This window comes from Micromonospora sp. BL1, assembly GCF_003667485.1.
GTDB lineage: Bacteria > Actinomycetota > Actinomycetes > Mycobacteriales > Micromonosporaceae > Micromonospora > Micromonospora tulbaghiae.
On sequence record NZ_RCVK01000130.1, the window covers coordinates 1 to 43,515 of the forward strand.

The window sequence follows — 43,515 nt, forward strand, 5'->3', positions numbered from 1 at the left end:
GGGTCAGCCTGCGGGGCGGGGCGCAGCAGGCGGCGCATCCGCAGCAGCAGACCGGCGCCCAGGAACAGCAGCAACCCGCCGAGCAGGAACGCGGCCTGCACCAGGCCGAAGCCGCCGCTGTCCGCCACCGGCCGCCCGGCCACGCCACCGGGCGCGGGAGGCTCCACCACCGCGGCGTCGGTCGGCTCGTCGGTGGGCTCCTCGTCGGGCGCCTCGGAAGACGGCTCGTCGCTCGGTGTGGGCTCCGCGCTGCTCGGCGAGGGAGTCGGCGAAGCCACCTCCTCCCCCACCACCTCACGGGAGGCGGTCCGCCGGGCCAGCAGCCGCAACTGCGGGTCGTACGCCTCGGCGGCGAAGCTCACCCGCCCGCGCCCGACGTCCTCGGCGAACGCGACCCGGTAGCGGGCGGTCACGGTACGGCCGGGACACAGCACACCCGGGTCGAGCTGCCGGTCGGTGAGCCGGGCGGTATCTCCCTCGGTGCGGATCTCCAACGGGAACGAGCCGCTGTCCTCCACCCGGTCCACCTTGAGCTGGTCCAGCCGCAGGCCCTGCACCCGCACCAGCATCGACCAGCGCACCTTGACACAGCCGCCCCCGTCGGAGCGGGACACCACGGCGGACAGCGTCTCCACCCGGTCCCCGGCGGTGAACTCGTCCGGCAGGCCACTCAACTCGGTGGAGAAGGCCGCCGCCGCCCGCGCCGGCACGGCTCCGCCGTATCCGGTCCCGGCCACGAAGGTCAGCACCAGTCCGATCCGCAGCGCGTGCCGCCAGCCGCTCACCACGCCTCCTCACCCTCGGTCGTGTCCACAGGCAACGCTAGGAGCGCGCCGGGCACGCCGGTAGACGGGCGTGTTCGCATCCAACGCCACAACACGGGGCCTGTTTCACCGAGCGTGGTGAACCGGTCACGACGGCACCGCGACACGCCCGGGATGCGGGTGGGGAACCGGGGTGGGCCACAATTCTCCGGTGTCCGAGCTGTCCGCCGCGTTCGTCCGGCTGCACGCCCGTCTCGCCCCGGTGGCGTTCGTCCCCGAGGTGCTGCTGCACCAGGCCGACGAGCCGATCGGCCTGTGGGAGCTGACCGAGGGCGAGTTCCGCAGCGCCCAGCCGCCGCCGTTCTGGGCGTTCGCCTGGGCCGGCGGGCAGGGCCTGGCCCGCTACGTCACCGACCACCCCGAGGTGGTCGCCGGCCGCCGCGTGCTCGACCTGGCCTCCGGCTCCGGCCTGGTCGCCGTCGCCGCCGCCCGCGCCGGGGCCGCCGCCGTCCGGGCGGTCGAGGTGGACGAGCGCGCCGTGGCCGCCGTCGCGCTCAACGCCGAGGCCAACGGGGTACGCGTCGACGCCGAACTCGGCGACATCCTCGACTCCGACGCCGGCGACGCCGAGGTGGTGCTGGCCGGGGACGTCTTCTACAGCGAGGCGATGGCCCGCCGGATGCTGCGGTTCCTGCTCCGGGCCGCCCGCGCGGGCGCCCGGGTGCTGGTGGGCGACCCGGGCCGGGCGTTCCTGCCCCGCGAGCGCTTCCACGAACTGGCCGCGTACGACGTGCCGGTGTCCGAGGCGCTGGAGAGCGTACGGGTGAAGCACACCACCGTCTGGGAGCTGGACCCGAACCCGCCCGGCGCCCGCCGCTAGCGTTACCGCGTGCTGTTCCGGGGCTGGGGGGAGTCCGTCGACGGACAGTGGCCCGACGCGGCCACGGTGGTCGACCACGTCGGCGTGCCGCACCTGGTGGTGACCCGGCACGCGCTCGTCCGCAGGGTGCTCACCGATCCGGTGACGTTCCGGCCGGACAACGCGCTCGACGCGGTCACCCCGATCCCGGTGGCCGCGCTGCGGGTGCTCGCCGGGCACCGGTTCCGGCTGCCGCCGACACTGGCGAACAACGGCGGCGCCGACCACCCGGAGATCCGGGGCATCGTCGCCGCCGCGCTGCACCCGCACCGCGTGGACGCCCAGCGCCGGTGGCTGACCGGGCTGGTCCGGGAGCGGGTGGCCGGGCTGGCGGCGGAGCTGGACGCGGGCCGCCCGGTCGACCTGTACGCCGGGCTCGCCGCCGACCTGCCGCTGTTGGTGCTGGCCCGGCTGGTCGAGCTGCCGGACGCCCCGGTCGGCGCGGTGAAGGACTTCGCCCGCGCCGCGCTGGAGCTGTTCTGGGCGCCGCTGGACGCCGACCGGCAGCTCGCGCTGGCCGCCGAGGTGGGCCGGTTCCACACCGTGCTGCGGGAGTTCGCCGCCACCGGGGGCGGGCTCGCCGCGCGGCTGCGCGAGGCCGGGCACTCCCCCGACGTGGTGGTCGGGGCGCTGTTCTTCCTGCTGGTCGCCGGCCAGGAGACCACCTCGCAGTTCCTCACCCTGCTGCTGCACCGGCTGTCCGGCGAACCGGCGGTACGGGCCGGGCTGCGCGCCGGGGAGATCGACGTGGACGACGTGGTCGAGGAGGGGCTGCGGCTGGAGCCGCCGATCGTCACCTGGCGGCGGGTGGCAGCCGTCGACACCACGCTCGGCGAGGTCCCCGTACCGGCGGGCACCAGCGTGGTGGCGTGGCTGGCCCGCGCCGGGCGCGACCCGGCAGTGGTCGGCGCGCCGGGCGAGTTCCGCCCCGGCCAGCCCGGTTCGCGGCGGCACCTGGCGTTCGGCGCCGGGCCGCACCGCTGCGTCGGCGCGCAGCTGGCCCGGATGGAGGCCGCCGTGGTGGTCGCCGAGGCCACCGCGCTGCTCGACGGCGTGACTGTGGTGCGTCCACCGTGGTGCCCGGACAACCTCACCTTCCGGATGCCGGACGCGTTCGTGGTCCGTCGCACCTGACGAAAGTCAGTGCGGGCCGCTGCCGTTCGACGGCGGTGCCGCACCCCCGCCGGCCCATAGCGTCGCCGCATGATCACACTTCGTGCGTTGACGAAACGGTTCGGCGACGTGACAGCCGTCGACGACCTGACCGTCGAGATCCGCCCCGGGCAGGTCACCGGGTTCCTCGGCCCGAACGGCGCGGGCAAGTCCACCACCATGCGGATGGTGCTCGGCCTGGACCGGCCCACCGCCGGGCAGGCACTGGTCGACGGCCGGGACTACCGCACGCTGCGGCACCCGCTGCACGAGGTCGGCGCGCTCCTCGACGCCACCGGCGTGCACCCGGCCCGCTCCGGCGTGGCGCACCTGCGGGCGATGGCGCGCAGCAACGGCGTACCGGCCCGGCGGGTGACCGAGGTGCTCGACCTGGTCGGCCTGGACGCCCGCGCGGCCGGCAAGCCGGGCCGGGCGCTGTCGCTGGGCATGGGCCAGCGGCTCGGCATCGCCGGCGCGCTGCTCGGCGACCCGCCGGTGCTGCTGCTCGACGAGCCGGTCAACGGACTCGACCCGGACGGCGTGCGGTGGATCCGGGGCTTCACCCGCCGCCTCGCCGACGAGGGACGCACCGTCCTCGTCTCCAGCCACCTGATGAGCGAGATGCAGCAGACCGCCGACCGGGTGGTGGTGCTGGGGCGCGGCCGGCTGGTGGCCGACGCGCCGCTGGCCGAGCTGATCGCCGCCCGGCCCACCGCGTCGGTCCGGGTACGCGGCCCCGAGCCGGCCGCGCTCGCCGCGCTCGGCGACCGGCTCGCCGCCGAGGGCGCGACTGTCACCACCGACGAGGGTGGGATGTCCGTCGCCGGCAGCACCGCCGGCCGCGTCGGCGACCTGGCGCACGAGATGGGGGTACGCCTGCACGAGCTGACCCCCGTCGCCCCCTCCCTGGAGGAGGCGTTCCTGGAGCTGACCGCCGACAGCGTGGAGTACGCCGCCGGCCCGACCCGAGGTGGCACCCGATGACCACGCTGGACACGCTCGACCCGGCCCGGCGGACCGCCCGGCCCGCCCCCGCCGGACGTCCGCTCGCCGGGGCGGTGGCCGCCGAGTGGACGAAACTCTGGTCGGTCCGCTCCACCTGGTGGACGCTGCTCGCGGCGGTGCTGACCATGGCGGCCACCAGCGCCCAGCTCGCCATCTACGCGCAGAACGCCAACACCGACGACGACCCGGCCAACAACCCGGGCGTGGTGGACGTCGGCGAGATCGTGGCCGGGTCGCTGGAGCTGACCCAGTACGTGGTGCTGGCGCTCGGCCTGTTCGCGATCACCAGCGAGTTCACCACCGGCACGATCCGCACCACGCTGCGGTGCACCCCGTCACGGGGGCGGGTGCTGGCGGCCAAGGCGATCGTGGTGGGCGCGGTGACGTTCGGCCTCGGGCTGCTGCTCGGCACTGTCGGCGCGGTGACGGCGCGGCCGGTGCTGGGCGAGTGGGGCCACGCCCCGCTGGGCGGGACGGTGGCCGACGTGGTGGCCGCCGCGGCGTACCTGGCGCTCGTCGGTGTGCTGGCGCTCGGCCTGGCGGCGGCGCTGCGCGGCGCGGTACTGACGCTGACCGTGCTGTTCGCGCTGCTGATGATCGTGCCGCTGTCGTTGCAGGAGCCGGACATCACGGTGCTGACCCTGATCGCCGACGCGTTCCCCGGCGTGGCCGGCAACCACTTCCTGGCCGGGGACACCGAGCCGTACCCGGCGGCGGCGGGGCTGCTGGTGCTCGCCGCCTGGACCGCCGTCGCGCTGGCGCTGGGCCGGTGGGCGCTGGCACGACGCGACGCCTGAGCGGGGCGGGGCTGGTCAGCCGGCGGGCGGAACCAGCCCCGCCTCGTACGCGAGGATCGCCGCCTGCACCCGGTTGCGCACGTCCAGCCGGGTGAAGATGCTGGTCAGATAGCTCTTCACGGTGCCCTCGACCAGGTGCAGCCGACGGGCGATCTCGGCGTTCGACAGTCCCGCCCCGACCAGCGCCAGCACGTCGCGTTCCCGGTCGGTCAGCCCGGCCAGCCGGTCCCGCGCGTACGGGCCGCGGGCCATCCGGCCGCCGCTCAGCTCGATCACCCGGCGGGCCACCCGCGGCGACAGGTACGCCCCGCCGTCGGCCACCGCCCGCACCCCGGCCAGCAGTTCGCGCGGGTCACCGGACTTGAGCAGGAACCCGGCGGCGCCGTGACCGAGCGCGCGGGCGATCAGGTCGTCGTCGCCGAACGTGGTGAGCATGACCGCCGCCGTCTCCGGCACCAGCCGGCGGATCTGCGCGGCGGCGCTGAGCCCGTCGCAGCGGGGCATCCGGATGTCCAGCAGCGCCACCCGGGGCCGGTACGCGCGGACCAGTTCCACCGCCGCGAGGCCGTCGCCCGCCTCACCGACCACCTCGATGCCGGGGTCGGCCGCCAGGATCGCCCGGACCCCGGCCCGGACCAGCGCCTCGTCGTCGGCGAGCACCACCCGCAGCGGGCGGTCGAGGTCGTCGCTCATGGTGCGATCTGCTCCTTGCTGACCAGCCGGCCGTCGGCGAAGCAGAGCCGCCAGGTCGCCTGGGCGAACGGGAAGTTGCCGTCGGTGTAGAACTCGCAGCCCGGCACCGCGCCGGTCGCGGGCGGGTCGGCCTGCCGCCGGGGCAGCCCGAGCGCGTCACGCGGCTCACCCAGCCGCAGCCGTTCGTAGCCGGCCCGGTCGAGCACCGCGCCGGCCGTGGCGAGCGGGTAGTAGACGAGCGCCAGCACCAGTGCGAGCCCGGCGGGCGCGCCGATCGCGACGAGCAGGCTGCGCCGCACCCGCCGCCGGGCCTCCCGCAGCCGCCGGGCCGCGTCCCCGGGCTCACCCCGCCGGGGTACGCCGGCAGCCACGCTTCCGGACACGCCGGGCGGATCCGCGTCCGCGCGGCCGTCGCCGAGACCACCGGATCGCGGGATGGTCGTCCCGGAATCGCCGGCCGGACCGGTGTCGACACCGGCGCGTCCGGAGACACCGAGCGCGTCCGTGAGGCCGCCGGTGACCGGCGAGGCAGCCTCGGCGTCGGCCGGGCCGGTCAGCGGGACGCGGGCGGTGACCGCCCAGCCGCCGTCGCGGGGACCGGCGTCCAGGGTGCCGCCGGCGAGGCGTACCCGCTCGCGCAGCGCCAGCAACCCGGAGCCGTGCGACGGCGGCCCGGGCAGCGGACCGGCCGGCGGCGGCGCGTTCACCACCGCGACAGTCACCGCGCCGGCATCGCGTCCCACAGCGACTGTGACGGGGGCGCCGGGGGCGTAGCGGGCGGCGTTGGTGAGCGCCTCCCGGACCACCCGGTGCACCGCGTGCGCGGGCAGCGGCGGCAGGTCCGCCCCGTCGGCGCGCAGGTCGACCGTCATCCCGGCGTCGCGGGCGCCGTCGACCACGTCGGCGACCGTCTCCCCCGGCGGCCGCAACGTGCGTTCCTCGCGCAGCACGCCGATCACGTCGTGCAGCCGTTCGGTGGCGGCGGCGACGCTGGCCCGCAGCTCACCGGCCGCCGCCCGGTGCGCCGGGGACAGGTCCGGTGCCAGTTCCAGCGCGCCCGCCCGCAGCGCGATGAGGCTCAGGTCGTGGCCGAGCGAGTCGTGCATGTCCTGGGCGATGCGGGCCCGCTCGCGCAGGCGTACCCGCTCGACCTCGGCCCGGCGCTCGGCCTGCGCGTGCCGCAGCCCGGCGTCGGCGAGCGCGCGGTGCTGCCGCCGCAGCCGGCCCAGCAGCCAGGGGAACACCCCGGCGAACAGCAGCACCGAGGCGAGCAGGAACCAGGTGGACGGCTCGGTGCCGAGCAGCCCGAGGTTGAGCACCGAGCCGGTGACCGCGATGGCGGCGAAGACGGCGGCGGCCGGTGCGGCCCGGTCGCTGCGCCGCCCGGCCAGGTAGCCGAAGACCGGGATGGCGAACACCACGTTGCCGTCGACGAGCGAGCCGGCCACCACCGCGAGCACCGCGACCAGCGGCCACCGGCGGCCGATCCACACCGCCGTGCCGAGCAGCGCCAGCGCGGCGGCCAGCGGCGGCAGCTCGCCGATCTGCGGCGGGGTGAGCCGGCCGTACGCGACAGGCGCCGCCAGCACGGCCCAGAGCAGCAGGTCACCGGCCCGGCGCTGTCGTTCGCGGGGTTCCACGGCGGTCACGCTACCCACGCCCGGCCGGGCCGGGCACCGACGAAAGTCAGGTCTCCTCGGCCCAGGCCCGCCAGTCGTCCAGCACGCCGTACAGGGCGGGGGTGAGCCAGCCGGACGCGGACCGGCGGAACACGCCCGGGTCCATCCCGCCCGCGCCGGCCGGCACCGCGCCGAGCAGGTTCGGCACCAGCTCGGACAGGTTGAGCCAGTGCACCAGCTCCGGTTCGGCCGGCCAGGCGCCGATCACCACTCCGGCCGGGACGGCCCGCCGCTCCAGCGCCTCCAGCGTCAGCGCGGTGTGGTTGAGCGTGCCGAGCCCGGCCCGCGCCACCACCACCGCGGGTGCGCCGAGCGACACCGCCAGGTCGGCCACCGTCCACGGCTCGCCGGACGGGCGCAACCCCATCGGTACGAGCAGCCCGCCCGCGCCCTCGACGAGCACCAGGTCGTGCTTGTCCGCCTCCTCGCGGACGGCGTCGACCGCGTTGTACAGCTCCAGCGGCGGCAGCTCCGCCACCCGGGCCGCGGCCAGCGGGGCCAGCGGATCGGGGTAGCTCGCCAGCGTCCGGCCGGTCAGCGGGGCGGCCAGCCGGGTCACCGAGTCGACGTCGCCGGGCTCGCCTGTCGCCGTACCCGTCTGGCCGGGCTTGACCACGGCGACCCGCAGGCCGGCCGCCTGCGCGGCGGCGGCGACGGCGGCGGTCACCACCGTCTTGCCGACCTCGGTGTCCGTGCCGGTCACCAGCACCGGCCCGGTCCAGGCGTCGCCGAAGCTCATGGCGCACACTCCACGATGACGTCCAGGGCCCGGTCGAAGTCGGCCCGGTCCACCCCGGCGCTGACGGTGAGCCGCAGCCGGGAGCGGCTGTCCGGCGTGGACGGGGGACGGAAGCAGCCGACCGCCACGCCCCGGTCACGGCAGGCGGCGGCCCAGGCGGTCGCCTCCTGCGGGCCGGGCGCGGTCACCGAGATCACGGCGCCGTCCGGGGCGGACACGGACAGCCCGGCCCCGCCGAGCCGGCGCACCGCCGTGGCGACCCGGTCGGCCAGCTCGGCGCGCAGCGCGTCACCGGTGCGGGCCAGGCGCACCGCGGCGCTGACCCCGGCCACCACGGCGGGCGGCGGCGCGGTGTCGAAGATGAACGTGCGGCCGGTCTCCACCAGGTGCCGGACGAACTCGGCTGGCCCGGCGACCACGCCGCCGGCCCCGCCGAGCGCCTTGGACAGCGTCGCGGTGACCACCACGTCGGGCGCGCCGGCCAGCCCGGCGGCGGCCACCCCGCCGGCGCCGGCCGGGCCGGTGACGCCGAGCGCGTGCGCGTCGTCGACGAGCAGCAGCGCGCCGTGCCGGCGGGCCACCGCGTGCAGCTCCGCGAGCGGGGCCAGGTCGCCGTCGACGGAGAAGACCGACTCGGTCACCACCACCGCCGGGCGGCCCGGCGCGGCGGCGAGCGCCGCGGCCACCGCTGCCACGTCGGCGTGCGGCGTCACGAGCGTCTCGGCGCCGGAGATGCGGCAGCCGTCGATCAGCGAGGCGTGGTTGTGGGCGTCGGAGACGAGCAGCGTACGCGGCTGCGTCAGCCCTCGGACGGCGGCGAGGTTGGCCAGGTAGCCGGAGGAGAAGACGAGCGCACGGTCGACGCCGAGCCAGCCGGCCAGGTCGTCCTCCAGCGCGTGGTGGGCGTCGGTGGACCCGCGCACCAGACGCGACCCGGTGGCGCCCAGCCCGTACTCGGACAGGGCCGTCGCGGCGGCGGCCGTGACCTCCGGGTGGGTGGCCAGGCCGAGGTAGTCGTTGCCGGCCAGGTCGACCACGGCGTCGTCGGCGGCCCGGGGGCGCAGCGTGCGGGTCAGCCCCGCCCGGGCCCGCAGCTCGGCGCGGCGGTCCAGGGCCGCCAGCCAGTCCGCCACCGTGCCGTCCCCTCCCGCCGACTCCCCGCCCCGCCGGGCGCTTCCGCGGGGCGAAGTTACCACCCGCGCGGAGGGCCCCGGCGTGGCGCGGTCCCGGCTCGCCGGAGGGCCGGCGGCGGCGGTTTCCCGGGCTCACGGTGGCCTGTTAGGTTACGAGCCATGCCAGAGATCCTCGACCAGGCCCGGGAGCGGGTGCTGGGCAACGGCGTCGGCCTCGACGAGGCCGGCGTCCTCGCGGTGCTGAACCTTCCCGACGAGCACCTGCCCGCCGCGCTCCAGCTCGCCCACGAGGTCCGGATGCGCTGGTGCGGCCCGGAGGTCGAGGTCGAGGGCATCATCTCGCTGAAGACCGGCGGCTGCCCGGAGGACTGCCACTTCTGCTCGCAGTCCGGCCTGTTCACCTCCCCGGTCCGTTCGGTCTGGCTGGACATCCCGGCGCTGGTCGAGGCCGCGAAGCAGACCGCCGCGACCGGGGCGACCGAGTTCTGCATCGTGGCCGCCGTGCGCGGCCCGGACGCCCGGCTGATGAAGCAGATGCGCGAGGGCGTCGCCGCCATCCGCGCCGAGGTCGACATCCAGGTCGCGGCCTCGCTCGGCATGCTCACCCAGGAGCAGGTCGACGAGCTGGTCGAGATGGGCGTGCACCGCTACAACCACAACCTGGAGACCTGCCGCTCCTACTTCCCGAACGTGGTCACCACGCACTCGTGGGAGGAGCGCTGGGAGACGCTGCGGATGGTCCGCGAGTCCGGCATGGAGGTCTGCTGCGGCGGCATCCTCGGGCTCGGCGAGACGGTCGAGCAGCGCGCCGAGTTCGCCGCCCAGCTCGCCGAGCTGGACCCGCACGAGGTGCCGCTGAACTTCCTCAACCCGCGCCCCGGCACGCCGCTCGGCGACCGCCCGGTGGTGGAGGGCAAGGACGCGCTGCGCGCCATCGCCGCGTTCCGGCTGGCCATGCCGCGCACCATCCTGCGGTACGCGGGCGGCCGCGAACTCACCCTCGGTGACCTGGGCACCCGCGACGGTCTGCTCGGCGGCATCAACGCGGTGATCGTCGGCAACTACCTGACCACGCTGGGCCGGCCGGCGACGGCCGATCTGAAGCTGCTGGAAGACCTGAAGATGCCGGTGAAGGCGCTCTCGGCGACCCTGTGAGGCAGCGGTGACCGAATCCTCCCCCGCCACCACGGCCCCCGCCGTGCTCTGGTGCGACAGGTGCGGCGAGTCGGTGGCGGCCGGGCCGCACCCGGCGTGTGAGGCGGCCCGGGCGTGGGAGCCGCCGCGCTGGTGCGCGTCCTGTCGGCGGCGGATGAAGGTGCAGGTCGTACCGACGGGCTGGTCGGCGATCTGCGTCGAGCACGGCGAGCGGCGGGGCTGAGGCGTGCTGCGGGGGCGGGCGGTGACGCTGCGGCCGGTGACCGACGCCGACGTGCCCGCCCTGGCCGCGATCCGGGCCACCCCCGAGGTGCGCCGCTGGTGGCGCGGCGGCGACGACCTGGCCGCGTCGGTGCGGGCCGACCTCGCCGACGACGCGGTGACGACCTACGCGGTCGAGCACGACGGCCGGCTGGTCGGCGCGATCCAGTGGTACGCCGAGACCGACCCGGACTACCGCCACGCCAGCCTGGACGTGTTCCTCGACCCGGCGGTACGCGGCTCGGGGCTGGGCGGCGACGCGATCCGCACGCTGGTCCGGCACCTGATCGACGAGTACGGCCACCACCGGTTCACCATCGACCCGGCGGCGGCGAACACGGCGGCGATCCGGGCGTACGCGAAGGTGGGGTTCCGCCCGGTGGGCATCATGCGCCGCTACGAGCGCGGCGCGGACGGACGCTGGCACGACGCGCTGCTGATGGATCTGCTCGCCGAGGACCTGGCCGGCTGAGTCAGCCTTCCCAGAGCAGGTGCCCGTCGGGCAGGCGGCGGGCGCCCTCGGCGGGCCGGTGCGGGCTGAGCCGCCCGTCCGGCATGAGGTGCGACACCGGCACGCCGCGGCCGAGCACGGCGACGTCGGCGATCAGCCGCCGGTGGCAGCGCCACCAGACGCTCTCGCTGCACATCACCGCCGTGGTCCGCCGCGCGGCGTCGGCCAGCACCTCGTCCAGTGCGGCGTCGAAGTCGGGCGTGCGGGTGTACGCGGCGTACGCCCGGAAGGCCGCGACCGTCCACCAGGTGTCCGGTTCCGGCTCGCCGGCGCGGACGTGCCGGCGGCCGCCGAGGCGCGGCTCCCAGCGGTAGTCGATGCCCCGTTCGGGCAGCCAGCGTTCGAGGGCCTCGCGGCGGACGTCGGGGTTGGTCCGGCTGGCCGGGTAGCGGCGCACGTCCACGACCAGGGCGACCTCCGCGCCGGCCAGCAGGTCCCCGAGCTGGTCGCGGTGGGCGGCCCCGTGGCCGACGGTCAGCAGCATGCGCTCCACCGATCCAGCTTGCCCCGGGTCACCGCCGTCCGCCCGCCGGCCGGTCCGGCCCACCGGAACGGGCGTGCCCGGCACCGCGCGGGTGCCGGGCACGCTCTCCTCGAACGGTGTGACGGTCAGCGCTGGAGGGTCAGCACACCCGGCCGCCACGGCAGCAGGTTGTAGTCGCCTCCCGCACTGGGGTTCTTGCCCTGGTACAGGAACTGCAGGTTGCAGGCGTCGACGGTCTTGGTCTGGTCGGGGTTGGTGCGGACCAGGTCACCGTGGCTGATGTCGTTGGTCCACGTCGCGCCGCTGTTGGCCTTGCCGGCGAACGGGTTGCTCTCGGTGGCGGCCTGCGGGGTCCACGAGCCGTTCAGGCTGCTGGACGTGAACGACCGGAAGTAGCGTCCCTGGCTCCCGATCGCCTCGACGATCATGAGGTACTGGTTCTGACCCGCCACCTTGTAGACCTCGACGCCCTCGAACAGGTTGTTCGTCGAGTCGGTCATGATCGTCGTGTAGCTCGAACCGAAGCTGCCCGGGAAGTTCCCGAGCGGCATGCTCGACCGGTAGATCTTGCCGTTGTCCCCGGCGAAGAACAGGTACATGTTCTGGTCGTCGCCGATGAGCGTCTGGTCGATCACGCCGTACGGCGCGTCGGGCAGGGTGGCGGTGGACAGCGTCTGCGCCGAGGACCAGCCGTTGGCGTTCGTCGGGTCGCTCGACGTCTTGTAGCTGAACGAGGTCGGTCCCCACTGGTACGCCAGCACCCAGATGTTCTTCGGCGCGAAGTACAGCAGGGTGGGCGCCACGGTGCCCTGGCTCATTCCGTTCTGGCCGGCCGAGGCCATGTCGGACCAGTTCGTGAACGTGCTGAAGTTCATCGAGCTGTACTGGCCGCTGCTGTTGACGTACGACCCGTAGACCAGGTGCTTGCCGTTGTAGACCACGTTGGTGAAGTCCTTGAGCGAGACCCAGCCGTTCTGCGGGTTGGCCAGCGCGCCGGTCGACGACCACCGGTAGGTCGACGGGAGCGAGCAGCCGCCCGGCGGGGGCGTCGTGGTCGGCGGCGGCGTGGTCGGGGGCGTGGTGCCACCGAAGTCGGTCCGCCATTGCTGGTTGGTCTGTCCGTGGCAGTCGTACAACTGGACCTGCTGGCCGTTGCCGGTGCCCCAGACGTCCAGGCAGCGGCCGGACTGCACGCCGCTGATGGTGCCGTTGGAGTTGATGTTCCACTGCTGGTTCGACTGGCCGTTGCAGTCCCAGATGATGATTCCGGTGCCGTTGGCGGTGGCCGCGCCGTTCGCGTCGAGGCACTTGCTGCCGTAGACCATCAGCTGCTTGTTCGAGGTGTACGTCCACTGCTGGTTGGACTGGCCGTTGCAGTCGTAGAGCTGGACGCGGGTGCCGTTGGTCTGGGTGGCGTTCGGCACGTCGATGCACCGGCCCGACTGCACGCCGACGATCCGGCCGGCGCCGCCGCTCGGCGGCGGTCCCGTGGTCGGGGTCGTGGTCGGCCCCGAGGTCGGGGCGGCGGCGTTGAGCGCGTTGAGGACCGAGTTGTACGCGGCCTTCTTGTTGCCGCCGCCGTCGAAGAGCAGCGGGTTCTCGCCTGAGCGCCACGAGTCGCTGTCGCGGACGCCCCAGACGGTGATGCCGATGCAGCGCGGGACGTTCAGGCACGCCTGGGTCAGCCCGGCGTACTGGCTGGTCGAGGCGTTGGTGACGTCCGCCTCGGTCAGCGCCACGTCGACGCCGAGGGCGGCGAAGTTCTGCAGCGTGGTCTGGAAGTTGCCGGGCAGCGAGCTGCCGCCGGTGAAGTGGGTCTGCAGGCCCACGCAGTCGATCGGGACGCCGCGGGACTTGAAGTCCCGGATCATGTTGTAGACGCCCTGCGTCTTGCCGTACGACCAGTTCTCGATGTTGTAGTCGTTGTAGCAGAGCTTGGTCGACGGATCGGCGGCCCGCGCGGTGCGGAACGCGACCTCGATCCAGTCGTTGCCGGTGCCCTGGAGGTTGGAGCTACGGCGGCTGCCGTCCTCGTTGAACGCCTCGTTGACCACGTCCCACGCGGCGAGCTTGCCCCGGTAGTGGGCCATCACGCCGTTGATGTGGTCGATCATGGCCTGACGAAGGTTGCTGCCGTTCAGGCTCTGCATCCAGCCCGGCTGCTGCGCGTGCCACGCCAGGGTGTGCCCGCGGACCTTCAAGCCGCGCTGGGTCGCCCAGTTGTAGATCTGGTCACCGGAGTTGAAGTTGAACTGGCCCCGCTGGGGCTGCGTCGCGTCCGGCTTCATCTCGTTCTCGGCGGTGATCATGTTGAACTCGCGCCCGGCGATGGTGCTGTACGTCGAGTCGCCGAGCCGGCCCGCCGCGATCGCCGTGCCGAAGTACCGGCCCGACTGCGCGGCGGCCGCGCCCAGCGTGCTCGCGGCGGCGTTTGCCGACGGCATCATCACCGCGACGGCGGCCACCGTCACGGCGCTGACCGCGCCGGCGAGCAGCGCTCGGACGGCGGGTGATCGCCGTCGCCGGCTCCCGCCACGATGAACGGATGGGCTCATGGCCATCTTGGCCTCCTCACTGGCCAACACCCAGGCCGCCGGGGCGAAGACGACTGGACGTCTCGGTTGGTTATCTAGCTCCGTCGATGCTTCCATCGCGCATCGACGGGGACAATGGTGTTTCGGAAACGTTTCGGAAAGGTTCTGGCCGCGAGGCGTGGCGTGGCCGGTCGCCCGGTGCGGCACCGGCCACGCCACGCCGCCTCGACGGTCAGGAGACGGTGCAGGCGGAGCCGTTCAGGGTGAAGGCGGCGGGCCTCGGGTTGGCGCCGGTGTGGGTGCCGTTGAAGCCGAAGCTCGTCGACGCCCCCGGCGCCAGCGTGCCGTTGTAGGACAGGTTCGACGCGGTCACCGCGGTGCCGGTCTGGGTCACGTTCGCCGACCAGGCCTGCCCGACCTTCTGCCCGCTGTTGCCGAACGTGAACGCGAGCGTCCAGCCGTTGATCGCCGTGGTGCCGGTGTTGGCGACAGTGACGTTCGCGGTGAACCCGGTGTCCCAGGTGTTCGCCGTCCACGTCACCGCGCAGGCGCCGCCCGTGGGCGGGGCCGCGGTGGTCACTGTGACGCCGGGCGAGGCCGGCGAGACGTTGCCGGCCGCGTCCACCGCCACCACAGTGAAGGTGTACGTGGTGGAGGCGGTCAGCCCGGTCACCGCCAGCGTGGTGCCGGTGGCGGTGCCGACCAGGACGTTCCCGCCCCGGTAGACGCGGTACCCGGTGACCCCGACGGCGTCGGTGGACGGGCCCCAGGTCAACGTCAGGCCGGTCGGGCCGACCGCCGAGGCGGTGGGCGTACCGGGTGCGGTCGGCGGGGTGGTGTCCGGCGCCGGGCCGGCCGGCGTGGTGACGCTGACGGCAGCCGACGACGCCGAGCGGTTGCCGGCGCCGTCGAGCGCCCGCACGGTGAACTGGTACGTCCGCTCCGGCAGCAGCCCGGTCACCGCGAGCGTGTTGGTGGTGGCGGTCCGCAGCACCAGCGCGTCGCTGCCGGTCTGCGACTGGGTGATCTCGTACCCGGCCAGGCCGCTGCCGCCGGTGTCGGTGGACGCGGCCCAGGTCAGCGTGAGCCCGCTCGACGTGACGGCGGACGCGACGGGCGTGCCGGGCACCGAGGGCGCCGTCGTGTCCGGCGTGGCCGGTCCGGGCTCCTCGCCCCAGACGCGTACGCCGGCGGAGTAGAGCGGCACCTTACGGTTCGGCCCGGCCGTGGCCTGGTACGACGGGTCGTTCGTCGGATCCCAGGTGCCGCCCTCCGGCACCCCGATCTTGAACTGGACCTCCATCCGGTGCTGCGACTGGCCGGCGGGCGCGATGGTGTGGCCGGTGCAGTCGACCTCGACGTACCAGATGTCGCCGGAGAACTGCTTCGCCGCCGACGGGGACGGGCAGCCCTGGGTGTAGCCGGGCGTGACTGTCACCGGGCCGGCGCCGTCGGGCCGGAAGAAGTACCGGAACTTACCGGTGGTCAGCGCCCGGGCCGGGAACGCCGACTTGTTGTAGACGATCGCCTTGAGCCCGGTGGCGCGCGGCTCGGCCTGCATCACTGTGGTCTCCACAGTCAGCTCGTCCAGGTCGGGCGTCTCGGCGACCGGGAAGCCGGCGAGCGGGCTGCCGCCGTACTCGTTCGTCAGCCGGGCCAGCGCCGAGGTGAAGCCGGCGTTGTAGTCGGTGGCCACCTCGTTCATCACGTAGTCCGACCGGCTGTCGGTGTACGCGTCGTTGGCCGAGGACGGGCCGCCGACCAGCGCGCCGTAGAGCACGTGCCGGGTCTCGGTGGGCACGGTCTGGCTGTCCCACCAGGAGCCGTGCGCGGTGCGGTGGTGCGGGTTGCGCGGCGAGTTGGCGCCGAAGCCGATCTGGTAGCTGGCGTTGCGCGGGTTGTCGCCCAGCGCGTAGTTGATCTGCCGGACGGCGAAGTCGTGGTAGCGCGCCTTGCGCGTGGTGTCGGTGGTCCTGTCGCTGTAGACCAGCGCGGCGAACGCGGTGTTGGAGGCGTACCGCAGCGCGCCCCAGGAGTCGAGCACGGCCATCCCGCCGGGCGAGTACGGCACCCGCTGCCCGTTGACGCCCACCGTCCAGTAGTCCAGCCACCGGTTGGCGTCGTCGACGTACTTCTGCTTGCCGGTCAGGTTCGCCAGCAGCACGTACGCGCCGAACTGCTTGTTGTCCCAGGCGATGGTCCACTTGTAGGAGCGGGTGGTGGACTGCGGCTCGGTGCCGAGCTTGTCGTACTCGCTCTCCGCCTTGGCCAGGTAGGTGGCGTCGCCGGTGGCCCGGTACAGCCAGATCGCGCCCCACACCAGCTCGTCCTGGTAGCCGCTCCACGACTTGTAGAAGCTCGTCGCGTCGGTGATGCACTCGTGGTAGTTCTTCCGCACCGTGTCGGCGAACGTGTAGAGCTGCTTGGCGTGGCCGAGCAGCTTGTCCGCGTAGGCCGCGTCGGTGGACCGGAACACCATGGACGAGGCGGCCATCGCGGCCGCCGTCTCCCCCGCCAGGTCCGCGCCGCCGCAGCTCGCGTCGATCCGGTACGCGGGCCGCGCCATCGGCATCACCTCGGCCGGGCCCCACCACTTGTGGTCGTCGTCGCCCTTGCCGACCTGTCCGTAGAGGACGTTCGGGGCGGGGTGCGCCTTGACGAAGTAGTCGTTGACGAAACGCAGGTTGTTGAGCAGGTGGGTGAGCTGGCCGGAGGCGGCGTACCCGTCGCGGTACTCGACCGCGCCCCAGGCCAGCATGGTGGCGCTGAACGCCATCGGGAAGCCGAACTTCACGTGGTCGCCGGCGTCGTACCAGCCGCCGGTGAGGTCGACGCCGACGTCGGCGCCGTCGGTGAGCGCGGAGTCGCCGCGCCAGGACACCCGGTTCCAGGAGGGCTTGCGGCCCGACTGCTGCGCCTCGTAGAAGAACAGCGACTTCTGCAACGCCTCGGCGTAGTTGAACGCGGGCGCGGCCTGCGCGGCGGAGGCGGACGCGGGTGGCGGGGCGGCTACGGCCGTGGCCAGGCCGACGGCCAGCGCGGCGCCGGCGGCGAACAGCCGGCGGAGCCGGGACCGGCCTCCCGGCGGCGGAATCGGACGGGGCATGGCGAGCTCCTGTGGCTGGCGCCGGGCGGCAGCCGGAGCGGGGACGGGTTCGCAGGGCTCCGGCTGCCGCGTGGGCGGTGGTGGTGGGTGTCCGCGGGAGGTTCGGGAGCGCTCCCATGGACAACCGACAATGTAATGCGCCGTTCATCACAGGGGAAGACCACGCTGATCCGCAGCACCCGGGCGTACTCACGGGTAACCATCGGGAGCTGGATCACATAATCGATGCTTCTCAATATTGAGAGCGTTAAGTCCCAGCTCAGCGACATCGGCTCGGTGGCGGACACGCCCGCGAGAGCGCCGCCGGCGGCCCGGCCGTCCTGGCATACGAACGTACGGTTGCCCGGCCGCTCGGCCCCGCGGGACAGTACGCCTCACCTGCGGTGCCATCGACGCCGCCGCTCCCCGGACGACACTGAGGAGATCGCGATGGCTCTACGACTCGCCGAGGGCACCTCCTGGTCCGACACGCTCGCCCGGGCGGTGACCGCCATGCCCGAGGCGTTCGGCACCGGCCCCGACGGCACCACCACCCTGCACAACCTCGTCCAGGGCGGCTGGCGCGCGCTCGGCACGCCCACCGCCGTGCGCACCCCGGTGGACAACACCGTGCTCGTACACCTGGCCCGGCTCGACGCCGACACGGCCCGCGCCGCCGTCGCCCACGCCGCCACGGCGCACCGGGAGTGGGCGCAGACCCCGCTGGCCGAGCGCGTCGCCCGGGTCACCGACGCGCTGGACGCGCTCACCGCGCACCGCGACCTGCTCGCCCTGCTGCTGGTCTGGGAGATCGGCAAGCCGTGGCGACTGGCCTGCGCCGACGTGGACCGCGCGCTGGACGGCGTGCGCTGGTACGTGCAGGAGATCGAGCGGATGCTCGCCGACGGCCGGGAGCCGCTGCCCGGCCCGGTCAGCAACATCGCCTCCTGGAACTACCCGATGAGCGTGCTGGTGCACGCCGAGCTGGTGCAGTTGCTGGCCGGCAACGCGGTCATCGCCAAGACGCCGTCGCAGGGCGGGGCGGTCTGCCTCACCGTCGCGCACGCGCTGATGCGCCGCGCCGGACTGCCCGCCACGCTGCTGTCCGGCAGTGGCGAGGAACTGTCCGAGGTGCTCGTCCGCGCGCCGGAGATCGGCGCGGTGGCGTTCGTCGGCGGGCGCTCCAACGGCGGCAAGGTCGCCGCCGCGCTGCTCGACTGCGACAAGCGGCACTTCATCGAGCAGGAGGGCCTGAACGCCTGGGGCATCTGGAACTTCTCCCAGTGGGACTCGCTCGCCGCGCACCTGCGCAAGGGCTTCGAGTACGGCAAGCAGCGCTGCACCGCGTACCCCCGGTTCGTGGTCCAGCGCGACCTGGTCGACGAGTTCCTCGACATGTACCTGCCGGTCGTCCGCTCGATCCGGTTCGGCCACCCGCTCGCCGTCGGTGCCGACTGGTCGGCCGGCGACCCGCTGCCCGAGCTGGACTTCGGGCCGCTGATCAGCGCCGCCAAGGCCGACGAGCTGCGACGCAAGGTCGACGAGGCGGTACGCGGCGGCGCCGTGCCGCTGCACCGCGGCAAGCTGGACGGCGCGCCGTTCCTGGACGGGCAGGACACCTCCGCGTACGTCGCCCCGGCCGTGCTGCTGGCCCCGCCCGGCCGGTCCCGCCTCATGCACGCCGAGCCGTTCGGCCCGGTGGACACCATCGTCGTGGTGGACACCACCGACGAGCTGCTGGCCCAGATGAACGCCTCCAACGGCGCGCTCGTCGCGTCGCTCGCCTGCGACGACGAGGAGCTGGCCGGCAAGCTGGCGGTGGACCTCCAGGCGTTCAAGGTGGGCATCAACAAGCCGCGCTCCCGGGGCGACCGGGACGAGCCGTTCGGCGGCCGGGGCGCGTCCTGGAAGGGCGCGTTCGTCGGCGGCGACCTGCTCGTGCAGGCGGTCACGGTGGGCGGTGACGGCCGGCTCTACGGCAACTTCCCCGACTACAGCAGCTACCCGGCCACCTGATCCGCACAGACGGGCGGGGCCCCCGCATCGGGAGCCCCGCCGTGTCACCGTCCTCCGTATCGGAGGTCGGCCCCTGTGGCGCGTGACCGCGCCGGTTCCGGCCGCCGGGCCGTACCCCCTCGGGTGTGCCGCGCCGTTGCGGCGCACCTCCGGGGTCCGGCCGGTCGGCCGTCAGCTCAACTCGACCGCTGCGCGGGCACCGTCACCTCGGCCCGCGCGGCCGGCTCGACCACCGGCCGTGGAGCCAGCGGCAGCGTCGCGGTCAGCACGCCGCCGTCGCGTTCCATCGCCACCGGCCGGTCCAGCCGGCGCAGCGTACGCAGCATCGGCGTGTTCTCGGACTGCACGTGCAGCAGCACGGCGGCGTACCCGGCCCGGTCGGCGTGCCCGACCAGGCGGCGCAGCAGCGCCGAACCGAGGCCCCGCCGCTGCCAGTCGTCGCGGACCAGCAGCGCCGCCTCGGCCTCGTCGCCCTCACCGAGCAGGTTCGCCATCGCCACGACCGGCTCCGCCGCCCCGCCGGAGCCCGCCGTGGCGAGCAGGGTCACGCCCCGGGCCGGCTCCAGCAGCCGGCGCAGCCGGGCCGGCGACGGGTCCGCCGCCCCGCTCAGGTAGCGCCGCTGCCGGCTGCGCGCCGAGCAGGCGGCGTGCAGATCGCGTACGCCGGGGACGTCCTCGGCGGTCGCGGCCCGCACCGACACCTCGCCGCCGTCCGGCAGCACCAGCGTGATCCGGTCGGCGTCCCGCCGGGCCAGCGTCGCGGCCAGCTCGACCAGGGCCTGCGCGCGGGCGTACTCGGCCGGGGTGAAACTCGGCTCCCGGCGGTGCAGTTCGTGCGCGCCGCCGGCCGGGTCGGCGAGCACCATCGTGGTGCCGCCCACCCCGCCCGGCGCGGTGGCGGACGCGGGACGCCAGGTCACCGTGTCGGCGCCGAGCAGCGTACGCAGCACCTCGCCGGTCGCCTCCGGGTCGCGGACCAGCCGCCCGGCGAGCCCGAGCAGCCGGGTCGGCTCGTCGGCCAGCCCACGAGCCCCGCTGCGCGCGACCCAGCAGTCCCGGCCCCGGCCCCGCTCCACGGCGGCCCGCAGCTCCGCCTCGGTCACCTGCTCGGGCGCGTCGACCAGGAAGTCGTCGACCGCGCCGGCCTCGGTGGTGTGCACCTGCACGCTGAGGATGTTGACCCCGCGCAACGCGAGGCTCGCCGTGAGCACCGACAGGTAGCCCGGCCGGTCGTCCACGGTGGCTCGGATCCGCCACAGCGCCATGGTTGTCTCCCTTCCTCGGCACCGACCATGCCGCCCGCCTGTTGCGGGCCCGTTGCCCCGGGGTGACGCGGGCCGTCCGGTCAGGTGACGGTGGTCACTGACGGCGCGCCGACCAGGTCCAGCCGGTCGCCGAGGATCACCGCGCTGGCGCGGACGAGCTGGGCGAGCCGATCGACCTCGGTGGAGTGGAACCCGGCGGCGGCGAGCGGCTCGCTGTGGTCGCGGGCGACCACGAGCACCAGCCCGGCCCGGCCGAACGGCGCCACCGCGTAGTGGTGCCCGTCCGGGCTGGTCATCGAGCGTGCCCGCAGCGGGGTCACCTCCGGCAGACGCGGCGGCGACGGCGCCCGCCAGCTCGCGTGCCCGATCGCGGCGACACCCGCCTCGCCGCTGCGCGAGGCCCAGTCCAGCGGTACGACGGCGGCCACCGCCCAGTCCGCGGCGAGCAGCCCGGGCACCGCGTCGACGAGCGTGGCCACCCCGTCGACCGGGTTCGCCGCCACCTGGGCGAGCAGTTCGGCGTCCTGGCCGGTGGTGGTGGGCGCGCCGATCGCCCGCCACACGCCGTCCACCCGGACGCCGGGGATCGCGGCCAGCCCGGCGAGCATCCGCTCCACCCGCGCCGCACCCGGCCAGACCACAGTGAAGTCGTCCACCGCCCGGCCGCCGAGCCGTTCCAGCACCACCACCTGCACGATGTCCGCGCCGGAGACGCCGAGTGTCCGGGCCACCTGGCCGAGCGTGCCCGGACGGTCCGGCAGGGTCACCCGAACTCTCAGCAGCATGTCTGATCCCCTCCGCTCGGCGGGCCGGCCGAGCGGCCGGCAGGCTGGGGCCCAGCCTGCCGGTTGACCATTTCGCCCCTGTTGCAAGGGCATGTCCCGCCGGGAAAACCCGACCTTGACAACAAAGCTGAGCTGCCATCAACTAATCGGATGACCGATCCGGCCGCCGATGTCGCCGCGCCCTCGACCGGTCCGGCCCCGCGCGGGCTCGACCTCGACCGGCTCGCCACCCACCTGGCCGTCCACCGGCCGGACCTGAGCGGGCCGCTGTCGGCGCGGCTGATCGCCGGCGGCAAGTCCAACCTCACCTACCTGCTGCGCGCCGGTGACCGCGAGGTGGTGCTGCGCCGGCCACCGCTCGGGCACGTGCTGGCCACCGCGCACGACATGGCCCGCGAGCACCGGGTGATCTCGGCGCTCGCCCCGACCGGCGTACCGGTGCCGGAGGCGCTGCTGCTCTGCGCCGACGAGAGCGTGATCGGCGCGCCGTTCTACCTGATGGCGAAGGTCGACGGCGAGGTCTACCGGCGGCGGGAGCAGACCGACGCGCTCACCGCCGCGCAGCGGCGCGACCTCGCCATGGCGATGATGGACACGCTCGCCACGCTGCACCGGGTCGAGCCGGCCGAGGTGGGGCTGGCCGACTTCGGCCGCCCGGAGGGCTACCTGGCCCGGCAGGTGCGCCGCTGGGGCGGCCAGCTCGACCGGTCCCGCAGCCGGCCGCTGCCCGGCATCGACGAGCTGCGCGACGCGCTGGCCGCCAGCGTGCCCGAGGGCGCGAACGCGGGCCGCATCGTGCACGGCGACTACCGGCTCGACAACCTGCTCGCCACCGTCGACCCGGTGGCGGTACGAGCGGTGCTCGACTGGGAGATGGCCACGCTCGGCGACCCGCTGGCCGACCTCGGGCTGCTGCTGACGTACTGGGACGTGCTCGGCGACAGCGACCACGGCGAGGGCAACCCGGTGGCCGACGGCATCGGCCCGCGCGCCGGCTTCCCCACCGGCGCCGAGCTGATCGAGCGGTACGCCGGGCGCAGCGACGTCGACGTCGGCCCGCTGCACTGGCACGTGGCGCTCGGCTGTTTCAAGCTCGCGGTGATCTGCGAGGGCATCCACTACCGGCACACGCTCGGGCAGACGCTGGGCGAGGGTTTCGACCGGATCGGCGACATGGTGGCGCCGCTCGTGGCACACGGGCTGCGCGCGGTGAGGGAGAGCTAGATGGAGTTCGCGTACGACGACCGGACGGTCGAGCTGCGGCAGCGGCTGGAGGCGTTCCTCACCGAGTGCGTGTACCCGGCCGAGCCGGTGCACCACGAGCAGGTGCTCGCCGCCGGTGACCCGTGGGCCCGCCCGCCGGTGATGGAGGAGCTGAAGGCGCAGGCGCGGGAGCGCGGCCTGTGGAACCTGTTCCTGCCCGACGCCCGCTACGGCGCCGGCCTGACGAACCTCCAGTACGCGCCGCTGGCCGAGCTGACCGGCCGCAGCCCGCACCTGGCGCCGGAGGCGCTCAACTGCGCCGCGCCGGACACCGGCAACATGGAGTTGCTGGCCGAGTTCGGCTCCGAGGCGCAGCGCAAGCAGTGGCTCATGCCGCTGCTCGCCGGTGAGATCCGGTCGGCGTTCTGCATGACCGAGCCGGAGGTGGCGTCCTCGGACGCGACGAACATCGCCACCCGGATCGTCCGCGACGGCGACCGCTACGTGATCAACGGCCGTAAGTGGTGGTCGTCCGGGGCGATGGACCCGCGCTGCGAGATCTTCATCGTGATGGGCAAGACCGACCCGGACGCCGACCGGCACCGCCAGCAGAGCATGATCCTGGTCCCCCGGGACACCCCCGGCGTGACGGTACGCCGCGGGATGCGGGTCTTCGGCTACAGCGACGCCCCGCACGGCGGGCACGCCGAGATCGACTTTTCAGACGTACGGGTGCCGGTGGACAACCTCGTCGGCGAGGAGGGCAGCGGGTTCGCCATCGCCCAGGCCCGGCTCGGCCCCGGCCGGATCCACCACTGCATGCGCCTGGTCGGCATGGCCGAGCGGGCCTTGGAGCTGCTCTGCCGGCGCGTGCTCGACCGGGTCGCGTTCGGCCGCCCGCTCGCCGAGCAGGGCGTGGTACGCGAGTGGATCGCCGAGTCGCGGGTCCGGATCGAGCAGGCCCGCCTGCTGGTGCTCAAGACCGCGTGGCTGATGGACACCGTCGGCAACAAGGGCGCGCACACCGAGATCCAGGCCATCAAGATCGCTACCCCGCTGATGGCCGAATGGGTGATCGACAAGGCCATCCAGGCGTACGGCGGGGCCGGGGTCAGCCAGGACACCCCGCTGGCCGAGCTGTGGGCGCAGGCCCGCACGCTGCGCCTGGCCGACGGCCCGGACGAGGTCCACCGCGCCTCGCTGGCCCGCCGGGAGCTGCGCCGCCACTCCTGACCGGCGCCCCGCCCGGGGTGGGTCAGGCGGAGGCCCGGTGGACGAGTTCGGTGTCCAGCAGCACGTGCGGCGAGGGGACCTCCTCGCCGCGGATGCGGGAGACCAGCAGCCGGGCCATCTGCCGGCCCATCTCCTCCACCGGCTGGAACACCGTGGTCAGCGGCGGCTCGGCCTGACGCGCGATCGGCGCGTCGTCGAAGCCGATCACCGCCACGTCCTCGGGCACCCGGCGGCCGGCCTCGCGCAACGCGCGCAGCGCGCCGAACGCCATCAGGTCGGAGGCGACGAACACCGCGTCCAGCTCCGGGCAGACGTCGAGCAGCCGGCGCATGGCGGCGGTGCCGCTGCCCTCGCTGAAGTCCCCGTACGCGATCAGGCCCGGGTCGACGCGGACGCCGGACGCGCGCACGGCCTCCTGGTAGCCGGAGAGCCGGGCCAGGCCGGCGCCCATGTCCTGCGGGCCGGCGATGGTCGCCACCCGCCGGCGGCCCTGGCGGAACAGGTGCTCCACCGCCTGGCGCGCGCCGCCCACGTTGTCCATGTCGACGAACCAGGCCGGCTGCGCGTTCGGGTGCAGCATCCGGGCCGGCCGGCCGCCGAGCACAGTCGGCAGCCCGCGCTCCTCCAGCAGCGTGGGCAGCGGGTCGGCGTCGTGCAGCGAGAGCAGGAGTACGCCGTCCACGTGCTGGTTGGTCAGGTGGTGCTCGACCCGTTCCCGCTCGATCGGCGACTGCACCATGGCCAGCCAGAGCTGCATGGGCGTCTCCACCAGCCCGGAGCTGACACCCCGGACGATGGCCGCGAAGAACGGCTCGGTGAAGACCCGCTCCCCCGACTCGGAGACGACCAGGGCCACCGAGTCGGTCCGCTGGGTGACCAGCGCACGGGCGGCGCGGTTCGGCACGTACCCCAGCTCGGCGATGGCCTGCTGGACGGCGGCCCGGGCCTCCGGGCTGACCTGCGGCGAGCCGTTGACCACGCGGGAGACCGTGCCGCGCCCGACGCCGGCGCGGGCCGCGACCGCGTCGAGGGTCGGACGCCCGAGCGAGCGGGTGCGCTGCGTTGTCATCGTCTGTTGCTCCTCCGACGGTCGGGCGGACCCGGCACCGATTGAGGCGTCGGCGCCGGGCCGCCCGTTACTGGCTGGCCCAGCTTATTGTGCGGGCAGTCCGTTGCGTCGGATCACGTCGGCGTACCACCTGGCGCTGGACTTCGCGATCCGGGCCTGGCTGTCGTAGTCGACATAGACCATGCCGAACCGCTTCGTGTAGCCCCAGGCCCACTCGAAGTTGTCCATCAGCGACCAGGCGAAGTAGCCCTTGAGCGGCACGCCGGCCTCGATCGCGGCGTGCGCCGCGCGCAGGTGCGCGGCGAAGTAGGCCAGCCGGTCAGGGTCGTCCACCCGGCCGTCGACGAGTTCGTCGACGAACGCCGAGCCGTTCTCGGTGACGTAGAGCGGCAGGTCGGTGTACTCCCGGTGGACCCGCTCCAGCGTCTCCACCAGGCCCGGGGCGTCGATCTCCCAGTTCATGTCAGTCACCGGGACACCCCGGGTGACGAACCGGACGTCCTCGCTGCCCGGCCAGCAGGACTGCGCCCGCCAGTAGGGCTCCGGCTCCGCGCCCTCGACCGGCGCGGCGACCACGTGCCGGCTGTAGTAGTTGACCCCGACCATGTCCAGCGGCGTGGAGATGGTCGCCAGGTCACCGTCGCGCACGTGCCCCATGTCGGTGACCTGACGCAGGTCCGCGACGAGATCCGCCGGGTACGCGCCGCGCAGCACCGGGTCGAGGAAGAACCGGTTCGCCAGCGCGTCGATCCGGCGGGCCGCGTCGGCGTCCGCCGCCGATCCGCTCGCCGGGGTCACCGGGTACAGGTTGACGGTGATGCCGAGCTGCGCCTCTGGGCGGACCGCGCGGACCGCCTGCACGGCCAGGCCGTGCCCGAGCATCAGGTGGTGCCCGGCCCGGACCGCGTCCGCGCCGTCGGAGCGGCCCGGCGCGTGCACGCCGGAGCCGTAGCCGAGGAACGCCGAGCACCACGGCTCGTTCAGCGTGGTGAAGTACTTCACCCGGTCACCGAGCGCCTCCGCGACCAGGTGGGCGTACTCGGCGAAGCGGCCGGCGGTGTCGCGCGCCGGCCAGCCGCCCGCGTCCTCCAGCGGCTGCGGCAGGTCCCAGTGGTAGAGCGTCAGCCAGGGCTCGATGCCGTGGCCGAGCAGCTCGTCGATCAACCGGCGGTAGAAGTCCATGCCCTCCTGGTTGATCCCGCCGCTACCGCCCGGCTGCACCCGCGGCCAGCTCACCGAGAAGCGGTACGACCGCAGGCCCAGGTCGGCCATCAGCCGCACGTCGTCCGGCATCCGGTGGTAGTGGTCGCACGCCACGTCGCCGGTGTGCCCGGCCACCGTCCGGCCCTCGGTGTGGCTGAAGGTGTCCCAGATCGACGGGGCACGGCCGCCCTCCGTCGCCGCGCCCTCGATCTGGTACGCGGCGGTGGCCGCGCCCCAGAGGAAGTCGGGCGGGAAGGTGAGGGCCGGACCGGCGTCGAGGACGCCGACGGCGGGCGGGCTTGCTGGGTTGCTCACGACTTGACGGCGCCTTCCATGATGCCGCCGATGATCTGGCGGCCGAACAGAACGAACACGATGAACAGGGGCAGGGTCGCGATCAACGTACCGGCGAAGATCTGCGAGTTGTCGGCGAAGTAGGCGGTGTTGAGGCTGCGCAGCGAGATCTGGACGGTCGGGTTGGACGGGTCCGCCAGCACCACGAACGGCCAGAAGAACTGGTTCCACTGCTCCATGAAGGTCAGCAGGCCCAGCACCGCGGCGGCCGGACGCAGCGCGGGTGCCACCACGTGCCAGTACACCCGCCAGGTGGAGCAGCCGTCCACCCGGGCGGCCTCGATCAACTCGTTCGGTACCGCCTGCTCGGCGTACTGGCGCATCATGAAGATGCCGAAGCCGCCGATCAGGAACGGAACGGTCACCGACGGCATGGTGTTCAGCCAGTCGAGCTTGGCCATCAGGATGTACAGCGGCAGCACGCCCAGCTGGATCGGCACCATCATCGAGGTGAGGATGATCAGCAGCAGCGCGTTCTTGCCCCGGAAGCGGAGCTTGGCGAACGCGAAGCCGGCCAGCGAGCCGAAGAACACCGTCGCGACGGTGATCGTCCCGGAGACCAGGAACGAGTTCATCAGGCCCTTGACGATGTTGGCGTCGCTGTTGGCGAGCACCCGCTCGATGTTCTCGCCGAGCTTGCCGCCGGGCAGGAACGGCGGCGGCCACGAGTTGGCCGCGTCGTTCGTCCGGCTGGCGATCACGATCATCCAGTAGAACGGGAAAAGGGACAGCAGCACGCCGAAGATCAGACCGATCATGGTGAGCGGACTGGCCTTCCAGAGCCGCTCGGCCTGGTGGGTGGTCTTCACCGGCGGGCTCTGCCGGGTGGGCGGGCGGACGGCGGTGGTCGTCATCTCGTCACCTCACTTGTCGGAGCTGATGCGGCGGGCGAGCAGGTAGTTGATCGCCGACATCAACGCGATGAGCACGAAGAGCACGAGCGCGACCGCTCCGGCGTAGCCCCACCGGAAGCGCTGGTTCATCACGTCGAGCAGGTACATCGTGATGGTCTGGAACTGACCCTCCGAACCACCGGAGAGGCCGCCCGAGCCGCTGGTGAACAGCAAGGGCTCGGTGAACAGCTGGAGGCCGCCGATGGTGGAGATGATCAGCGTGAAGATGATCGTGGGGCGCAGCTGCGGGACCGTGATGGACCAGAACTGGCGCCGCCGGGAGGCGCCGTCCAGCGCCGCGGCCTCGTACATGTCCTTGCTGATCGACTGCATGGCGGCCAGGTAGATCAGCGCGTTGTAGCCGACCCAGCGCCAGTCGACCATGGTCGAGATGGCGAACCAGGACGCGAAGCGGTTCGCCCGCCAGTCGATCGGGTCCAGGCCGACGCTGTCGAGCAGCCAGTTGACCAGGCCGAAGTCCTTGGCGTAGATCATCGAGAAGATCAGCGCGACCACGGCGGTCGAGGTGATGATCGGCATCGCGATGGCCATCCGGAAGAACGTCTGCGCGCGCAGCTTCCGGTTCAGCGCGTTGGCGAGCATCAGCGCCAGCAGCAGCTGGGGCACTGTGGAGAGCAGGAACATGCCGAACGTGTTGACCACCGCGTTCCAGAACTGCGGGTCCTGGGTGATCAGCTCGACGAAGTTGTCCATCCCGACGAAGGAGATCGTCGAGTTCAGCGGCGACCGGTCGGTCAGCGCGATCCAGACCGTGTACGCGATCGGGTACACGCCGAACACGGCGAAGATCACGAAGAACGGCAGGACGTACAGGTACGGCGAGTACTTCAGGTCCAGGCGCGTCAGCGAGGCGGCACGGCGGCGCGAGTGACGGGCGGCGCGCGGCGGGCCGGGATCGGGCGGCGCCGCGGCGTGCAGGTCGAGGCTCATGGGGAGTCCTTCTCCTCAGCCGGCGTCACCCGCCACACGGGCGACGCCGGACTCTGCGGGCACCGCGGGTGGCGCCGGCAGCCGGGCTGCCGACGCCACCCGCGGGCGGCTCAACCGGTCACTTACCGGCGGCCGCACCGTTCTTGAGGGCCGTCTGCCACTGCTCGCCGGCCGACTTGCCCTGCTCCACGGCGCGCAGGCTGTTCTCCACCGCGGTGCGGACCGCGTTGTTCTTCGGGCCGAGGTAGACCGGCTTCAGCTCGGTGGCGCCGGCGGCGAAGATCTTGCCGACCGGGGCCTTGCTGAAGTAGTCGTTGGTCGAGTCGGCCACGGCCGGGTCGGTGAGCGCCTGCGGGTTCGAGGGCAGGTTGCCGACCGCCTTGTACGCGCCGATCTGGCCCTTGGCGCTGGTCAGGAACTTGGCCAGCTCCGCGGCCTCCTTCTGGTGCTTGCTCGACTTCGGCACGCCGAGGAAGGAGCCGCCCCAGTTGCCACCGGCGCCCGGCGCCTTGGCGATGTCCCACTTGCCGGCCGCCGCGTCACCGGCCTGGCCCTTGATGACACCGGTCATCCAGGCGGGGCAGGCGATGGTGGCGAAGGTGCCGTTCTTGAAGCCGGCGTTCCACTCGTTGGAGAACGACTGGAGGTTGTTGGACAGCCCGGCGGCGATCATCTTGGTGGTGAGGTCGTACGCCGTCTTCACGTCCGGGTTCTGGTCGATGACCATCTTGTTGCTCTTGTCGTAGTACGTGTAGCCGGTGCCCTGGCCCGCGACCTGCATCAGCACCACGTTGTAGAAGTTGGTCGCCGAGTCGACGAACTTGTGCTTCTTGTCGGCGGCGGCGAACTTCTGGCCGGTGGCGATGAACTCGTCCCAGGTCGGCCAGAGCGCGCCGACCTGCTCGCGGTCGGTGGGCAGCCCGGCGGCCTTGAACAGGTCGCTGCGGTAGCACAGCGCCATCGAGCCGACGTCGGTGCCGAGGCCCAGCACCTTGCCGTCGGGGGTGGTGCCCTGCTCCCACTTCCACGGCAGGAAGTTGCCCTTGAGGTCGTTCGCGCCGTGGTCGGCGAGGTTCACGAACTTGTCGGCCTGCGCGTAGAACTGGACGATCGTGCCCTCTTCCAGGGCCACCACGTCGCCGGCGCCCGAGCCGGCGGTGATCTGCTGGGTGAGGCGGGTGTTGTAGTCACCGAGGCCGAGGCCCTTGCCCCGCTCCTGGATCTTGACGTTCGTGTGCTCCGCCTCGTACTGCTTGTACAGCTCTTCGTAGCCGAAGCCCTGGTCGCCGAAGACGTCGACGACCAGGGTGATCGGGCCGCCGCCGCTGCCGCTGTCGCCGCTGTCCGAGTCGTCGCCGCAGGCGGCGGTGGTGCCGAGCACGACGACGGACGCGAGCGCGATGGCCGCGAAGCGCCGACGACGGATTGGGACGCTCATCCGAGACCCCTCTTTCGGTGGTGAGGCGATATCTGCTGTGTGGTGGGGGGTGCGTTTCGCGCGGGCCGGAGCGGGCAGGAGGGAGATCCGCACCACTCTCGGGAGCGCTCCCATGAGGTTGCCGGGAGGTGACAGGGGTGTCAATAGACCATTGGGAGCGTTCCCATTTCGTTACCGCGTCGGCGCGCGGCCCCGGTCCGAGGGCCGCCGGCTCAGCGGTGCGGGCCTCGCTCGGTCAGCGGCGCGGTGGTTGCTTTCGGCGCTGCGGTGGCCGGTTGCTCAGCAGCAGCGGCGCAGTAGGACGGTGGCGCGGTCCGGGTCGAACACGGCCGGATCGAACGCCGGGCCGGCCCACTCCCGCATGGCCGGGTGCTCCGGATGCCCGGGGTCGGCGAGCGCGGCCAGCAGGACCGCGTACCCGGCCGGACCGCCCACGTCCTCCGGCGGGCAGGCCCGCTCCCCGTCCAGGCACAGCGGGTAGCGCTCGTCCGGGTCGGCGGCGCAGCAGTCCTCCACCACCAGGTCGTGCTCCCACCAGTCGCCGAAGTCGTAGGTGTAGCGGAACCGGTCGCCCTTGCCCACGAGCGCGTCCAGCCGGACGTCCAGCTCGTCGCGCAACGACAGCTCACCGTCCGGGTCGGGCTCGCCGTACTGCCGGCCGTCGACGTCGAACGAGTGCAGGTGGCAGTCGCGCCAGCCCATCGCGTGCTGGATCACCCGGTGCAGCCGGTCCAGCGTGTAGCCGCCGGGCACCAGCACCCGCCGCCACACCGGTGGCCGGACGCCGGCCAGCGACACCATGAGCTGGAAGATCTGACGCGACACGACGTCCCATCCTTCCTGGGCATAGGCTGCCTGCATGATCTGCCGAGCCTGCCGGGAACGGCGGCACGACGACTGTCCTGGCCGGAAGTGGTGCGACTGCCAGCACCGTACCCCCGAACCCACCCCTCCGGTCACCGGTCCGGCCGGCGAATGACCGTCGGAACCCCGATCGAACGGATCTGGCCCGCACCCGTCACCGGTGCGCTGACCGATCCGCAGCTCACCGCGCTCTACGCCCGGGCAGACCGCCCGCACCTGCGGGTCAACTTCGTCGCCAGCGCCGACGGCGCGGTCACTCTGGACGGCTACTCCGCAGGGCTCTCCGGCGAGCCGGACAAGCGGGTCTTCGGGCTGCTGCGGATGCTCTGCGACGGTCTCGTGGTGGCCGCCGGCACGCTGCGGCACGAGGGTTACCGGGCGGTGCGGCTGAGCCCGGAACGCCGGGCCTGGCGTCGCGAGCAGGGGCTGGCCGAGTACCCGACGCTGGTGGTCGTCTCCAGTTCACTCGACCTCGACCCGGCGCAGGCCGCGTTCGCCGACGCCCCGGTCCGGCCGGTCGTGCTCACCCACGCCGACGCCGTACCGCCGCCCGGGCTGACCGACGTCGCCGACGTGGTCCGCTGCGGCACCGACCGGGTCGACCTCGCCGCGGGCCTGGCCGAGCTGCGCCGGCGCGGACTCGACCAGTTGCTCTGCGAGGGCGGCCCGCACCTGTTCGGCGCGCTCACCGCCGCCGACCTGGTCGACGAGCTGTGCCTGACCGTGGCGCCGCTGCTCGCCGGCGCCGGCCCGGGCCGGATCACCGCCGGGGACGCCGGCGTCCCGCGTCACCTGCCGCTGCGCCACGTGCTGGTCGCCGCCGACGGGGTGCTGATGCTGCGCTACGCCCGCGACGCCGCCGAGACACCGCCCGCCGGCGCCGCCCCCGCCGCCTGACCCGCCCACGGCCCGCGGCACCAGAGATGGCGAACGTGGAGGAAACGCACGCATCGTGATCGGGCGGATCCGGGTGGCTACCGTTCGGCGCACGGGCGACGTGGCGTCCGCCGCGTCGCGTGGCAACCTGTCGCATCCCTCGGGCAGGATGCACGACGTGCACCGCCAACGGTACGACCAGCCGACCGGAGACCGCCGATGACCGACGACCAGCTCGACGGGCCCGGCGAGGGTGTCGGCCGGGTGCTCGGCACCGCCGACGCCACCCCGCTCACCTTCTGGACCGCGGTCGCGCCGGGCAGCTACCTGCAACTCGACGACGTGGTGGTGACCCGCCGCGACCTGCCCGACCGCGAGCCGGTGACGATCGCCGGGGTGGTGACCCAGGTGCGCGCCCGGCACGAGGGGGCGCAGTTCGACTCCGACGTCTTCGCCATCGCCGACGGCACGCTGCCGGCGCAGGTGCAGGAGGCGGCCGAGGTGACCACCACGCGGGTCGACCCGGAGTTCTACGTGCCGCCCACGCCGGGTGCCGTGGTGCACCGGGCCGAGGGTGACGCGCGGGCGCGGGCGCTGCACTTCGACCGGATGGAGCGGCGGATCCCGATGGGGATGGGCCGTGACGGCGTGCCGGTCTACCTCAACGCCGACTTCCTCGACGGCACCCGGGGCGCGCACGTGTCGATCTCCGGCATCTCCGGTGTCGCCACGAAGACGAGCTTCGCCACGTTCCTGCTCTACTCGGTGTTCCGCTCCGGGGTGCTGGGCGGCGACGCGGTGAACGCCAAGGCGCTGATCTTCAACGTCAAGGGTGAGGACCTGCTCTTCCTCGACCACCCGAACAGCCGGCTCGACGATCCGACCCGGGCGGCGTACGCGAAGCTGGGCCTGGACGCGGGCGCGTTCCCGGACGTGCGGGTGTACGCCCCGCCGCGGGTCGGCGACTCCTCCGGCACGCCCGATGTGAGCAGCCGGCTCACCGGCGTGGACAGCTTCTACTGGACGTTGTCCGAGTTCTGCGCCGACCGGCTCCTGCCGTACGTGTTCGCCGACGCCGACGACGAGCGCCAGCAGTACACGATGGTGGTCCACTCGGTCGCCGCCCACCTGGCCCGCTACGCGCAGCCCGCCGACGGCGGTGTCAGCATCGACGGGGTGCGGCTCGGTTCGTACGCCGATCTGGTCGACCACGTGGTCGAGCAGTTGAACGACGACGAGACGCGCAGCGAGTGGGCCGGCAGCGCGGTCGGGCTGGGCACCGTGAACGCGTTCGCCCGACGGCTGATCGGCAGCAAGAAGGACCTGGGCCGGCTGATCCGGGGCGACCTGGCGACCCGCCGCCCGCACTCGATCAACACGGCGGAGAGCGCCCAGGTGACTGTGGTCGACCTGCACAACCTGCCGGACCGCGCGCAGCGGTTCGTGGTCGGCGTGACGCTCAAGAGCGAGTTCGAGCGCAAGGAGAAGGCCGGCACGGCCAAGCCGCTGCTGTTCGTCGTGCTCGACGAGCTGAACAAGTACGCGCCGCGGGAGGGCTCGTCGCCGATCAAGGAGGTGCTGCTCGACATCGCCGAGCGGGGCCGCTCGCTGGGCGTGATCCTGGTCGGCGCGCAGCAGACCGCCAGCGAGGTGGAGCGGCGGATCGTCACCAACTCGGCGATCCGGGTGGTGGGCCGGCTCGACCCGGCCGAGGCGTCCCGCCCGGAGTACGGCTTCCTGCCGCCCGCCCAGCGGCAGCGGGCGCTGCTGGCCAAGCCGGGCACGATGTTCGTCAACCAGCCGGACATCCCGGTGCCGCTCTGCCTGGAGTTCCCGTTCCCGGCGTGGGCCACCCGGGTCTCGGAGGCGGGCCGCGCGCCCTCGGAGACGCTACGGTCGATCACCCAGGCCGCCGATCCGTTCGCGGTGGTCGGCTCCGGCTCCTCCGACGACGACATCCCGTTCTAGGCGGCACCCAGATGAAGATCCTGCACACCTCCGACTGGCACGTCGGCAAGGTCCTCAAGGGGCAGTCCCGGGCCGAGGAGCACAAGCAGGTCCTCGCCCAGGTCATCGACATCGCCCAGCGCGAGCGGCCGGACCTGGTCATCGTGGCCGGTGACCTGTACGACACCGCGGCGCCCACGCCGGAGGCGACCCGGCTGGTCACCCGGGCGCTCACCGCGTTGCGGCGGACCGGGGCCGACGTGGTGGCGATCGGCGGCAACCACGACAACGGCGCGGCGCTGGACGCGCTGCGCCCGTGGGCCGAGGCGGCCGGGATCACGCTGCGCGGCAGCGTCCGGGAGAGCCCGGACGAGCACGTCGTCGACGGGGTGACCGCCGCCGGGGAGCGCTGGCGCATCGCCGCGCTGCCGTTCCTGTCCCAGCGGTACGCGGTGCGCGCGGTGGAGATGTACACGCTCACCCCGGCCGAGGCCAACCAGACGTACGCCGACCACCTGGGCCGGGTGCTGGAGCGGCTCGCCGAGGGGTTCACCGAGCCGGACCGGGTGCACCTGGTGACCGCGCACCTCACTGTGGTCGGGGCGAGCACCGGCGGCGGCGAGCGGGACGCGCACACGGTGCTCGGATACGCCGTACCGGCCACTGTCTTCCCGGGCAACGCGCACTACGTGGCGCTGGGTCACCTGCACCGCTCGCAGCGGGTCATCGGCCCGTGCCCGATCCGCTACAGCGGCAGCCCGCTGGCGGTCGACTTCGGCGAGCAGGAGAACGTCTGCTCCGTGACGATCGTGGAGGTGACCGCCACCACGGCCGCCCGCGTCCGCGAGGTGCCGGTGCCGGGCGCGGTGCCGCTGCGCACGGTACGCGGCACGCTCGCGCAGCTCGCCGAGATCGAGCCGCCGGAGGGCTGGCTGCGCGTCTACGTCCGGGAGCAGCCCCGGGCCGGGCTGCGCGAGGAGGTGCAGGAGCTGCTGCCCCGGGCGCTGGAGATCCGGATCGACCCGGAGCTGGTGCCCGCGCCGGGCAGCGGGACCCGGACGGCCCAGCGGGCCGGCCGGTCGCCGGGTGAGTTGTTCGGCGACTACCTGGACAGCCGTGGGCACGCCGACGAGGGTGTCCGGGAACTCTTCGACGAGCTGCTCGAGGAGGTGGAGCACTGATGCGGCCGATGCGGCTGGACATGGCCGGGTTCACGGTGTTCCGCGACGAGACCACAGTCGACTTCACCGACGCCGACTTCTTCGCGCTGGTCGGGCCGACCGGTTCGGGCAAGTCGACGGTGCTCGACGCGATCTGCTTCGCCCTCTACGGCACGGTGCCGCGCTGGGGCGGCACCCGGGGGCTGGCGAACGCGCTGGCGCCGTCGGCGACCGAGGCGCGGGTCCGGCTGGTCTTCGAGTCCGCCGGGGACCGCTACGTGGCGACCCGGGTGGTGCGCCGCGACGGCCGGGGCACCGTGAAGACGGCGAACGCCGGTCTCCAGCTCATGCCGCCGGGGTTCGACGTCACCAAGCTCGACACCGGGCTCAGCCCGGAGGATCTGGGCGAGGTGGTGGCGGGCACCCCGGCCGAGATGGAACAGGCGGTGCTGGACGCGGTGGGGCTGCCGTACGAGCAGTTCACCTCCTGCGTGGTGCTGCCGCAGGGGCAGTTCGCCGACTTCCTGCACGCCAAGCCGGCCACCCGCCAGCAGATCCTGGTGAACCTGCTCGGGCTGGGCGTCTACGAGGAGGTGCAGAAGAAGGCGGTCGAGCGGGCCGGGCAGGCCGAGGCGAAGCTGGAGACGGTCGACAAGATGCTCGGCGGGCTCGCCGACGTCGATGACGACAGCCTGACCGCCGCCCGGGAGCGGGTGGACGCGATGCGGGAACTGGCCGCAGCGGTCGCTGCCGCCGTACCCGAATGGGAGCGGGCCCGGGCGACGGCCGGTGAGCGGGCGGCGGCGCTGGCCGCCCTCGACGCCGAGCTGGGTGTGCTGGCCGGGGTGCGGCCGCCGGACGGCACCGCCGAGCTGGCGCGGGCGGTGGCGCAGGCCCGGGTCGCCGCCGACGAGGCGGCGGGCGCGGTCGGGCTGGCCGAGGAGCGCGAGGAGAAGCTGCGCGGGGAGCTGGCCGCCGCCGGTGACGAGAGCGCGTCGCGGCTGCACCTGAAGGCGTACGCGGACCGGGACCGCCTGACCGCGGAGGCGGCGACGGTCCGCGCGGCGATGGACGCGGCGCGGACCGAGTACGACGCGGCGGCGGAGGCGCTGGCGGCGGCGCGCGCGGACGCGCAGCGGGCCGAGGTGGAGCTGGAGTCGGCGTTCCGCGCGCACGAGGAGGCGAAGGCCGCCGACCAGGCGGTGGCGCTGCGGGCGCACCTGGTCGACGGCGCGCCGTGCCCGGTGTGCGAGCAGACTGTCACCTCCGTGCCGGCGGTGCCGAAGGGCTCGGCGGTGAGCCGGGCGATCGAGGCGGGCAAGGCGGCGCGGGCGGCGAGCGAGGCGGCCAAGCGGGTGGTGCAGGAACGCGACACCGCGGCGCGCGACCTGGACCGGGTGCTGCTGCGCGCCCGGACCCAGCACGACCAGCTCGGCGCGCGCCTGGCCGAGCTGGACGAGCAGCTCGCGGGCGCGCCCGCGCCGGAGCGGCTGCGGGAGTCGCTGGCCGAGCACGCCCGGCTGCGGACCGCGCTGGAGGAGGCGGCCGGCGCGGTGCGGGCCGGGCGGGAGGCGGCCCGGCGGGCGCGGGGCGCACTCGACGCCGCGCAGGAGCGGCTGCGCCGGGCCTGGCGTGACTTCGACGCGGTACGCGACGGGCTGGCCCGGTTCGGCCCGCCGGCCGCCGACCGGGACGACGTGGCGGCGGCGTGGGCGGCGCTGGCCGGCTGGGCCGGTGAGCAGGCGCAGGCGCGGCGCGCGGAGCGGGACGGCCTGGCCGCGTCGGTGGAGGCGGCGCAGCGGGCCGCGGCCGAGGTCGCCGACGGGATCGCGGCGTTGTTCACCGCCGCCGGGCTGGACGCGCCGCAGGACGCGCCGCGCGACGTGGCGGTGGCGGTGGAGCGGGCCGAGGCGGAGTTGCGCCGCCTCGACGAGCGCCGGGAGCAGGCGGCCGGGCTGCGGGAGCAGCGGGCCGGGCACGAGCACGAGGCGCGGGTGGCGCGGGCGCTCGCCTCGCACCTGCGGGCCAACAACTTCGAACGCTGGCTGCTCACCGAGGCGCTGGACCTGCTCGTCGACGGCGCGTCGCGGATCCTGCGGGAGCTGTCCGGCGGGCAGTACGACCTGATGCACGACAAGGGTGAGTTCTTCGTGGTCGACCACCACGACGCCGGGCTGCGGCGCGGGGTGCGGACGCTGTCCGGCGGGGAGACGTTCCAGGCGTCGCTGGCGCTCGCGCTGGCGCTGTCCGAGCAGCTCGCCGGCATGTCCACCACCGCCGCGAGCCTGGAGTCGATCGTGCTGGACGAGGGCTTCGGCACGCTCGACGCGGCGACGCTGGACACGGTCGCGGCGACGCTGGAGAACCTGGCCGCCCGGGGCGACCGGATGGTCGGCGTGGTCACCCACGTGCCGGCGCTGGCCGAGCGCATCCCGGTCCGGTTCGAGGTCCGCAAGGACGCGCGGACGGCCCGCGTGGAACGGACCGGCCTGTGACGTCACAGTCGCCGGCGTTCTTCGTCGACGCCTGGGATCCGGCGTACGGCGCGTCGTTCGAGGCGGCGGGCGGGTCCGGGCCGGCCGCGCCGAGCAGCGCCCAGGTCGACGCCGACGTCGAGCTGCCGGCCACCGACTGGCGGGCCATCGGCCCTCGCGCGGGCGTGCGGACGCCGGACGTGGTGCTGCTCGTCGACGGGGTACGCCGGATCGACGCCAGCGTCTGGACGGCCGAGGAGGACGGCGGCTCGTTCCCCGGCATCGCCGCCTCGTACGCGGCCGGTGTGGTGCGCTGCGACCTGGACCGGGGCGCCGCCGAGATGGCCGGTGCCCGGGTGGGCCGGGGGCTGTTCACGGCGAGCCCGTCGGCGCAGGACGTGGTCGCCGGCTCGGTCCGTTACCCGGTGCACCGGGTGAGCGGCACCGGTGAGCTGAGCAAGCTGCCGGCGGCGGTGCAGGCGCCGCTGACCGCGCTGGAGGTGGCCGTCTCCGACGCGGTACGCACCGACGGTGACCTGCTGGTGGTGGACGGCCCGCTGCGCAGCCGGCGCAACCTGCCGCGCACGCTCGGGTACATCAAGACGCAGCACAGCCAGTACCTGGACGCCCGGCTGACCGCTGTGGTGACCGGGCTGGCGCCGGGTGAGCGGTGCCCGGTGTTCCGGCTGGGCACGGCGTGGGGCGGCTGGTCGTGGTATCTGCGGCTGCCGGTGCGCGCCGGCGCGCCCTGGGCGGGCATCGTACGGGTGGAGTGCTCGGCCGACCTGACCGTGCCGGAGGCGGTCGCGCTGGCCGACCTGTCGCTGGTGACGCTGCCCCGGTTCGCCTCCACCCCGTACAAGGATCCGCGCGCCCCGCAGAACCTGGTGCCGATCGCCGGGCTGGAACGCCGGCTGCGCGGGATGCTCGGCGACGCGCGGCTGCTGCACCGGGTGCTCACCGCCGCGGCGCGCGGGATGCGGCGCTGATGGGCCGCCGACGCGACTCCGACCGGGTGGCGGCCGACGTCGACACCGGCCGGGCCGAGCTGGTGCCGGACGCCGACCGCCCGGGCTCGTGGACGCTGCTGCTGGACGGCGCGCCGCAGTCGCACGTGGACCTGACCGACCCGACGCACCTGGAGTTCGAGTACGTCCGGCGGCTGGCCGCCGCGCTGGACCTGGTGGCGCCGGCCGGGACGCCGCTGCGGGTGCTGCACCTGGGCGGCGGCGCGCTGACCCTGCCCCGCTACGTGCAGGCCACCCGGCCCGGTTCGACCCAGCGGGTGTCCGAGGTGGACGGCGCGCTCGTCGAGCTGGTCCGCCGGGAGCTGCCCTGGCCGTCCGATCCGCGGCTGAGGGTACGGGTGGCCGACGCGCGGGCGACGCTGACGTCGAGCCGGGACGGCGCGTACGACGTGATCGTGGCCGACGTGTTCGCCGGCGCCCGTACCCCCGCGCATCTGACCTCGGTGGAGTACGCCGCCGAGGTGGCCCGCGTGCTCGCGCCCGGCGGCAGCTACCTGGCGAACGTGGCCGACGGCCCGCCGCTGCGGCACGCGCGGGCGCAGGTCGCGACCGTGCGTACCGTGCTGCCCCGGGCCTGCCTGGTCGGCGACGCGGCGGTGCTGCGCGGCCGGCGCTATGGCAACCTGGTGCTGGTGGCGTCCCGGGTGGAGCCGCCGGTGCCGGAGCTGACCCGGCGGGCGGCGGGCGACTGGTTCCCCGGCCGGGTGCTGGCCGGCGCCGAGCTGGACCGGTTCACCGGCGGCGCGGCGGTGGTCCACGACGCGGACGCCGTCGACTCCACTCCCCCACCGCCGGGAATTTTTTCCGTCAAACGTTGATCCGATCCGCTGATCGCTGCGTATCACCGGGCGGCCATGCCCGTGGGGGGCCGGCTGATGTCATTGGACAGCGGAGGTCTGCATGCATGCGGTGGCGGCCGGCTGGCACGGCGAGGTGGCGCGGCCCGAGTGGATGTTCGCCCGGGCACAACCACACTCGCGCGCCTCGCGTTCGGGCCGGGGGGTCGACGCCCGGTCCACGGATCGCCAGAATGACCCGGTGCCGCCGCGACCCGCTCCCGGACGCCACCAGGCGACCTCCGCCGAGGCCAGCCACTCCGACCAGCTGATCCGCCTGCTGTACGCCGAGCACGCCGGCCCGCTGCTGATGTTCGTGATGCGGTTGACCGGCGGGGACCGGCAGCGCGCCGAGGACATCGTGCAGGAGACGCTGCTGCGGGCCTGGCGCAACGCGCACCGGCTCGGCGTGCAGGGCCAGGGCTCGCTGCGCCCCTGGCTGGTCACCGTGGCCCGGCGGATCGCCATCGACGAGCACCGCAGCGAGCAGGCCCGCCCGCCCGAGACGTACGACCGGGATCTGACCATGTTCGCCGAGTCGGACAGCACCGACCGGGTGCTGCGCACGATGACCGTAGCGGACGCGCTGCGTACGCTGAGCCAGTCGCACCGGGAGATCCTGGTGGCGACGTACTTCCGGGGGCGCACCGTGCCGGAGGCGGCCGAGGAGCTGGGGCTTCCGCTCGGTACCGCCAAGTCGCGGGTCTACTACGCGCTGCGCGCGCTGCGCACGGCTCTGCAGGAGAGGGGGGTGACCGAATGAGCCGGGCCGACCACATGGACGTCGCCGCGTACGCGCTCGGCGTCCTGGATCCGCAGGACGCGGAGCGCTTCGAGGAGCATCTGGCCACCTGCTGGGCCTGCGCGGCGGAACTGGAGACGATGGTCCCGGTGGTGGGGCTGCTCTCCGGCATCGACGGCGAGGCGATGGCCGCGCTGGAGCAGACGCACACCGATCCGGCGCTGCTGGACCGGACGCTGATGGCGGTGCGGCGGGATCGCCGCCGTACCCGGGTGCGGCAGTTGCTGGCGACGGCGGCGGCCGTGGTGGTGTTCGGCGGTGTGAGCGCGGCGGCGGCCGGGATGCTCGGCGACGACCCGGCGCCGCCGCAGGCGGTGCCGACGCCCGGAGCGCCGACGGCGGCGCCGAGCGGCGAGCCGGGCGACCCGAACGCCCCCGGTGTCGGCGGGGAACAGGAGATCGAGGGCGACCAGCACAACGCGACCGACCCGGGGACGGGCGTGCAGACCACGATGTGGCTGGCCCGCAAGGAGTACGGCACGCAGATCGCGGTGCAGCTCAGCCGCCTGCCGGGGCCGCGCACGTGCCGGCTGGTGGTGGTCCGCAAGGACGCCACCAGCGAGGTGATCTCCAGCTGGTCGGTGCCGGTCGGCGGCTACGGGACGAACCAGAACCAGCTTCCACTACAGCTGAGCGCGTCCACGTGGACCCCGGTGCGAGACATCGACAAGCTCCAGGTGCAGTCGGTCGACGCGAACGGCGTGGCGAGTCCGCTGGTGACGGTCGACGACATCTGACCGGGTGTGCCGACGGCGCCGGGTGGCTGAGCCACCCGGCGCCGTCGTGTCGTGCCCGGCCGGCGGACCCCCTCGTGCTGACGCACGCACGCCGGTACCCAACGGTTCAATCGGTCCACTGTGAAATGTGCCACCCTTGCAGGTTCAACCTTGACACCGCCGCGCCCGTACTACTCGGCGAACTGCCAAGAACGAGGAGGGCACGTGGCACACCACAAGCGGACGACCGTCATCGTCGCGAGCGCGATGGTCGCACTTACGGCCTGCGCCCCAGCAGGCTACAACGGGGCGAACTCGGGCGCGGCCGAGCCGGTCGCCGTCGCCGCGGCCGAACCCACCGCGGCGGCCGAACCGGAGGCGTCGGCGGCTCCCGAGGAGAAGCCGGTCGCGGACAAGGCGCCCCCGTCCAACGTGAAGATCACCGACGAGCTGGTCGGCAAGAAGCTGCCCCGGATGGGCCGCGTCGTCACCGACCAGGACGGCTGGGTGCTGTACCGGTTCGACAAGGACTCCGACGACCCGCCGCAGTCCAACTGCGTGGACAAGTGCGCCGAGGTGTGGCCGCCGTCGCTCACCGACGGCAACCCGCAGCTGCGCGGCGTCTCCGACGACAAGGTCGGCACCATCACCCGCCAGGACGGCACCCGGCAGCTCACCATCGGCGGCTGGCCGGTCTACCGCTACATCGGCGACAAGAAGCCCGGCCAGTGGAAGGGCCAGGGCGTCGGCGGCACCTGGTTCGTGGTCGACCCGAACGGCAAGAAGAACCTGACCTGCCTGCCGACCGGCACGCCCAAGGCGGTCGCGCCGCCCGCCGCGGGCGGCTCGAACAGCTCCGGCGGCGGCTCGGACTACTCGTACTGACGCACCAGGACACGGTGACCGGTCGCCGCCGGGGAGGGCGCGGCCGGTCATCGTCGCGGACCCGGGAGGCGGGGCGTACCGGCATCGGCCCGCCTCCCGGCACGCGGGGCGTGCCCGGCGTCACGGCCGGGCCGCGTGGCAGAGTGGCCTGGTGACCTCGCCCGACGCCCGCCGTACGCTGCGCCCGCCGGCCGGCTACCGGCTGGCCCCGTCGGTGCGGGCGCTCACGTTCAGCCCGTACGACCCGTGCGCGCGGATCGCCGCCGGCACGTTCTGGTGGGCCACCCGCACCCCGGACGGCCCGGCCACGCTGGCGCTGCGCCCGGAAGCGGGCGACCTGCTGGCCGAGGGGTACGGCCCGGGCGCCGACCGGGTGGTCGAGCGGGCCGACCGGATCGCCGGGCTGTGCGACGACCTGACCGGGTTCGCCGCGCTCGCCGCCGCGCACCCGCTGGTGGCCCGGCTCGCCCACACGCACCACGGGCTGCGGATGCCCGCCACCGGGCAGATCTTCCCCCGGCTGCTGCGGGCCGTCTTCGAGCAGAAGGTCACCGGCAAGGAGGCGTACCGGGCGTACGCCGCCACGGTCCGGCACTTCCGCGAACCCGCGCCCGGCCCGCTGCAACCCCTGCTGCTGCCGCCCGAACCCGCCGCGGTGGCGGCCACGCCGTACTGGGTGTTCCACCCGTTCGGCGTCGAGCAGCGGCGCGCCGACACGCTGCGCCGCGCGGCGGCCGTCGCGGACCGGCTGGAACGCTGCGCCGACTCGGCGGAGGCCACCCGGCGGCTCACCGCCGTCCCCGGCATCGGGCCGTGGACCGCCGCCGAGGTGGTGCGCATCGCGTACGGGGATCCGGACGCGGTGAGCGTCGGCGACTACCACGTGCCGAACACCGTGGCCTGGGCGCTCGCCGGGGAGCCGCGCGGCGACGACGCCCGGATGCTGGCGCTGCTGGAGCCGTTCCGGGGACACCGCGGCCGGGTGTGCGTGCTGCTGGAGGCGGCCGGCGTCCAGGCACCGAAGTACGGCCCGCGCGCCCCGATCCGCTCCTTCGCCCGTTACTGACCGCTCAGCGGCGCCGGCACAGCCGCCGCAGTGTCCGCCCCAGCCACCACGCGTACGCCCGCTGGAAGCCCAGCACGACCGGCCCGCCGGCACGCACGTACCAGTGGGCCGGGCGGCTGAACGCGGTCACCTCGAACCAGACGCCGTCGGCGCCCCGGGTCACCAGGAACGCCTCCTCACCGACCTCCGGGTGCCCGGGCAGCGTGCCGTAGCCGAACCCGGCCCGGTCCGGCTCGTCCACCGTCCAGACCACCTCGGTCGGGCCCCACAGCCGCACCGGGCCGACACCGAGCCCCGGCGTGACCCGAACCCCGGGGGCGGCGCGCGGCGCGTCCGCGCGCATCACCACGCCGGCGGCGCGGTGCAGCCGCCAGCCCAGCACCGCGTCCGCCGCCACCGGGAAACCGCCGTCCGGCAGCCGGACCCGGTGGCGCAGGTGGTGGTAACCGGCCGGCAGGCCGCCGTCGCGCGTCGCGCCCACCTCCGGGTACGTCAGCTCCGGCACGCCTGTCACCTCCACGCTCATGGGAACACCCCCGCCAGCGTACGGCCGCCCGGGAGCGCTGTGGTGAGCTGAGCCGGTGACCGACGTGACCATCGCCCCCGCCGGCCCCGCCGACGCGGGCGAGATCCTCACCGTGCAGCGTGCCGCGTACCTCGTGGAGGCGCAGCGCTACCGCGACGTGTTCCTGCCCCCGCTGACCGAGACGCTGGACGAGGTACGGGCGGCGCTGGCCGGCCCGGACGTGGTGCTCGCCGCCCGGCGCGGCACCCGCCTGGTCGGCTCGGTACGCGCCCGCCTCGACGGCGACACCGCCCACGTCGGCCGCCTCTCGGTCGCCCCCGACCAGCAGGGCCGGGGCGTCGGCGGGCGGCTGCTGGACGCCGTCGAGCACGCCTGCGCGCACCGGGTGACACGGTTCGCGCTGTTCACCGGCGCGGACAGCGCGGCGAACCTGTCCCTGTACGCGGGCCGCGGCTACCGGGTGGTGGCGCACCGGCCGGACGAGAACGGCAACCGCCTCGCCGTGCTGGAGAAGACGACCCCCGGGTCCTGAGCGTGCGTTCCGGCGCCGGTCAGGGGGTCTCGCAGCGGCGCCGAAGCCCGTCCGCCTCCTGCCGCAGGTAGCGGCGCATCATCGAGCCGGCCAGCAGCCCGATCAGGCCGGCCAGCGGACCGGTCTGCACCAGAACCAGCTCGGCCCGGGTGCGCCCGTCCTCCAGCGGTATCAGCCGGTGCTCACCACGGGTACGCACACCGGGGCTCGCCGACTCCCAGGCGAACGAGTACGGCGGATAGATCTCCACGACCCGCCACACCGCCGGGCGCAGGCGGGGCTGCTCCAGCCGGGCCGTCGAGCCGAGGAGCAGCGGACCGGGCTCCAGCCGGCGGGCGGCGGTGACCGACGGCGTCCACTCCGGCCAACGGTCGACGTCGCTCTGCACCTCCCAGACCCGCTCGACGTCGGCGGCGATCTCGACGGACTCGGCGAACCGCATCGGCGTTCCTCCCCCGTGGACGGTCCCCCAAGGCTATGCC

General features: G+C 74.0%; 39 protein-coding genes. 21 read left to right on the forward strand and 18 right to left on the reverse strand.

The window, feature by feature from the left end; all coding sequences use genetic code 11:
• Positions 1-785: hypothetical protein (locus tag EAD96_RS02195; RefSeq protein WP_121683084.1), on the reverse strand; the 785-nt coding region annotated here is incomplete at its 3' end.
• A gap of 190 nt (positions 786-975) precedes the next feature.
• On the opposite strand from EAD96_RS02195, the gene EAD96_RS02200 reads away from it, so the two are divergent.
• From EAD96_RS02200 to EAD96_RS02215, 4 genes are all read left to right on the forward strand, one after another.
• On the forward strand, positions 976-1,644 hold the full coding sequence (locus EAD96_RS02200) for a methyltransferase (RefSeq protein WP_121683085.1): 669 nt from the start codon (positions 976-978) through the stop codon (positions 1,642-1,644).
• 9 nt (positions 1,645-1,653) lie between these two features.
• Complete coding sequence (locus EAD96_RS02205) at positions 1,654-2,817, forward strand: cytochrome P450 (protein WP_121683086.1); 1,164 nt, start codon at positions 1,654-1,656, stop codon at positions 2,815-2,817.
• 69 nt (positions 2,818-2,886) lie between these two features.
• On the forward strand, positions 2,887-3,819 hold the full coding sequence (locus EAD96_RS02210; RefSeq protein ID WP_121683087.1) for an ABC transporter ATP-binding protein: 933 nt from the start codon (positions 2,887-2,889) through the stop codon (positions 3,817-3,819).
• Positions 3,816-4,637, forward strand: coding sequence for an ABC transporter permease subunit (locus EAD96_RS02215; RefSeq protein ID WP_121683088.1), 822 nt, complete (start codon positions 3,816-3,818; stop codon positions 4,635-4,637). The genes EAD96_RS02210 and EAD96_RS02215 overlap by 4 nt, the downstream gene beginning before the upstream one ends.
• Positions 4,638-4,652: 15 nt before the next feature.
• On the opposite strand, the gene EAD96_RS02220 is transcribed toward EAD96_RS02215, so the two are convergent.
• From EAD96_RS02220 to EAD96_RS02235, 4 genes are read right to left on the reverse strand one after another with little or no spacing between them, the layout of a single operon-like run.
• Positions 4,653-5,330: a response regulator transcription factor gene (locus EAD96_RS02220; protein ID WP_121683089.1), complete on the reverse strand. Its 678-nt coding sequence runs from the start codon at positions 5,328-5,330 to the stop codon at positions 4,653-4,655.
• Positions 5,327-6,970 carry a sensor histidine kinase gene (locus EAD96_RS02225; RefSeq protein ID WP_233585365.1) on the reverse strand — a complete coding sequence of 548 codons (1,644 nt, stop codon included), beginning with the start codon at positions 6,968-6,970 and terminating at the stop codon, positions 5,327-5,329. Before EAD96_RS02225 ends, EAD96_RS02220 begins: the two co-directional genes overlap by 4 nt.
• 46 nt (positions 6,971-7,016) lie before the next feature.
• Positions 7,017-7,748 carry a dethiobiotin synthase gene (bioD, locus tag EAD96_RS02230; protein WP_120570951.1) on the reverse strand — a complete coding sequence of 244 codons (732 nt, stop codon included), beginning with the start codon at positions 7,746-7,748 and terminating at the stop codon, positions 7,017-7,019.
• Positions 7,745-8,881 (reverse strand): 8-amino-7-oxononanoate synthase, encoded by a 1,137-nt coding sequence (locus EAD96_RS02235; protein ID WP_120570952.1) that lies wholly within the window; start codon positions 8,879-8,881, stop codon positions 7,745-7,747. Before EAD96_RS02235 ends, bioD begins: the two co-directional genes overlap by 4 nt.
• Positions 8,882-9,040: 159 nt before the next feature.
• On the opposite strand from EAD96_RS02235, the gene bioB reads away from it, so the two are divergent.
• Genes bioB through EAD96_RS02250 form a run of 3 tightly spaced genes read left to right on the forward strand, consistent with a single transcriptional unit; the run spans position 9,041 to position 10,769 of the window.
• A complete protein-coding gene (bioB, locus tag EAD96_RS02240; protein ID WP_120570953.1) occupies positions 9,041-10,036 on the forward strand; it encodes a biotin synthase BioB in 996 nt (331 codons plus the stop codon).
• A 7-nt stretch (positions 10,037-10,043) separates the two neighbouring features.
• Complete coding sequence (locus EAD96_RS02245) at positions 10,044-10,259, forward strand: hypothetical protein (RefSeq protein WP_121683090.1); 216 nt, start codon at positions 10,044-10,046, stop codon at positions 10,257-10,259.
• Positions 10,260-10,262: 3 nt separating this feature from the next.
• Complete coding sequence (locus EAD96_RS02250) at positions 10,263-10,769, forward strand: GNAT family N-acetyltransferase (protein ID WP_120570954.1); 507 nt, start codon at positions 10,263-10,265, stop codon at positions 10,767-10,769.
• 1 nt (position 10,770) lies between these two features.
• Here the strand turns inward: EAD96_RS02250 and EAD96_RS02255 are convergent, their stop codons facing one another.
• The 3 genes from EAD96_RS02255 to EAD96_RS02265 all read right to left on the reverse strand — a co-directional run bounded on the left by EAD96_RS02255 (position 10,771) and on the right by EAD96_RS02265 (position 16,932).
• Positions 10,771-11,292, reverse strand: coding sequence for a DUF488 family protein (locus tag EAD96_RS02255; protein WP_233585366.1), 522 nt, complete (start codon positions 11,290-11,292; stop codon positions 10,771-10,773).
• A 125-nt stretch (positions 11,293-11,417) separates the two neighbouring features.
• Positions 11,418-13,853, reverse strand: a complete 2,436-nt coding sequence (locus tag EAD96_RS02260) for a non-reducing end alpha-L-arabinofuranosidase family hydrolase (RefSeq protein WP_121683091.1) — start codon at positions 13,851-13,853, stop codon at positions 11,418-11,420.
• Between the two features lie 205 nt (positions 13,854-14,058).
• The gene (locus EAD96_RS02265) at positions 14,059-16,932 is read right to left on the reverse strand and encodes a glycoside hydrolase family 9 protein (RefSeq protein WP_121683092.1); all 2,874 of its coding nucleotides are present in this window, start codon (positions 16,930-16,932) and stop codon (positions 14,059-14,061) included.
• Between the two features lie 429 nt (positions 16,933-17,361).
• On the opposite strand from EAD96_RS02265, the gene EAD96_RS02270 reads away from it, so the two are divergent.
• The gene (locus EAD96_RS02270; RefSeq protein WP_121683093.1) at positions 17,362-18,927 is read left to right on the forward strand and encodes an aldehyde dehydrogenase family protein; all 1,566 of its coding nucleotides are present in this window, start codon (positions 17,362-17,364) and stop codon (positions 18,925-18,927) included.
• A gap of 176 nt (positions 18,928-19,103) precedes the next feature.
• On the opposite strand, the gene EAD96_RS02275 is transcribed toward EAD96_RS02270, so the two are convergent.
• Entirely contained in the window at positions 19,104-20,192 is a 1,089-nt protein-coding gene (locus EAD96_RS02275) for a GNAT family N-acetyltransferase (protein WP_121683094.1), read from the reverse strand.
• An 80-nt stretch (positions 20,193-20,272) separates the two neighbouring features.
• On the reverse strand, positions 20,273-20,977 hold the full coding sequence (locus EAD96_RS02280; RefSeq protein WP_120570959.1) for an amino acid-binding protein: 705 nt from the start codon (positions 20,975-20,977) through the stop codon (positions 20,273-20,275).
• Between the two features lie 150 nt (positions 20,978-21,127).
• Here EAD96_RS02280 and EAD96_RS02285 point away from each other — a divergent pair, with 150 nt between their 5' ends.
• The gene (locus EAD96_RS02285) at positions 21,128-22,201 is read left to right on the forward strand and encodes a phosphotransferase family protein (RefSeq protein WP_120570960.1); all 1,074 of its coding nucleotides are present in this window, start codon (positions 21,128-21,130) and stop codon (positions 22,199-22,201) included.
• Entirely contained in the window at positions 22,202-23,413 is a 1,212-nt protein-coding gene (locus tag EAD96_RS02290; protein WP_121683095.1) for an acyl-CoA dehydrogenase family protein, read from the forward strand. It begins immediately after the preceding gene.
• A 22-nt stretch (positions 23,414-23,435) separates the two neighbouring features.
• Here EAD96_RS02290 and EAD96_RS02295 read toward each other — a convergent pair whose 3' ends face one another.
• The 6 genes from EAD96_RS02295 to EAD96_RS02320 form a co-directional block, all read right to left on the reverse strand.
• On the reverse strand, positions 23,436-24,482 hold the full coding sequence (locus tag EAD96_RS02295) for a LacI family DNA-binding transcriptional regulator (protein WP_120570962.1): 1,047 nt from the start codon (positions 24,480-24,482) through the stop codon (positions 23,436-23,438).
• A gap of 84 nt (positions 24,483-24,566) precedes the next feature.
• Positions 24,567-26,000, reverse strand: a complete 1,434-nt coding sequence (locus tag EAD96_RS02300; protein ID WP_120570963.1) for a GH1 family beta-glucosidase — start codon at positions 25,998-26,000, stop codon at positions 24,567-24,569.
• Positions 25,997-26,797, reverse strand: a complete 801-nt coding sequence (locus tag EAD96_RS02305) for a carbohydrate ABC transporter permease (protein ID WP_199733042.1) — start codon at positions 26,795-26,797, stop codon at positions 25,997-25,999. Before EAD96_RS02305 ends, EAD96_RS02300 begins: the two co-directional genes overlap by 4 nt.
• Before the next feature lie 105 nt (positions 26,798-26,902).
• On the reverse strand, positions 26,903-27,883 hold the full coding sequence (locus EAD96_RS02310; RefSeq protein ID WP_120570965.1) for a carbohydrate ABC transporter permease: 981 nt from the start codon (positions 27,881-27,883) through the stop codon (positions 26,903-26,905).
• Between the two features lie 118 nt (positions 27,884-28,001).
• Positions 28,002-29,321 carry an ABC transporter substrate-binding protein gene (locus EAD96_RS02315; RefSeq protein WP_120570966.1) on the reverse strand — a complete coding sequence of 440 codons (1,320 nt, stop codon included), beginning with the start codon at positions 29,319-29,321 and terminating at the stop codon, positions 28,002-28,004.
• A 279-nt stretch (positions 29,322-29,600) separates the two neighbouring features.
• A complete protein-coding gene (locus EAD96_RS02320) occupies positions 29,601-30,146 on the reverse strand; it encodes a plasmid pRiA4b ORF-3 family protein (RefSeq protein WP_199733041.1) in 546 nt (181 codons plus the stop codon).
• A gap of 150 nt (positions 30,147-30,296) precedes the next feature.
• On the opposite strand from EAD96_RS02320, the gene EAD96_RS02325 reads away from it, so the two are divergent.
• From EAD96_RS02325 to EAD96_RS02370, 10 genes are all read left to right on the forward strand, one after another.
• A complete protein-coding gene (locus EAD96_RS02325) occupies positions 30,297-31,082 on the forward strand; it encodes a pyrimidine reductase family protein (protein ID WP_121683097.1) in 786 nt (261 codons plus the stop codon).
• Positions 31,083-31,280: 198 nt separating this feature from the next.
• Positions 31,281-33,029, forward strand: a complete 1,749-nt coding sequence (locus EAD96_RS02330; RefSeq protein ID WP_121683098.1) for an ATP-binding protein — start codon at positions 31,281-31,283, stop codon at positions 33,027-33,029.
• Positions 33,030-33,040: 11 nt separating this feature from the next.
• Entirely contained in the window at positions 33,041-34,189 is a 1,149-nt protein-coding gene (locus EAD96_RS02335) for an exonuclease SbcCD subunit D (RefSeq protein WP_121683099.1), read from the forward strand.
• Positions 34,189-36,663: an AAA family ATPase gene (locus EAD96_RS02340; RefSeq protein WP_121683100.1), complete on the forward strand. Its 2,475-nt coding sequence runs from the start codon at positions 34,189-34,191 to the stop codon at positions 36,661-36,663. The genes EAD96_RS02335 and EAD96_RS02340 overlap by 1 nt, the downstream gene beginning before the upstream one ends.
• Complete coding sequence (locus EAD96_RS02345) at positions 36,660-37,631, forward strand: hypothetical protein (RefSeq protein WP_121683101.1); 972 nt, start codon at positions 36,660-36,662, stop codon at positions 37,629-37,631. The genes EAD96_RS02340 and EAD96_RS02345 overlap by 4 nt, the downstream gene beginning before the upstream one ends.
• Positions 37,631-38,488 carry a spermidine synthase gene (locus EAD96_RS02350; protein WP_121683102.1) on the forward strand — a complete coding sequence of 286 codons (858 nt, stop codon included), beginning with the start codon at positions 37,631-37,633 and terminating at the stop codon, positions 38,486-38,488. Before EAD96_RS02345 ends, EAD96_RS02350 begins: the two co-directional genes overlap by 1 nt.
• 82 nt (positions 38,489-38,570) lie before the next feature.
• A complete protein-coding gene (locus EAD96_RS02355) occupies positions 38,571-39,269 on the forward strand; it encodes a sigma-70 family RNA polymerase sigma factor (RefSeq protein ID WP_013284847.1) in 699 nt (232 codons plus the stop codon).
• Positions 39,266-40,045: an anti-sigma factor gene (locus tag EAD96_RS02360; protein WP_121683103.1), complete on the forward strand. Its 780-nt coding sequence runs from the start codon at positions 39,266-39,268 to the stop codon at positions 40,043-40,045. Before EAD96_RS02355 ends, EAD96_RS02360 begins: the two co-directional genes overlap by 4 nt.
• A gap of 204 nt (positions 40,046-40,249) precedes the next feature.
• Positions 40,250-40,909 carry a hypothetical protein gene (locus tag EAD96_RS02365; RefSeq protein WP_120570974.1) on the forward strand — a complete coding sequence of 220 codons (660 nt, stop codon included), beginning with the start codon at positions 40,250-40,252 and terminating at the stop codon, positions 40,907-40,909.
• A gap of 148 nt (positions 40,910-41,057) precedes the next feature.
• Positions 41,058-41,975, forward strand: coding sequence for a DNA-3-methyladenine glycosylase 2 family protein (locus tag EAD96_RS02370; RefSeq protein ID WP_256486976.1), 918 nt, complete (start codon positions 41,058-41,060; stop codon positions 41,973-41,975).
• A gap of 4 nt (positions 41,976-41,979) precedes the next feature.
• Here the strand turns inward: EAD96_RS02370 and EAD96_RS02375 are convergent, their stop codons facing one another.
• The gene (locus EAD96_RS02375; RefSeq protein ID WP_121683105.1) at positions 41,980-42,501 is read right to left on the reverse strand and encodes a DUF1990 family protein; all 522 of its coding nucleotides are present in this window, start codon (positions 42,499-42,501) and stop codon (positions 41,980-41,982) included.
• Between the two features lie 55 nt (positions 42,502-42,556).
• Between EAD96_RS02375 and EAD96_RS02380 the strand changes: the two genes are divergently transcribed.
• On the forward strand, positions 42,557-43,033 hold the full coding sequence (locus EAD96_RS02380; RefSeq protein ID WP_121683106.1) for a GNAT family N-acetyltransferase: 477 nt from the start codon (positions 42,557-42,559) through the stop codon (positions 43,031-43,033).
• A gap of 19 nt (positions 43,034-43,052) precedes the next feature.
• On the opposite strand, the gene EAD96_RS02385 is transcribed toward EAD96_RS02380, so the two are convergent.
• Positions 43,053-43,475, reverse strand: coding sequence for an SRPBCC family protein (locus EAD96_RS02385; protein ID WP_121683107.1), 423 nt, complete (start codon positions 43,473-43,475; stop codon positions 43,053-43,055).
• Positions 43,476-43,515: the final 40 nt, after the last annotated feature.

Bases quoted from the DNA above. Each gene is read 5' to 3' on its own strand.
- EAD96_RS02265 (WP_121683092.1), bottom strand. From the start codon at position 16,932: ATGCCCCGTCCGATTCCGCCGCCGGGAGGCCGGTCCCGGCTCCGCCGG.
- EAD96_RS02330 (WP_121683098.1), top strand. From the start codon at position 31,281: ATGACCGACGACCAGCTCGACGGGCCCGGCGAGGGTGTCGGCCGGGTG.
- EAD96_RS02270 (WP_121683093.1), top strand. From the start codon at position 17,362: ATGGCTCTACGACTCGCCGAGGGCACCTCCTGGTCCGACACGCTCGCC.
- EAD96_RS02310 (WP_120570965.1), bottom strand. From the start codon at position 27,883: ATGAGCCTCGACCTGCACGCCGCGGCGCCGCCCGATCCCGGCCCGCCG.
- EAD96_RS02210 (WP_121683087.1), top strand. From the start codon at position 2,887: ATGATCACACTTCGTGCGTTGACGAAACGGTTCGGCGACGTGACAGCC.
- EAD96_RS02275 (WP_121683094.1), bottom strand. From the start codon at position 20,192: ATGGCGCTGTGGCGGATCCGAGCCACCGTGGACGACCGGCCGGGCTAC.
- EAD96_RS02280 (WP_120570959.1), bottom strand. From the start codon at position 20,977: ATGCTGCTGAGAGTTCGGGTGACCCTGCCGGACCGTCCGGGCACGCTC.
- EAD96_RS02290 (WP_121683095.1), top strand. From the start codon at position 22,202: ATGGAGTTCGCGTACGACGACCGGACGGTCGAGCTGCGGCAGCGGCTG.
- EAD96_RS02305 (WP_199733042.1), bottom strand. From the start codon at position 26,797: ATGATCGGTCTGATCTTCGGCGTGCTGCTGTCCCTTTTCCCGTTCTAC.
- EAD96_RS02335 (WP_121683099.1), top strand. From the start codon at position 33,041: ATGAAGATCCTGCACACCTCCGACTGGCACGTCGGCAAGGTCCTCAAG.
- EAD96_RS02340 (WP_121683100.1), top strand. From the start codon at position 34,189: ATGCGGCCGATGCGGCTGGACATGGCCGGGTTCACGGTGTTCCGCGAC.
- EAD96_RS02350 (WP_121683102.1), top strand. From the start codon at position 37,631: ATGGGCCGCCGACGCGACTCCGACCGGGTGGCGGCCGACGTCGACACC.
- bioB (WP_120570953.1), top strand. From the start codon at position 9,041: ATGCCAGAGATCCTCGACCAGGCCCGGGAGCGGGTGCTGGGCAACGGC.
- EAD96_RS02295 (WP_120570962.1), bottom strand. From the start codon at position 24,482: ATGACAACGCAGCGCACCCGCTCGCTCGGGCGTCCGACCCTCGACGCG.
- EAD96_RS02355 (WP_013284847.1), top strand. From the start codon at position 38,571: ATGCATGCGGTGGCGGCCGGCTGGCACGGCGAGGTGGCGCGGCCCGAG.
- EAD96_RS02260 (WP_121683091.1), bottom strand. From the start codon at position 13,853: ATGGCCATGAGCCCATCCGTTCATCGTGGCGGGAGCCGGCGACGGCGA.
- EAD96_RS02315 (WP_120570966.1), bottom strand. From the start codon at position 29,321: ATGAGCGTCCCAATCCGTCGTCGGCGCTTCGCGGCCATCGCGCTCGCG.
- EAD96_RS02215 (WP_121683088.1), top strand. From the start codon at position 3,816: ATGACCACGCTGGACACGCTCGACCCGGCCCGGCGGACCGCCCGGCCC.
- EAD96_RS02375 (WP_121683105.1), bottom strand. From the start codon at position 42,501: ATGAGCGTGGAGGTGACAGGCGTGCCGGAGCTGACGTACCCGGAGGTG.
- EAD96_RS02285 (WP_120570960.1), top strand. From the start codon at position 21,128: ATGACCGATCCGGCCGCCGATGTCGCCGCGCCCTCGACCGGTCCGGCC.
- EAD96_RS02385 (WP_121683107.1), bottom strand. From the start codon at position 43,475: ATGCGGTTCGCCGAGTCCGTCGAGATCGCCGCCGACGTCGAGCGGGTC.
- EAD96_RS02255 (WP_233585366.1), bottom strand. From the start codon at position 11,292: ATGCTGCTGACCGTCGGCCACGGGGCCGCCCACCGCGACCAGCTCGGG.
- EAD96_RS02325 (WP_121683097.1), top strand. From the start codon at position 30,297: ATGACCGTCGGAACCCCGATCGAACGGATCTGGCCCGCACCCGTCACC.
- EAD96_RS02360 (WP_121683103.1), top strand. From the start codon at position 39,266: ATGAGCCGGGCCGACCACATGGACGTCGCCGCGTACGCGCTCGGCGTC.
- bioD (WP_120570951.1), bottom strand. From the start codon at position 7,748: ATGAGCTTCGGCGACGCCTGGACCGGGCCGGTGCTGGTGACCGGCACG.
- EAD96_RS02220 (WP_121683089.1), bottom strand. From the start codon at position 5,330: ATGAGCGACGACCTCGACCGCCCGCTGCGGGTGGTGCTCGCCGACGAC.